General features: G+C 71.9%; 45 protein-coding genes (2 of these 45 cut by a window edge). 28 read left to right on the forward strand and 17 right to left on the reverse strand.

Features of this window, described 5'->3' with window-relative positions:
* Together FHS29_RS18485 and FHS29_RS18490 are read right to left on the reverse strand one after the other, a co-directional pair.
* Positions 1 to 764, reverse strand: partial view of an NADH:flavin oxidoreductase gene (locus FHS29_RS18485; RefSeq protein WP_184691970.1) — the 5' portion only. The gene continues 607 nt to the left of window position 1, outside the view; 764 of the gene's 1,371 nt are visible here — the first part of the coding sequence; its start codon is at positions 762 to 764; its stop codon lies off the left edge, out of view.
* A gap of 13 nt (positions 765 to 777) precedes the next feature.
* Positions 778 to 1,626 carry a hypothetical protein gene (locus FHS29_RS18490; protein ID WP_221456215.1) on the reverse strand — a complete coding sequence of 283 codons (849 nt, stop codon included), beginning with the start codon at positions 1,624 to 1,626 and terminating at the stop codon, positions 778 to 780.
* A 327-nt stretch (positions 1,627 to 1,953) separates the two neighbouring features.
* Between FHS29_RS18490 and FHS29_RS18495 the strand changes: the two genes are divergently transcribed.
* Complete coding sequence (locus tag FHS29_RS18495) at positions 1,954 to 2,832, forward strand: alpha/beta fold hydrolase (protein ID WP_184691973.1); 879 nt, start codon at positions 1,954 to 1,956, stop codon at positions 2,830 to 2,832.
* 90 nt (positions 2,833 to 2,922) lie between these two features.
* On the opposite strand, the gene FHS29_RS18500 is transcribed toward FHS29_RS18495, so the two are convergent.
* On the reverse strand, positions 2,923 to 4,518 hold the full coding sequence (locus FHS29_RS18500) for a GMC oxidoreductase (protein ID WP_184691975.1): 1,596 nt from the start codon (positions 4,516 to 4,518) through the stop codon (positions 2,923 to 2,925).
* A 504-nt stretch (positions 4,519 to 5,022) separates the two neighbouring features.
* Between FHS29_RS18500 and FHS29_RS37720 the strand changes: the two genes are divergently transcribed.
* The gene (locus FHS29_RS37720; RefSeq protein ID WP_184691977.1) at positions 5,023 to 5,391 is read left to right on the forward strand and encodes a response regulator transcription factor; all 369 of its coding nucleotides are present in this window, start codon (positions 5,023 to 5,025) and stop codon (positions 5,389 to 5,391) included.
* A 15-nt stretch (positions 5,392 to 5,406) separates the two neighbouring features.
* On the opposite strand, the gene FHS29_RS18510 is transcribed toward FHS29_RS37720, so the two are convergent.
* The 3 genes from FHS29_RS18510 to FHS29_RS18520 are packed head-to-tail and all read right to left on the reverse strand — an operon-like array spanning position 5,407 to position 7,619.
* A complete protein-coding gene (locus tag FHS29_RS18510; RefSeq protein WP_184691979.1) occupies positions 5,407 to 6,909 on the reverse strand; it encodes an ABC1 kinase family protein in 1,503 nt (500 codons plus the stop codon).
* On the reverse strand, positions 6,902 to 7,285 hold the full coding sequence (locus FHS29_RS18515) for a hypothetical protein (protein ID WP_184691982.1): 384 nt from the start codon (positions 7,283 to 7,285) through the stop codon (positions 6,902 to 6,904). Before FHS29_RS18515 ends, FHS29_RS18510 begins: the two co-directional genes overlap by 8 nt.
* 37 nt (positions 7,286 to 7,322) lie before the next feature.
* Positions 7,323 to 7,619 (reverse strand): hypothetical protein, encoded by a 297-nt coding sequence (locus FHS29_RS18520; RefSeq protein ID WP_184691983.1) that lies wholly within the window; start codon positions 7,617 to 7,619, stop codon positions 7,323 to 7,325.
* A gap of 482 nt (positions 7,620 to 8,101) precedes the next feature.
* Here FHS29_RS18520 and FHS29_RS18525 point away from each other — a divergent pair, with 482 nt between their 5' ends.
* The 15 genes from FHS29_RS18525 to FHS29_RS18595 all read left to right on the forward strand — a co-directional run bounded on the left by FHS29_RS18525 (position 8,102) and on the right by FHS29_RS18595 (position 36,422).
* Entirely contained in the window at positions 8,102 to 9,592 is a 1,491-nt protein-coding gene (locus tag FHS29_RS18525) for a wax ester/triacylglycerol synthase domain-containing protein (protein ID WP_184691985.1), read from the forward strand.
* 101 nt (positions 9,593 to 9,693) lie between these two features.
* Complete coding sequence (locus FHS29_RS18530; protein WP_184691987.1) at positions 9,694 to 10,203, forward strand: helix-turn-helix transcriptional regulator; 510 nt, start codon at positions 9,694 to 9,696, stop codon at positions 10,201 to 10,203.
* Positions 10,204 to 10,359: 156 nt separating this feature from the next.
* The gene (locus FHS29_RS18535; RefSeq protein ID WP_184691989.1) at positions 10,360 to 11,814 is read left to right on the forward strand and encodes an acyltransferase domain-containing protein; all 1,455 of its coding nucleotides are present in this window, start codon (positions 10,360 to 10,362) and stop codon (positions 11,812 to 11,814) included.
* 26 nt (positions 11,815 to 11,840) lie between these two features.
* Positions 11,841 to 17,702, forward strand: coding sequence for an SDR family oxidoreductase (locus FHS29_RS18540; protein ID WP_184691991.1), 5,862 nt, complete (start codon positions 11,841 to 11,843; stop codon positions 17,700 to 17,702).
* Positions 17,703 to 17,753: 51 nt separating this feature from the next.
* Entirely contained in the window at positions 17,754 to 18,503 is a 750-nt protein-coding gene (locus tag FHS29_RS18545) for an SDR family NAD(P)-dependent oxidoreductase (RefSeq protein WP_221456216.1), read from the forward strand.
* Positions 18,504 to 18,763: 260 nt separating this feature from the next.
* Positions 18,764 to 19,372 (forward strand): DUF6230 family protein, encoded by a 609-nt coding sequence (locus FHS29_RS18550; protein ID WP_184691995.1) that lies wholly within the window; start codon positions 18,764 to 18,766, stop codon positions 19,370 to 19,372.
* Between the two features lie 25 nt (positions 19,373 to 19,397).
* Positions 19,398 to 20,312 carry a DUF6114 domain-containing protein gene (locus FHS29_RS18555; RefSeq protein WP_184691997.1) on the forward strand — a complete coding sequence of 305 codons (915 nt, stop codon included), beginning with the start codon at positions 19,398 to 19,400 and terminating at the stop codon, positions 20,310 to 20,312.
* A 175-nt stretch (positions 20,313 to 20,487) separates the two neighbouring features.
* Entirely contained in the window at positions 20,488 to 21,951 is a 1,464-nt protein-coding gene (locus tag FHS29_RS18560; RefSeq protein ID WP_184691999.1) for a wax ester/triacylglycerol synthase domain-containing protein, read from the forward strand.
* 61 nt (positions 21,952 to 22,012) lie between these two features.
* Entirely contained in the window at positions 22,013 to 22,837 is an 825-nt protein-coding gene (locus FHS29_RS18565; RefSeq protein WP_184692001.1) for an SDR family NAD(P)-dependent oxidoreductase, read from the forward strand.
* A gap of 31 nt (positions 22,838 to 22,868) precedes the next feature.
* Positions 22,869 to 24,218 carry an acyltransferase domain-containing protein gene (locus FHS29_RS18570; protein WP_184692003.1) on the forward strand — a complete coding sequence of 450 codons (1,350 nt, stop codon included), beginning with the start codon at positions 22,869 to 22,871 and terminating at the stop codon, positions 24,216 to 24,218.
* Complete coding sequence (locus tag FHS29_RS18575; RefSeq protein ID WP_184692005.1) at positions 24,215 to 29,896, forward strand: SDR family oxidoreductase; 5,682 nt, start codon at positions 24,215 to 24,217, stop codon at positions 29,894 to 29,896. The genes FHS29_RS18570 and FHS29_RS18575 overlap by 4 nt, the downstream gene beginning before the upstream one ends.
* Entirely contained in the window at positions 29,883 to 31,631 is a 1,749-nt protein-coding gene (locus tag FHS29_RS18580; RefSeq protein WP_184692007.1) for an acyl-CoA dehydrogenase, read from the forward strand. The genes FHS29_RS18575 and FHS29_RS18580 overlap by 14 nt, the downstream gene beginning before the upstream one ends.
* 183 nt (positions 31,632 to 31,814) lie before the next feature.
* Complete coding sequence (locus FHS29_RS18585; protein WP_184692008.1) at positions 31,815 to 32,633, forward strand: hypothetical protein; 819 nt, start codon at positions 31,815 to 31,817, stop codon at positions 32,631 to 32,633.
* Positions 32,634 to 33,482: 849 nt separating this feature from the next.
* Positions 33,483 to 35,585, forward strand: coding sequence for an ATP-binding protein (locus tag FHS29_RS18590; RefSeq protein WP_376774445.1), 2,103 nt, complete (start codon positions 33,483 to 33,485; stop codon positions 35,583 to 35,585).
* Between the two features lie 297 nt (positions 35,586 to 35,882).
* A complete protein-coding gene (locus tag FHS29_RS18595; protein ID WP_184692010.1) occupies positions 35,883 to 36,422 on the forward strand; it encodes an EF-hand domain-containing protein in 540 nt (179 codons plus the stop codon).
* Between the two features lie 112 nt (positions 36,423 to 36,534).
* Here FHS29_RS18595 and FHS29_RS18600 read toward each other — a convergent pair whose 3' ends face one another.
* Positions 36,535 to 36,744 (reverse strand): DUF2795 domain-containing protein, encoded by a 210-nt coding sequence (locus FHS29_RS18600; protein WP_184692012.1) that lies wholly within the window; start codon positions 36,742 to 36,744, stop codon positions 36,535 to 36,537.
* A 271-nt stretch (positions 36,745 to 37,015) separates the two neighbouring features.
* Between FHS29_RS18600 and FHS29_RS18605 the strand changes: the two genes are divergently transcribed.
* The 4 genes from FHS29_RS18605 (at position 37,016) to FHS29_RS18620 (ending at position 40,181) form a co-directional block, all read left to right on the forward strand.
* The gene (locus FHS29_RS18605) at positions 37,016 to 37,630 is read left to right on the forward strand and encodes a flavodoxin family protein (protein ID WP_184692014.1); all 615 of its coding nucleotides are present in this window, start codon (positions 37,016 to 37,018) and stop codon (positions 37,628 to 37,630) included.
* Between the two features lie 94 nt (positions 37,631 to 37,724).
* The gene (locus FHS29_RS18610) at positions 37,725 to 37,892 is read left to right on the forward strand and encodes a hypothetical protein (protein ID WP_184692405.1); all 168 of its coding nucleotides are present in this window, start codon (positions 37,725 to 37,727) and stop codon (positions 37,890 to 37,892) included.
* Positions 37,889 to 39,670 (forward strand): thiamine pyrophosphate-requiring protein, encoded by a 1,782-nt coding sequence (locus FHS29_RS18615; RefSeq protein WP_184692016.1) that lies wholly within the window; start codon positions 37,889 to 37,891, stop codon positions 39,668 to 39,670. Before FHS29_RS18610 ends, FHS29_RS18615 begins: the two co-directional genes overlap by 4 nt.
* A gap of 103 nt (positions 39,671 to 39,773) precedes the next feature.
* A complete protein-coding gene (locus FHS29_RS18620; protein ID WP_246440446.1) occupies positions 39,774 to 40,181 on the forward strand; it encodes a four-helix bundle copper-binding protein in 408 nt (135 codons plus the stop codon).
* 68 nt (positions 40,182 to 40,249) lie between these two features.
* Here the strand turns inward: FHS29_RS18620 and FHS29_RS18625 are convergent, their stop codons facing one another.
* From FHS29_RS18625 to FHS29_RS18665, 9 genes are all read right to left on the reverse strand, one after another.
* On the reverse strand, positions 40,250 to 41,086 hold the full coding sequence (locus FHS29_RS18625; protein ID WP_184692018.1) for a toxin glutamine deamidase domain-containing protein: 837 nt from the start codon (positions 41,084 to 41,086) through the stop codon (positions 40,250 to 40,252).
* Between the two features lie 265 nt (positions 41,087 to 41,351).
* Complete coding sequence (locus FHS29_RS18630) at positions 41,352 to 41,996, reverse strand: response regulator (RefSeq protein WP_184692020.1); 645 nt, start codon at positions 41,994 to 41,996, stop codon at positions 41,352 to 41,354.
* Positions 41,984 to 43,126, reverse strand: a complete 1,143-nt coding sequence (locus tag FHS29_RS38160; RefSeq protein WP_184692022.1) for a sensor histidine kinase — start codon at positions 43,124 to 43,126, stop codon at positions 41,984 to 41,986. Before FHS29_RS38160 ends, FHS29_RS18630 begins: the two co-directional genes overlap by 13 nt.
* A complete protein-coding gene (locus FHS29_RS18640) occupies positions 43,081 to 43,644 on the reverse strand; it encodes a hypothetical protein (RefSeq protein WP_184692024.1) in 564 nt (187 codons plus the stop codon). The genes FHS29_RS38160 and FHS29_RS18640 overlap by 46 nt, the downstream gene beginning before the upstream one ends.
* Positions 43,641 to 44,657 (reverse strand): hypothetical protein, encoded by a 1,017-nt coding sequence (locus FHS29_RS18645; protein ID WP_184692026.1) that lies wholly within the window; start codon positions 44,655 to 44,657, stop codon positions 43,641 to 43,643. The genes FHS29_RS18640 and FHS29_RS18645 overlap by 4 nt, the downstream gene beginning before the upstream one ends.
* Positions 44,658 to 44,665: 8 nt before the next feature.
* Complete coding sequence (locus FHS29_RS18650) at positions 44,666 to 45,025, reverse strand: FixH family protein (protein ID WP_184692028.1); 360 nt, start codon at positions 45,023 to 45,025, stop codon at positions 44,666 to 44,668.
* The gene (locus FHS29_RS18655; protein WP_184692030.1) at positions 45,022 to 46,251 is read right to left on the reverse strand and encodes a DUF8832 domain-containing protein; all 1,230 of its coding nucleotides are present in this window, start codon (positions 46,249 to 46,251) and stop codon (positions 45,022 to 45,024) included. The genes FHS29_RS18650 and FHS29_RS18655 overlap by 4 nt, the downstream gene beginning before the upstream one ends.
* A gap of 285 nt (positions 46,252 to 46,536) precedes the next feature.
* Complete coding sequence (locus FHS29_RS18660; RefSeq protein ID WP_184692032.1) at positions 46,537 to 47,391, reverse strand: alpha/beta fold hydrolase; 855 nt, start codon at positions 47,389 to 47,391, stop codon at positions 46,537 to 46,539.
* A gap of 184 nt (positions 47,392 to 47,575) precedes the next feature.
* Positions 47,576 to 48,991 carry a chloride channel protein gene (locus FHS29_RS18665; RefSeq protein WP_184692033.1) on the reverse strand — a complete coding sequence of 472 codons (1,416 nt, stop codon included), beginning with the start codon at positions 48,989 to 48,991 and terminating at the stop codon, positions 47,576 to 47,578.
* A gap of 483 nt (positions 48,992 to 49,474) precedes the next feature.
* Here FHS29_RS18665 and FHS29_RS18670 point away from each other — a divergent pair, with 483 nt between their 5' ends.
* The 7 genes from FHS29_RS18670 (at position 49,475) to FHS29_RS18700 (ending at position 57,191) form a co-directional block, all read left to right on the forward strand.
* On the forward strand, positions 49,475 to 50,842 hold the full coding sequence (locus FHS29_RS18670) for a diacylglycerol/lipid kinase family protein (protein WP_184692035.1): 1,368 nt from the start codon (positions 49,475 to 49,477) through the stop codon (positions 50,840 to 50,842).
* A gap of 193 nt (positions 50,843 to 51,035) precedes the next feature.
* A complete protein-coding gene (locus tag FHS29_RS18675; protein ID WP_184692037.1) occupies positions 51,036 to 52,157 on the forward strand; it encodes a Gfo/Idh/MocA family protein in 1,122 nt (373 codons plus the stop codon).
* A complete protein-coding gene (locus FHS29_RS18680) occupies positions 52,154 to 53,620 on the forward strand; it encodes a TldD/PmbA family protein (protein WP_184692039.1) in 1,467 nt (488 codons plus the stop codon). The genes FHS29_RS18675 and FHS29_RS18680 overlap by 4 nt, the downstream gene beginning before the upstream one ends.
* A complete protein-coding gene (locus FHS29_RS18685; protein ID WP_184692041.1) occupies positions 53,620 to 54,942 on the forward strand; it encodes a metallopeptidase TldD-related protein in 1,323 nt (440 codons plus the stop codon). The genes FHS29_RS18680 and FHS29_RS18685 overlap by 1 nt, the downstream gene beginning before the upstream one ends.
* Positions 54,939 to 55,745: a DUF4438 family protein gene (locus FHS29_RS18690; protein WP_184692043.1), complete on the forward strand. Its 807-nt coding sequence runs from the start codon at positions 54,939 to 54,941 to the stop codon at positions 55,743 to 55,745. The genes FHS29_RS18685 and FHS29_RS18690 overlap by 4 nt, the downstream gene beginning before the upstream one ends.
* On the forward strand, positions 55,742 to 56,563 hold the full coding sequence (locus FHS29_RS18695; protein WP_184692045.1) for a DUF4438 family protein: 822 nt from the start codon (positions 55,742 to 55,744) through the stop codon (positions 56,561 to 56,563). The genes FHS29_RS18690 and FHS29_RS18695 overlap by 4 nt, the downstream gene beginning before the upstream one ends.
* A complete protein-coding gene (locus FHS29_RS18700) occupies positions 56,556 to 57,191 on the forward strand; it encodes a GntR family transcriptional regulator (protein ID WP_184692047.1) in 636 nt (211 codons plus the stop codon). The genes FHS29_RS18695 and FHS29_RS18700 overlap by 8 nt, the downstream gene beginning before the upstream one ends.
* A gap of 151 nt (positions 57,192 to 57,342) precedes the next feature.
* Here the strand turns inward: FHS29_RS18700 and FHS29_RS18705 are convergent, their stop codons facing one another.
* On the reverse strand, positions 57,343 to 57,671 hold the 3' portion of the coding sequence (locus FHS29_RS18705) for a D-2-hydroxyacid dehydrogenase (RefSeq protein WP_312864976.1). It continues 694 nt past the right edge of the window; the window shows 329 of its 1,023 coding nt (coding positions 695-1,023); its start codon lies beyond the right edge, outside the window; it ends in the stop codon at positions 57,343 to 57,345.

Genomic DNA, 57,671 nt, shown 5'->3' on the forward strand with positions numbered 1-57,671 from the left:
ATCTGCACGCCTTCATCCAGGGGGTTTCCGCTCGATCGCCAGGGGAAGAGATAGTTCGCGAGGTCGACCGCGTTGAGCTTCGCCTGCACGTGGAAGTCGTCGCCCACCTCGCGCCGGATGGCGTGGATCACCTCCATGAGGAACCGCGCACGGTTCTCCAGGCTTCCGCCGTAGTCGTCCGTGCGGTGGTTCAGCGCCGAGCTGAGGAATTGGGCGAAGAGGTAGCCGTGCGAGGAGTGCAGTTCCACTCCGTCCGCGCCCGCCTCCCTGGCCCGGCGTGCCGCGTGAGCGAATTGGCTCACCACCTGGCGGATCTCGTGGACGTCCATCCCCCGCGCGTAGAGCCCGTGCATCTCCTCGATACCGGGGCTGGCCGAGATCGCCGGCCGGTACATGTTCTCCACCCCTGGTACGTCGCGCTGCCGACCAGCGTGGCTGAGTTGGATGATGTACTTGCAGTCGTACTCGTGCACCGCGTCGGTTATGGTGCGCCAAAAGGGGATCTTGTCGTCCGCGTCGATCATCGCGAAGTGCGGCAGAATGCGCCCCTGCACGTGCACGGGGGCGAACGCGGAGATGATGGCTCCGACGCCCCCGTGGGCGAACTTGCGTTCCCAGTTGACCCGGCTCTGCGACCCGGTCCCGTCGTAGTTGTCGAACTGCGGGGGGATGCTGGAGCGGAAGATCCTGTTCTTGACGGTCAGGTTCCGGAACCGCAGTGGTTGGCAGATGGGATCGGTCGTACCGCCGGTCGTCCTGGTCATGTGCCCACCGATCTCATGGGTGCGTCGATTCGTTTGACCGTTCCGATGGCACGCGATCGGATCCGGTGGAAGCCGGCAGCGCCATGGGGGCGACGAGGAAGAGCACCAGCAGCGAGAGCCCGACGACCGCTGTCGACGCCACCCACACAGCGGCTGTCGTCGCTCCACTGTGCACGGTGACGAAGAAGGGCCAGCCGAGCGCCATCGACACCGCCGGCTGTACCAGGGGCGGGACGAGCAGAACGCCGAGTCGGCGCCAGCCGGGCAATCGGGCGTCCAGGCGCAGTGCGGTCACCCCGACGAGGAACGCGGCGGTTCCGTTGATGAGCATCCAGTGGAGCGGTAGCCCGGCGACCGTCAGCCCGTGCGGCCCGTAGTAGTCGTGCAGGTCCGCGATGAGCAAGGGGATCTCCATCGCCGCATTGGCGAGCACGAGCAGCGCCAGGCCCATCGCCAACTTCCTCCGGGGTGGGGCCGTTCCCACCAGCCGGAGGAACACGTAGGGCAGCACGCCCCAGTACAACGCGTAGGCCCCGAATATCCACACGGGAATCGCGCGTCCGAACGCCGAGAACCCCGTCCACTGGCCGATCTGCGGGAACCAGATGTTGGACAGCGTGTCCCACACCGGTTCGGTGAACCCGCACAGCCCGGCTCCGACCACCATGCACAACATGAGTGGCCGGCGGACGGTGACGATCCGCCACAGCGCATACGCCAACGCTCCGGCCAACACCACCCCGAGGACGACGACGACCGCCAGTTGGGCGTTCGTGGAAGCGACCATGTCGACGGGTGGCTCCGGGCCCGACGCGAAGTCAGTCGTGATCCGCTGCGCGGTGCCACGAGTGGAGAGGGCCACGTCACGGCCTCCTGGTGGTGGATCGCCGGATGTGCTTGCCTGGTCCGGAGAAGCGGTCTCGGTTCTCGTTCAGTCCACTTGCCGGTGTTGGCATGGTCTCCCGGTCCGGCGGCGGGGGACAATGGTGCGCACGTTCGATATCCTTCGACCCGTACCGTTGCGCACCCCGAGGGTTCGCCGGTGGTCGGAGATGCGCTCGGTCGGGATGGTCCGGTCAATGGCGCGTTCGGGTGAGCATCGGCGTACTGCTCGCGCATCCCGGTGTCTTTCCCGCATGCTGGAGTCCGCGCGTTGCGACGGGAAGCCGGGAATCATCGGGGAGCAGCTGTGCGGTCGAGGAAGCGGTTGACGCCGCCGAAGCGGTACTACCACAAGGGTTCCACCGGTGCTCCATTGGTGCTCATCCACGGTATCGGCGGGACCTGGCGGATCTGGGAACCGGTGGTACCGCTGCTGGAGGCGTCTCTTCCGGTGCTGGCGCCTACGCTCGCGGGGCACTGGGGAGGCGCCGGACCGCCCGGGGGGAAGTGGCCGACCGTGAACTCCATGGCCGACGACGTCGAGACGTTGATGAACGGACTCGGCATCGGGAAGGCACACGTGGTCGGTCATTCGATGGGCGGCGCCGTGGCGTTGGAACTTCTGCGGAGGCGACGCGCGTTGTCGGTCCTCGCGCTGTGCCCCGGCGTCGCCTGGCCGGGGCTCGGGCAGCGGGTGAGCTTGTTCCTCCGGCTGACCCTGGGCTACGGGAAAGCGCGGACGATCGCACCTCGGGCCGAGTTGTTGCTGCGCAACCGTTGGGTCCGGAGGTTCGTGTTCCGCACCTTCCTGGCTGAGCCCGAGGCGCTCTCCCCGGCCGTGGCCGCGATGCTGTCGCGAGGCATGGCCTATTGTCCGGCGTACTTCCGGACGATGATGGCGGTGGGCGCGTCCTCGGGAATCCGCCCACTGCGGGTGCACCCCGGCACGGTGCGGCTGATCTGGGCCGCGAACGACCGGGTGGTGCCGGTGAGCCAATTTCGCGAGGCGTTGCTGGAACGAGTCGGGGCCCTGCCGGAGACGGTGGTCGAAGGTGTCGGGCACCTGCTGATGTTCGACGACCCGCGACGGACCGCACGGCTGGTGCTCGACAACGTTCTCGCGGCGGCGCCGGAAGACCGGATCGGTGACCGCCGCGACCGGCGACCACCGGAAGACCAGAGGTGATCCTCCCCGCTGGGCGCGCTGCGTCCCGTGGCGGTGGACGCCGACGGCCGGAAGCGCACCAGGCGTCTCCCGGTGTTGTCGCGTTCCGGGTCAGATGACCGTGCCGATGTCGTGCTTGACGATGTGGTCGAGGCAGCGCTCGGCCAGTGCGGTGATGGTCCACGAGGGATTGCAGCACGCGGTGGAACCCGGGATCAGCGCGCTGTCGGTGACGTACAGCCCGACGTTGTCGTGCACTCGCCCGAACGGGTCGCACACCGGGCCGATCACCGCTCCGCCGAGCGGGTGGAACGTGTTGGGATCGAGGGCGTTGGCGGGGAGGAAGACCCCGCCGCCGGCCGCGCTCATCCGGGCGGCGGCGGCGTCGACGGCCACCCCCGAGGACACGTCGGACGCGGAGGGCCACACGAGTTCGGTGGAGTCGGTGCGCGGGTGGTAGCGGAACTCGCCGTGCCCGTTCGGGATGCCGATGCCCTCGACGTACATGGAGAACGACTCGGCCTCGAACGGGGCTGGGGCGTGGAACAGCGTGGCGGGCCCGGTGGAGGCCTCCCAGTCGAGGTTCCCGGCGCAGGACGGGCCACCCTGGTGGGGCAGCGAGGGCTCGGGCAACCCCGTCCGCAGGTAGAGCCGGTTGCCGTTGTTCCCCCAGTACCGGCCGACGTCGGGGGGCAGGTTCGACAACGTGCCGGTGCCCTTCGCCCGCACCAGCAGCCGGGAGGTGTTGGCCGAACCGGCGCCGAGCACGACGCTGTCGGTGTGGACCAGGACGTTCTCCAGGACCGTGCCGTTGGTGTCGATGCGCTCGCAGCGCAGCACGTACCGGCGTGCCTTGCCGGCGGTCACCTCCTTGACCACGTGCAACGGGGCGACGGTCACCAGACCCGTGGCCAGCGCCGCGGCCAGGTAGGTCTTGTCCACCGAGTACCTCGCGCCGTTGTTGATGCCGTAGAGCACGTCGCCGTGCGCCGACCACGGCGGCAGCTCGCCGCGCAGCTCCGCGCGGACGACGTCCCAGTCCATCGGCTGGGGCAGGCGCACCGGGGTGCCGTCCGCCAAGTGGGCGTCGGCGAGGAACCTGCGGCTGGCGGTGAAGCGGACGTGGTTGAGGATGTCGTCGGGCACGGGGGACAGGCGCAGCATCGCGGCCGCCTTCGGGTAGAACACGGCGGCCATTTCGTCGTAGTCGACCTCGGCCGGCATCACGCTGCGGAACAGCTCGGCGGAGGGTTGCAGCCCGACCCCCGCGTAGTGCAGCGATCCACCGCCCACCCCGGCGCCGCAGAGGATGCTCATGCCCTTCCCCCGCACCCGCTCGACCAATCCGGTGTACGGCTGGAACTCCGCGGGCGGCGACGACGGCATCACCGGCGTCCGCTCGAGCCAGCTGACCCGCCGGTCGGGGTGGAAGAACTGGGGGAAGGTGTTGTCACTGGGCTGGCCGTTCCACCAGCGGCCGCGTTCGAGCACGAGGGTTCGCACCCCGGCCCGGGCCAGCCGCAGTGCCGCGACCGAACCACCGAACCCGCTACCCACGACGACGGCCCGGTACTGGTCGTTCCGCGTCGGCACGGAGGAGTGCACGGCCACGGTGGACCCGGCGGCCCGGTGCGCCCCGATCGCGGTTGCGGCGGCACGGACGCCGGCCACCAGCCCTCGGCGGGAGATGCGCTGCGTCAGGTTCATCTTCGGTCCTTCCACCACGATCGGTGTTCCGACGATCTGCGGTCGGCGCCGGTGAGGTCAATGGTCCGAGCGGCCCCTGCCGGGCAGCCCGGACCATGTGGTCACGGCGCGGGCGCGTGCGGTGCCGAGTGGCTGTGGCGGAGAGAAGGGAAGCGCGCCGCCGTGCTCCGGTACCGGAACCGGAAGGCGATCTCTCGGGCCTTGTCGGGTGCAGCGGGATTCGTCGGAAAGATTGCGCCGGGGGCTGTGCGGACCAGCCCAGCCGTGGCAGACGGTCGGCCAGGTGCACCCGACCGCTCGTCGTCGAACGGATCGAACCGGGCGATGGCGTCGACACGATTGCCCGGACGCACCGGAGACGATGGGCTGTCCGAGTGTTGAAACCTATCACTCGGACACCTGCGGAAGCAGCCTGAATGGCGCTGTTGACGATAGCCGGCAATCGCTATATTGATCAGCTATAGAAGGCTCCGTGACTGTCCGCGAGCTTTGTCAAGGAGATCCATGCGTCCGCAGACCGGCGACCACGGCGACCACGGCGGCGACGGGGAAGAGGTCTCCTCTGCAGACCTTATCCGTCTGGCGCACCGACACCAGTGCATCGCGCAGGAGTTGCTCGCCCGGGTGACGAAGAGTGGACTCGGTACTCCTGCGGTGGAATCGGGCATCGAGGTCCGCTGTACCGGATGGAATCTGACAAGCCGGGAAAGGAGTGTCGCGGAATTACTTGTGGAGGGTCTGTCGAACAGGCGTATAGCGCGGAAATTGGACATCTCGGAACGCACCGTGAAGAATCACCTGCATTCGATCTTCTACAAGTTGGGGGTCGCCGACCGGACCCAGGCGGTCATCAAGCTCATCCGGAGGGCGTGACGGGGCGGCGCGGCCTCACGGCTCGATCAGGCGGCGGCGGTGCCGCCACAGCAGCGCCCCGCCGACCCCGGCGAGCGTTCCGTAGAGCATCTTCGCCGGGGTCCTCCGGGTGAGCTGGGCCGGCCGCATGTTGTCCACCGGGATCTGCAGTTCCCTGTTCGACAGGTCGCGCAGGATCCCGCGTGCCTGGTTGTAGCTGCCGCCGGCGGTCAGCAGCAGTTCGAGGACGCCGCGGGCCAGAGCGGGCTCGGAGAGCGTCTCGCAGGTCAGGTCGACCATGACGTCGGCCAACTCGGCGCGCAGGACCTCGGCCGCCGACAGCTCGGGCGCCAGGCACCGGATCGATCCCTCCATGTTCGCGAAGGACTTGCCCAGCATGGGGATGACCGGGCTGATCTTGATGCCCCGCCTGGTGGAGTGCCGCAGCACCGTGGTCAGGGTGATCCCGAAGTTCAGCTCGTCGAGCGACGCGGTCGACGCTTTCGGCACCAGCGCCGCCACGTCGCAGGTGAAGCCCCCGATGTCCGCCCACTGCGTCGGCTTGCCCATCTCCACCCAGGCCTTCGCGGTGCCGTCCCCGTCGTTCTCGACGATGTTGACCAGGGTGAGCGCGAGCTTCAGGCTCATCGGGCGGTCCAGCCGGCACACCATCCCCCAGTCGATCAGGAAGGCGCCCCGCCCGGGGTGGACGAAGATGTTGCCCGGGTGCGGATCGGCGTGGAAGAGCCGCCCGAGGAAGTAGCTGCGGTACATGAAGGCGAGCAGGTCGTGCGCGATCGCCACGCGCTCGTCCCGCGGGAACTCGGCGCGCGCGGCATCCCTGATCGACCTTCCCTCGGCCATGCTCTGCACCAGCACCCGAGGCGTGACGAGCAGCACCTCCGGCACCGTGAGGGTGTCGAACGCCTCGGCCTGCCTGCGCCCGGCGTCCATGTTCCGGGCCTCGACGGTGAAGTCCAGCTCGCCCGCGACGGCGTCGAAGACCAGGTCGAGGATGGCGTGCACGTCGACGACGGCGTTGAAGGCCGGCTTCGCCGTGACGAGCACCTGCGCGGCCCTGCGCAGCACCGCCATGTCCGTGCGGATGATCGATCGGATGCCGGGGCGCTGCACCTTCATCGCCGCGACCCGACCACCGGCCAGCGTGACCCGGTAGACCTGGGCCAGCGAGGCCGATCCCAGCGGGTGTTCGGTGTCTATGTGGCGGAAGTGCCGGTGCCAGTCGGGCCCGAGCTCGTCGGCCAGGACGGGTTCGAAGTCCGCGAAGGGCGACGCGGGCACCCGGTCGTGCAGCTTGCCCAGCTCTTCTATGGTCTCGGCGGACACGAAGTCCGGCCGGGTGGACAGGACCTGGCCCACCTTGATGTAGAGGGGCCCGAGCCGTTCGAACGCCTCGCGGACGGCTCGGGCGTGCCGCTCCCGCCGCGGGACCGGGTCGCGCCCGACCGAGTTGCCGGCCGCGTGCAGCGCCAGGCGCCCGAGCGTGGCGGCGAGCAGGCGGACCCGCGCTTCAGACATGGCCGGAACGGGCCGGCTCGTCCGCAGTGCGCAGTGCCTTCGCGAAGTGGTCCGGAGGTCGCCGGGGCGCAGCCCGCAGCCCGAGGTGCCGCGGTGCCGGCAGGCCCGGCAGGGACAGCGGTCCGGTGCAGCCGCCCTGGCCGAGGAGCTGTCCGGACAGCGCCGACCCGAGCACCTCGGCGAGCACCTCCACCGTGCAGTCCGCGCCGGTGCTGCGGCGGTGGGCGCGGAAGCGGCGGCCCGCCCGGAGGTCGTCCAACAGCTCCTCGGCGGTGACGGCGCGCTGTTCGTCGGGATCGAACAGACTGCCGTCCCGCTCGCGCCTGAGCACCCGCCGCCACGTCCGCCCGTCCGCGGACGACCGCTCCTCGGTCATGCCCCGCTCCGGGTCGAGCGCGGTCGGCGCCGGCGGATCACGGAGTCTTCTTCGGCTGGCTGTGCGCGGCCTGCGCGGTTTGCGCGGCGGAGAGCTCCGTGACCTTCCGCGTCAGCTCGGCGAGGTCGTCCTGCAGCGCCGCGATGTCCTCGGACGTGTCGGGGCGTTCGTCGTCGTCATCGCGCAACGCCCGGCGCGCGGTGCTCCGCACGTCGCGGTCGACGTCGCGGCCCCGGTCGAGCATGTCGTCGATGTAGTCCTTGGTGTCGTCGGCGATGTTGCCCAGGTAACCGATGATCCCGGTGCGCTTGCGCTTCGTCCTGCTCGTGGTCATCCTGGCTCTCCTCGGCTGGTGGTGTCCGGTCGCCGGCCCGCGCCGTGTCGCGGTGCCTCGGCGCACACTGCCGGAAAATGCGCGGGAACGGAGCGAGCGGCCGATTCCCTGGATTGTCCTCATGCCAACCGCGGGCGGGACCTGCGAACCCGATGTGGACGACGCCACCCGGTGTTCCCGCTGCGGGCTCCGACGGCGGCAGTGCCGCCGTTGCGCCTCCATTCTCTGTTGCCCGTGGCCGCGGGCCAATAGAGTGCTCTTCCTAGTGCTCGGGATCCACCCGGGAATTCCGGCACCGTCCCGAAAGTACTGGTGCTTTTCTACCCCCTTCACGGAGTGTCACTGATTGGTCGTCAAATCAACTGCGGCGACACCCCGTCGGCGGTTTACCGGCCGCAGCGCGCGGTTTGGAATGGGTGCGCCGGTGTTCCGATTCGACGACACCGATCGCCCCCTCGACGCGGAAAGCGGGGTAACCGGGTATGGGCTCTGATGCCTTTCGGCACATGGGCGGTGTGCGGCTGTGGGGCGCGGTCCGGGAGATGAACGCGGTGGAAACCATGTTCTGGCGTGGGGACACCAGTGCCGGCATGGGGGCCAACCAACTCGGTGTGATCCTGCTCGACCGCATTCCCGATTGGGACCGGCTCGTCGCCAGGCACCAGTGGGTCAGCCGGATGGCACCGCTGCTGCGCAGACGGCCGGTGGAACCACCCCTGCGGTTGGGCCGCCTGTTCTGGGTGGACGATCCGACCTTCGAGGTGGACCGCCACCTGCGCCGAGTGCGGCTGCCGTCACCGGGCACATCGCGCCAACTGCTGAACCTGGCCCAGTCGATGTCCATGACCCCGTTCTTCCGCGGGTGGCCGCTGTGGGAGGCGGTGTTGGTCGAGGGCGTGAACGGGCACGGCGCGGCCTACCTGCTCAAGATCCACCACAGCGTCACCGACGGCACGGGCGCCGCCCAGCTGCTGTCGCTGCTGGTGGACGCGAACGCCGATCCGCACGACACCAAGCTGCTGCCGCCGATCCCGCCCGATGTCGCGCGGAGCCGGCTCCTGCTCTGGGGTGGCCGGATGTCGCGGTCGCTCGGGCTCGTCCCGTCCGGCGCACGAAGGCTGTGGGCCCGCCGTGCCCCCGCGCGGCGGGCGGGGCACAACGGCCGGCCGGTCGGACGCAGGCGACTGCCGAACCCACGGGTCGCGCTGTCGACACTCAAGTCCTTCGCGTACGCCACGCTGTTGCCCTCGGTCCCGCCCTCTCCGCTGCTGGCCGGACGCACCCGCCGTGCCCGGTTCGAGGTGCTGGACGTGCCGTTCCAGGCGCTGAAGGCCGCGGGCAAGGCCGCCGGAGGAACCTTCAACGACGCCTACCTCGCCGCGCTGGCCGGTGCCTTCGACCGGTACCACCAGCGGTTCGGGGTGGCTCTGGACGGCCTGCCCGCCCTGCTGCCGATCAGCGTGCGACCCCTCGGAGCGGCCGGCGGGAACCACCTCGCCAGCACCCGCTTGGTGCTCCCGGTCGCCCGCCACACGCCGGAGGAGCGGATACGCCTCATCCACGAGTGCGTCGCCGCCGTGCGCGGCGGGGCCACGCTGCACGCGCTGAGCGTGGTCTCGCGCCCCCTCACGCCGTTGCCGCCGTCCTGGGTCGGCTGGGTCACCACGCAGATGTTCCGCGGCAACGACCTGCTCGCCAGCAACTTCCCGGGCATTCCGGACGAAATCCACCTGGCGGGAGCCAGGGTGACCGAGATCTACCCGTTCCCGCCGCTGCTGCGGGGAGCGGCGGGGATCGCGTTGACCACCTACCAGGGTCGTGCGCACCTGGGGATCAACCTCGACCACGGGGCCGTCACCGAGCCCGACGTCTTCCTCTCGTGCCTGCGGGAAGGATTCGACGAGGTGCTCCGATCGGCGCCGCCCGGCGCAGCGTCTCCGGAGGAGACGTCCGCGGTCTCCCGCAACCACTGATCCGCGCCCGTGCGCGCGGGCATCGGCAGCGCCCTCGTGGTGGGCCACCACGCACCCTTCAACCGGAAGCCGAGGAGTGGACCACTGTGACCATCACGGGCATGGACGTCGTTCCGACGCCGGCAGAACGGCTTCTGCGGCTGTCGCACCCGATGGGCGATCCCACGCTCGACTTGATCAGGCACGCTCTCCACTGCGTCCAGCAGGCCCTGACCTCCGTGACCGAGGCGGCTCGGAAACTGTCCGAGGAGGACGGCAGTCGGGCCGGTGCGACAGTCGAGGTCGGCACGGGGGCGGAGCAGGGCGGCGGTGGTGGGAGCGGGAACGGCCACGAGCACCGGTTGACCGGACAGGAGAGGCGGGTGCTGACGCTGATCGCCGCCGGGCTCTCCAACCGGGAAATCGCCGACGCCCTGGAGATCTCCGACAAGACGGCCAAGAACTACGTGCACACCCTGCTGGTCAAGCTCGACGTGAGCAGCAGGACGGAGGCGGCGTTCACCGCGCTCTGCGACCACCTCGTGGACCAGGACGAATGCCGCCGTGCCAGGGAGCGGAAGTGGCCCGTGACGAACGGGGGCGGCCGTCGAGGCCATGGTCGCACACCCTGACCGGGGCACGCATGAGATCCGGTCCCGGCCGCACGGCCGGACCGCAGGTCGACGGTACCGCTGCCACGGTCGACTCGCACCCACCCGTCGCCGGCGGATCGACGCCGGCCCGGCGGCCCGGGGCGACGAACATCCGACATGTCCCGGAGGACATCGATGAAACCGCGCTACACCTTCCTCTTCCCCGGACAGGGCAGTTACCTGCCCGGCCTGTTCGGGAACCTCGTCGACCACTACCCGCTGATAACGGCCACCCTGTCCACAATGGACGAAGTAGCCGCCGCGGCCGGTCGCGCCCCCGTGTCACCGATGCTCCTGGACACCGGTTCGCCGACCCTCCAGGAACTGGTCGACCAGGACCCGCCCGCGCTGCACCTGGCGATCTTCGCCGCATCGGTCACCGCCTTCCGCCTGCTCGCCGAGGAATGCGGGGTGTCACCCGATCTCCTGCTGGGGCACAGCTTCGGTGAGCTCACCGCGCTGACCGCAGCCGGTGCGCTGTCCATTGAGGATGGTGCCTACCTGGTGGCACAGCGCGACGAATCCCTGCGGCGGTCCGCCGCTCCCCGCGGCGGCCTCGTCGCGGTGAACTGCGGTGCCCGTCGGGCGCGCGCCCTGCTCGACGCGTTGGCCGAGTGGCGTTTGAGCATTGCCGCCGACAACCGACCCGACCAGGTGGTCATCTCCGGGCCGGACGAGGAGTTGGCCCGGTTGGGGGACGCCGCACGAGCCCTCGGGCTCACCGCGACCCGCCTGCGGATCCCCTTCCCGTTCCACAACCGCATCATGCTGGACGCGGCGGACGACTTCGCGGCACGGGCGGCGGACGTGCCCAAGCGCGTGCCGCGGCTGCCGGTGTACTCGTCGTTGCTCGGCAGGCACGTGGAGGACATCGCGGATGTCGAGCGGGTGATCGCCGGTCACCTCGTCATGCAGGTCCGCTTCCTGGCCGCCGCTCGGGAGGTGCACGCCGACGGCATCCGGCGGTTCGTGGAATCCGGACCGAAGGGGGTGTTGGCGGACCTGGTGGACCGGATCTTCCCGGACGCGGTAGCCGTGGCGCCGTTCCGGCAGCGGGCGGACCAGCGGGTGCTGTTGTCCGCCGTCGAGCGACTGCTGGCGGGGCGGAACGGCGATCGGGCGCCCGAGCGGATCCCCGTGACGTCGGGGAACACGCGCGCCGGAACCGTTCGAGCGCGCCCCGCCCCGGAACCGGGCCGGCGATCGGCCGAGCCCACCCCGATCCGCTCCGCTCCGGCCGTCTCCGCGCCGGCCGCGGTCCGTCCCGAGCCCACTCGGACGGCGGTGCCCGAGGAGCAGCCGACCGGAACGGGTGCGGACGGCGACACCGTGTTCGCGACGGTGCGCGGGTTGTACGCGGATCTGCTGGGATACCCGCCGGACGCGTTCCAGCCCGACGCCGACCTGGAGGCCGACCTCGGCGTCGATTCCATCAAGCAGACCGAGGCCTTCGCGCGCGCCTTGGAGCACTTCGGCCTCTCCACGTCGGAGACGAAAGTGCGGTTGACCAACTACCCGACGCTCGCGGCGGTCGCGGACCTCCTCGTGGACCTGCGCGCCGGGCGCGAGCCGGCGGGAACCGCCACGTGAACGGCCTGCCCGAAGCGGTGCGGACGATGACGGAGGAGTTCGCCGGCAGGGTGGTCCTCGTCACCGGCGGCGGCAAGGGAGTGGGGCGCGCCATCGTGCGCGAGTTCGCCGCCCGCGGCGCGCACGTGGTCATCAACTACTTCCACTCCGGACAGGCGGCGCGCACGACGCAGCAGGAGGTCACCGCCGCCGGGGGATCGAGTGAGCTGATCAGGGCCAGTGTCGCCAAACCCGACGACGTCACGGCGATGTTCGAGGCCGTGCGACAGCGCACGGGGAGGTTGGACGTGCTGGTCAACAACGCGGCACGCGGGGTCTTGGCGCCGTCGAGCACCTTGACGGATGCGGAGTGGCAGAAGGTCTTCGACGTCAACGTGCACGGTGCGCGCCGATGCGCCTGGGCGGCCTTGCCCCTGCTGTCCGAGGCCGGCGGGTCAGTGGTGAACGTGTCGTCCATCGGCGCGGGGATGGTCGTCGACAACTACGCCGTGATCGGGGTGGCCAAGGCGGCGCTGGAGGCGCTCGGCCGGTACCTCGCGGTCGAGTTCGCGCCGCGCGGTGTCCGGGTGAACACGGCGTCCGCCGGCCTGCTGGACAACCCGACGGCCGACCTGTTCCCCGGCGGCGACTCGCTGCGCGCCAACTGCGCGACCAACACGCCGTTGGGTCGCCTCGGCACGGAGGAGGAGTTGGCCGGACTGGTGACCATGTTGGCGTCTCCGCGCGCGACGTGGATCACCGGTCAGACCGTCCTGGCCGATGGCGGCCTCTCGCTCGGGCACGCGATTCTCCGGCCGGATCCGCCGCCACAGGCGTCAGCGGCGACGGCGTCAGCGACGGCGGCGTCAGCGACGGCGACGGCGGCGGCGGCGAACGGGCGGTCGGTACCCGCGCGGCTGCCACAGACTTCCGGCGGTGGTCCGGAACCTTCCGCTGTCCACAACGCCTCGTCACCGGCGCCGGTGCCGATCACGCCCGCCCGCACGTCATTGCGACGCGCGTGGAAGAGCGACGACGACGCCGTCGACGAGGCCACCGACGACAGGGGCACGGTGGCCGTGGTCGGCATGGGCATGGTCGTGCCGGGGGCCGACAGCCCGGCCGAGTTCTGGGAGCTGCTCACGAACGGCCGGCCGGTGTTCGGGCAGCCGGGGGAGCGCTTCCGGCAGGAGTCGTTCCTGTCACCCGAGCCCGGCGTGGAGGACCACGGGTACACCTTCCTCGGCGGCTACATCCGCGAGCCGCGGCTGCACCGGGAAGCCAAGGCGCGTTCGTGCGCCCACGACGTCGCGGCCCAGTGGCTGCGCCACAGCATCGCGCAGGCGTCCGAGGAAGTCGTCCTGCTGCCGGACGACCTCGTCGAGTGCTTCGTGGGCAACACCGTCGAGGGCAACCAGCACCTGGACGAATCACTACTGGTCGAAACCGCGCTCCGGCACATCGCCGAGCACTGGCCGCGGTCGCGCACGGGGTCCGGCGCGCCGGCCGACCGCTTGCGGACCCTGCTGCGCAGGCGCTACCCCTTCGCGACCGGAGCGGGCCGGAGCCACCTGTCCGACGAGGTGGTCCGTGCTGCCATCACCGATCTGCTGCCGTCCGGGTCGCCCTACCTCACGGTGGACACCGCGTGTTCGTCGGGTCTCTACGCGGTGGACCTGGGTCTCAAGAGCATCCTGTCGGGAACCTGTGACATAGCGGTGTGCGGTGGGGTGTTCACCAACACGGCCCGTTTCTCGATCATGTTCAGCGCGCTGCGCGGGCTCAGCGCCGGCGGGATGGTGCGCGTGTTCGACCAGGCCGCGGACGGCACCCTGTTCTCCGACGGCGCCGGCGCGGTCGTGCTCAAGAGCCTGCGCCGGGCGCGCCGCGACGGCGACGAGGTGCTGGCCCTGCTCGGTGGCTTCGGTGCGGCCTCCGACGGCCGCGGCAAGGCCGTCCACGCGCCCAACCCGGTGGGACAGGAAATCGCGGTTCGGCGGGCGAGGCAGGTCAACGGGATCGAGGCACCGGACGTCGACTGGATCGTCGCCCACGGGACCGGCACCGCGGTGGGCGATCGGGTCGAGCTGGGCGTCCTCGACGCCCTCGCCCCGGACGCCGGGTACCCCTGCACGTCCAACAAGTCCCTGGTCGGCCACACCGGGTGGCCCGCGGGTGTCATATCGCTGATCCACGCGGTCCTCGGGCTGCGCCACGACCGCATCCCGGCCCAGCGCCCGCTGACCGAGGCGGCCGAGGACACGCGGGGCGAACGGATCCACATCCCCCGGTCGGACCTGCCGCTGCGGAGGAGAGGTCGTGCCAGGACCGTGGGGGTGTCCGCCTTCGGGTTCGGCGGCACCGACGCCCACCTGCTGGTGCAGGACGCATCACCCCGGGAGGCCGCACCGCCCCGCTCTGCGCCGCCGCTCGATCCCGACGACGTGGTGCTGGTGGGTTGGAGCGCGCACCTCCCCGACGATCCCTCACCCGAGCGGCTGCGCGCACGGTTGGCGGCACGCGAGCCCCTCACGCCGCTCGCCGCCTTCCCGACGCCTTACCCTGCCCCGCCTGCCCGCACACTCCGGATGGCGCCTCGCACGGTCCGAACCGTCGATCGCTGCCAGCTCATGGCGCTGGCCGTGGCCGCCAGGTTCGCCGAGGAGCACGGGGCTCTCTGGCAGGGCGTGGAGAGCCGAACAGGCGTCCTGGCGGCGCACACGGGGCCGGTCGGCACCGTGGGGGCCGTCGCGATGCGGTGCTACGCGGACGACCTGCTGAGCCTGCGCGCGGAACCCGACGACCAGGTCTCCCGCACCGACCTGGAGCAGGCCGTGAAGGACTGCCTCGACCAGGTGCGCGAGGAGCGGCTACCCACCAACGAGGACACCTTGCCCGGGGTGGGCCCCAACGTCATCCCGGCGAGGCTGGCCAACCACCTCGACCTGCACGGCCCCGCGCTCACCCTGGACACCGGCACCTCCTCGACTTACACCGCGGTGCACGTGGCCTCCCGCTACCTCGCCACCCGCGAAGTCGACCTGGCGTTGGTGCTGGCGTTGAACGGCAACAGCACGCCCGAGTTCGCGGCGCTGCTCGGCCGTCCGGTCGACCACCTCGCCGAGGGCGCCTTCCTGCTGGCACTGGCCAGGAAGCGGGACGCCGCGGCGAAGGGTTGGCCAGTGCTGTGCCGGGTGACCACCGACCCCCGCCCGGAGCGGGCGCCCGCTCCCGCGCGCCCGTCCCGCGAGCGCAGCTACCTCGGCGCAGACGGCGCGGTGGGCCTGCTGTCCGCGCTGGCCGACGACCCGGACGAACCGGTCACGGTGATCGGACCGTTCCCCGGCCCGGCCGTCACGCTGCACCCGGTGGAGGAGCGGAGCGCCCGCGAAGCCGGCCGTGCCCGCCCGTCGGCAGCGGTGCGCTCGACGACCAACGGGACGACGCCGGTCGTCCCCGCGCCGCATCGCGACCCGCTGACCACGCGCCACGTTCCCCGGCTCGAACCGCAGCCGTTGCCCGGAGGACCGGGGGAACACGCCGCACTGCCCGCCGACTGCCTCGTGTTGACCGGCGAGGCGACGGCCACGGCGATCGCGGCGCCGGCGGCAGAGGCGGCAGCCACCGTCGTGGTGGTGCGGCCGGGAGACGACCCGACCACCGTGCTGGAGTCCTTGTCCCGGACCGACAACCGCTACCGGCACTTGCGCGTCTACGTCCCGTGGACGGAGGAACCGGGCATACCCGTGTCCCTGCTTTCCCTGCACGAGGCGATGTTCCTGGCCGCGCAGCGCTGCGAGAGCCGGCTGGCTGCCGGCGGATCGCTCGGCGTGCTGCTGGTGGACCCGATGCGGCGAGGAGCCCCGGGCGCCCACGCCGGGCTGTTCACCGGCTTCGTGAAGAGCCTGTCCTGGGAGCTTCCGGGGTGCGCCTGTCGTGCCGTGCTCAGCGATGAGCCGGCCGACACGTCCTGGCGCGCGCTGGAGGCGGAGTTGGGCCTGCGGGACGGGCTGCCGGTCACCACCTACCGGTCGGGAAGCAGGTACCGGGAGCGGCTGTGCCCGGCTCCGCCCACGCCTGGCCCGTTGCCGCTCCAGCCCGGAGACGTGGTGGTGGCCACCGGAGGCGCCAGGGGCATCACCGCCGCGGCGGTCGAAGGGCTGCTCGACCAGGTGCCGCTGAAGGTGTGGCTGCTGGGGTCGTCGTCGCTGTCGGACGTTCCCGCCGATCTCCTCGCCGCGGCGGACGACGATCTGCCCGGTCACCGCGCCGAATTCATCGCCGGAGGGCTGCGCGCGGAGGACGGCTCCAGCGTCGCCGAGCTGAACCGGCGGTTCGAAAGGCTGCTGCACGCCAGGGAAAGCCACCTGACGCTCACCCGCATGCGCGAGCGCTGCGGTGACGCAGCGGTGCACTACCTGACGTGCGACGTGACCGACGCCGCCGCGGTGCGGGCCGCGGTGGAGACCGTCTTCCGCCGGGACGGCAGGGTCGACCTCCTGGTCAACGGTGCCGGGCGGCACCACGCCGGAGAGTTGCGGCGCAAGAACCTGGCGGAGTTCCGCCGGATCAGGGACGTCAAGCTGCGCGGCTACCAGAACCTCAAGGAAGCGTTCTCCACCAGGGAACCCCGGCTCTGGTGCAACTTCGGGTCGGTGACGGGGTTGGTCGGCCTGCCCGGGGAGGTCGAGTACTCCTCGGCCAACGACTTCCTCGGCTGTGCGGCGACCAACGGGCACGTGGCCTCCAGGCGCGACGAGTACACCGTGGCGTGGACGGTGTGGGACGAGGTCGGCCTCGGCGGCAACGCCGTCATCCAGTCCCTCGTGACCCGCGACCAGCGGCTCACCGCGATGGGCAAGAAGGAGGGCGCGGCCCACTTCGTCGCCGAGCTGGCGCATCAGGGATCGAGGGACGCGGTGGTCACGTTCATCGGTGCCAGGGAGCGGAAGTCGTTCGCGCGGCAGTTCCCCGGTTACCTGGCGGACTCTCCGGCAGGGACGCCCGCCGGCCACTTCCTGCATGTGCCGGAGAGTCGCGACGCGGACGGGGCCACGTGGCGGCTGGTGCTCGACGAGCGTCACGAGTCGCTGCTGCGCGGCCACGTCGTGGACGGCAGACCCACCGTGCCCGGCACGATGCTGGCCGCGATCGCGGCCGAGGCGGCGCGGGCCCTGCTGCCCGGTGAGACCTTCCGGACGGTGCGCGACCTGTCCTTCTCGTCCTGGGTCCGTCCCGCGCGCGGCCGGCCGGCCGAGTTCCGGGTCACCGCCGTGGTCAACCGCTCCCGGTCGGCCGGTGCGCGACCGTCCGTGCTGGTGCGCGTCACTTCCGACATCACCACCCCACGAGGAGAGGTCCTGCGGCGGGGCCGTGAGCACTTCCGGGCGACGGTGCCCGCCGGGCCGCCGAGGACCGTGCGGGACTCGACCGCGGGTGCCGAGGGCCGCCCGGTCCGCTCGCCGTACTACCACCCGGCGTCCAGGGTCCTGCTGACCGGCCCGTTCCGGACCACCTGCGAGTGGTCGGCCGGTCCGCCGGGAGCGTCGGCGAGGTGGCGGCCCGATCCCGCGCGGATGCCCGGTGAGTTCGCGCGGTTGGCCGCGCCGAGCCTGCTGCTCGACGCTCTGGTCCGCACCCGGGCGCTGCGGCCCGTGGCGGAGGACGTGCACGAAGTGGAGGTGCCCCGCTACATCCGCCGCATCGAGTGGTGCACCGACGACAACGACCTCGACCTGGCCACGCGTCACCCGGACGGCGTCCTGCTGCGATGGGACGCGGTGACCAACGCCTTCCTCGCGAGCACTCCGGACGGAACCGTCCTGGCACGGGTGGAGGACGCGTACTCCGCGTCGATGGGAAGGGTGCGGATCACCGACGACCACGCGGCGCGGGCCGGGAACCGATGAGCCGAGCCAGGAGGGCACGACACCGTGGAATTGGATGGCAAAGTCGCCGTGGTGACCGGAGGGAGCCGAGGCATCGGCAGGCGGGTCGTGGAGCGGTTCCTCGACGCGGGCGCCTCGGTGGTGTTCAGCGGCCGGGACGAGGCGACGGGGGAGCAGGCCCGGAAGGAGCTCGACGCCGGCGACCGCGCGCTGTTCGTCGGGGGCGACGTCACCCGCAGGCAGGACGCGGAGCGCATGGTCGACGCGGCGGTCGAGCGCTTCGGCCGGCTGGACGTGCTCGTGAACAACGCCGGGGGGATGCCGGGCTTCGCGCTGGTGGGGGAGACCGACGATGCCCTCTGGCACGACACGCTCGCGGTCAACCTGCACGCCGTGTTCTACGCCACCCGCCGTGCTCTGGCCCACTTGGTGCCGCAGCGGTCAGGGCGGATCATCACGATGTCCTCCATCGAGGGGAAGCAGGCCGACCCCGGCCTCGGCGCCTATGCCACCGCGAAACACGCCGTGATCGGCTTGACCAAGGCCGTGGCGCGGGAAGTCGGACCGTTGGGCGTCACCGCCAACTGCATCTGTCCCGGGATCGTGATGACCGACATGATCCAGGACCGGGGACCGCTTGCCGCACAGGTGCTCGGCACGACGTACGACCAGGTGGTCGCCGCGTTCGTCGCCAAAGCCGCCACCGGCAGGGCGACGACCGCCGACGAGGTGGCCGCGATGGCGGTGTTGCTGGCCTCGGAGGCGGGCGCGGGGATCACCGGAGCGGCCTTGTCCGTGGACGGCGGTGCGACTTGCTCCTGACCATGGTGCCTGCGCCATGGGCCGTCAAGTTCAGGTAATTCGGTCTGTCCACACAGGACCGACGAGCGTTCCGCGTCGGTGCGACCGCAGGTGGGACCGGGAACCGGCACGGCGGGCGTCGGTCCTCAGGGGCAGGGCCGTCATAGGAACAGCGGGCAACGGCCTTGTCACGTCCTCGGCGCCGAGGTGAGCTTTGTGTTCCGTGGTTGATCGTGGTGGCACGGCGGTGATCAGTGTCCAACGCACAGAGGAGGGTGACCATGCCGGAACCGAGGGCAGGCGGGCGCACGAGGTGGCTGCGGTTCATCGCCGTGCTCTGCACGGGGTTGGCCGGCGCGGCCGTCCTGCTCGTCGGGCTGTCACAGGGGGCTCTGGCGGCGTCGTTCGCGGTGTCGGGGACGAGCTTCAAGATATCGGCCGACAAGTTGGAGGGGACGGGGTTCGTCCAGTTCGGCGGTGTGGACCAGGGCGCCGGCGCGGCGCACCCGGTCGCCGTCAGCGCCTTCCGCACCGTGGTGCTCGACAACTTCTGCCAGTCGGTGGCGTTGCGCGGCCTCCCACTGGTGGGCGACGTGACCCTGCGCATGGAATCCGGTGGACCCGGCGGCATGTCCGCGACGGACATCGTGATGGGGGTGGAGGCGCTCAGCGGCGACCTCACCCTGGTGAACCCGCAGATCGGCGTGGACGCCGGGCACGTGACGAAAGGACCGGCCGGAGTGGTCGGCCAACCCGGCGGGTTCGCCCAGCAGGCGGACAAGGCCACCATCGTCATGCCGCGCGAGGTCGCCTGGAGCGCCGCCGCGCACACACTGCGCTTGGCGAACCTGAAGATGACCCTCCACACGGGCTCCGGCGAGTGCTACTGACACGGGCGACGGCCGGGAGGTCTCGATGGGAACAGCGGTGGAGTGGACGCGCCGGACGTGGCGGCGCTTCGGGCACTGGCGGCGCGGCAGGCCGTTCGCCGCGGGCTTGGCCTTGCTGCCGGCCTCCGCTGTGATCGCGATACCGCCGTACGCCTCCTTCCGCATGGGCGACGTCGCGGTGACGATAGCGACGATCGGTGGTGTCTCGGCGCTGCTGATCGGCGCGTTGCTCGCCATCTGCGGCCTGTCGCTGTGGCTGCGGCCGCAGTTCCGGTTCGCCGCCGGCACGACGGCACTGCTGCTGTCGCTGATCGCGTTGACCACCACCAACCTCGGCGGGTTCCTGGTCGGCACGCTGCTCGGCGTGACGGGCTCCGCGCTCGCACTGGCCTGGACGGACCAGCCCCGACCGCCCCGACCGCCCCGTGAAGCCAGGTGGGCTGTGTTCCGGCGCGGCTCGGTCGTGTTCGTCGTGCTGGCGGTCGCCGTCCACACCGCGCCACTGGCGTCGTCGGACGTCACGCCCGCCCGGAGTTGGACGCTGCTGGCGGACCGGCTGAGCATGGACGGTGTGATCTACCACGGCATCGAGCCGATCGTGGTCGACGGACGTCCCATGCGCACGATGCGGTTCACCGTCGAGGAGATGCGGATCACCAGGCCGGTGCTCATCGGCGTACTCGGGAACGGGCGGGACCTCGTCATCACGACCCGGCACGAAGGCGGGGCCGCCGCCACCGGTGGCATCGAGCTGTTCGTGCTGCGCCTCGCCGGCGACCTGAACCTCCTGGACCTGGTGAAGGTTCCGGTCGACTTCACCCCCGACCGCCCACCGCCCCTGGTGCCACCGTCCGTGGTGCTGACGGACGTGACCACCGTCAACGCGCAACTGCGCGGGGGAACGCTGGCCATGAAGAACGCCCAACTGGTGCTCGGCTGAGGAGGAGGTGTCATGGGGGAACGCGTCGCGCACCCGGGTCGCCCGGCTCACGTGTCCTCTCGGGACCGCGGGCGGTGCGGTCGGATTCCCTTGGCGCAACGACCCGTTCGGCGATCGGGACAGGGCCGGGCGAGGTAGCGGGACACAGCCCGTCGAGCGAATGGGGAAGTTCGTGATGAGGAGTACCGATGCCCGGCGTTCGGCGCACGCGGTCTGGCGGTCGCCGACCGAGATGAACGCTCTGGAAACGTTGTTCTGGCGCTCGGAGAACCACCCGGGAATGCGGTCGAGCATGCTGGGCGTGCTCGTCCTCGACCGTTGCCCCGACTGGGACCGGCTGGTGGCCAGGCACGAGTGGGCCACCCGGATCGTGCCCCGGCTGCGGCACCGGGTGCTGGAGCCGCCGATGCGCCTGGGGCGTCCCTTCTGGGTCGTCGACCGCACCTTCGACGTGCGCAACCACCTGCGGCGGGTTCGCCTGCCCACCCCAGGGACGACCCGTCAGCTGCTCGACTTCGCCCAGACCGCCGCCACCGCCGCCCTCGCTCCGGAACGCCCGTTGTGGGAGGTGACCCTGGTGGAGGGCCTCGACGACGGTTTCGACGGCAAGGCGGCCTACCTGCTGAAGGTGCACCACAGCATCAGCGACGGCATCGGAGTCGCCCAGCTGATCACCGTTCTGACGGACTCCCCGGCCGAGCACGACGCCGATCCGCTGCTCCCACCCGCCCCGCGACCCGGCCCCCGTTCGGCGACCGCGCTGCTGGCAGGACGCCTCGGCCGGCAGTTCACCCGCCCTGTCCTGGCGGCGGCACGCGCGGGAAGGCGGGCGCGCGTGCCGCCGCCTGTCCGCCCGCGCCGTTGGTCGCCGCCCTCGGCACACCGGATCACCCAGTGGGTGGCCGCGTTCGCCCGCGCGACACTGGTGCCACCGGCGCCCGCGTCGCCGCTGCTCCGAGAGCGCAGCCGGGCGGTGCACTTCGACGCCGTGGACATCCCCGTGCGTTCGTTGAGGGAGGCGGGCAAGGCGGGGGGCGGCACGATGAACGACGCGTTCGTAGCCGGTCTCATGGGAGGTTTCGAGCGGTACCACCACAGGTTCGGGCTCAGCCTGGAGTCCGTTCCGCTGCTCGTGCCGATCAGTGTGCGCACGCGACACGACCTCCCCGCGGGCAACAGGTTGGCCAGTACTCGGTTGGCCATACCGGTGGCGGGTCTGGACGCCGCCGAACGCGTCGCGGAAGTCCACCGGCGGATCGCGGCGGTGCGCAGCCGGACGACGCTGCAGGCGCTGGACGCGCTCAGCAGACCGATCACCCCGTTCCCGGGGCCGCTGATCCGGTTCGTCTTCACCCAGATGTTCCGCGGCAACGACTTGATCGCCACCAACTTCCCGGGAGTGCAGGCCGAGCTGCGGTTGGCGGGTGCCAGGGTCCTCCGGGCCTCACCTTTCGCGCCCCTGCTGAGAGGGGCGACGAGCATCGCGCTGACGACGTACCGGGACACCTGCCGGATCGGGATCACCCTCGACACCGGCGCGTTCACCGAGCCGGACGTGTTCGTCGCCTGTCTCCGGGAGAGCTTCGCGGAGATCGTCGCCCTGGCACCCGGACGCACCGCCTCGCCGATGACCGCCTGAGCCCGTCCGAGCCCGCCCGTGGCTGCCACCTCCCCACGGTGATCCGCTTCGAAGGAGCGACATGTCGTCCACTCCCGACCTGTTCGACCTGACCGGCAAGACGGCGCTCGTCACGGGAGCCTCCAGGGGGATCGGCAGAGCCGTCGCGCTCGGCTTGGCCGCGGCCGGCGCCGACGTCGCGGTGCTCGCCAGGACCACGACCCGGCTGGAGGAACTCGCCGGCCGGATCGAGCGGCAGGGCCGCCGCGCGCTCGTCCTCACCTGCGACGTCGGTGACGGCGAGCAGGTCGGACGGGCGGCCACCACCACGCTGGCCGAGTTCGGCGGGCTGGACATCGTCGTCAACAACGCCGGGGGCGCCGGGCACGCGGGCCCCTTCCTCGACCTGGAGTTCGACGACTGGCTGCACGTCCTCCGCCTGAACCTGGAATCGACGATCCACGTCTGCCGCGCGTTCGGCAGGCACCTGGTCGAGCGGGGTGGCGGCTCGGTGATCAACATGTCGTCCGTCGCCGGCATGGCGGGCATGCCCATGCTCGCCCACTACGCCGTGGCCAAGGCCGCCGTCATCTCTCTGACGCGGACGCTCGCCGCGGAGTGGGCGTCGGCGGGCGTGCGGGTGAACGCTGTGGCCCCCGGCTGGGTCAGGACCGATCTGACCACCGCGTTCTTCGCCGATCCGGCGGTCAGCGACGGGCTGAGGGCGGCCGTGCCCTCCCGTGCTTTCGGCAACCCGGAGGACGTCGTCGGCGCAGCGGTCTACCTGGCCGGCGACGCCTCGCGCATGGTCACCGGGAGCTGCCTGGTCGCCGACGGCGGCACGACGTGCTTCGTCGGCGGACCCCAGATGCTCGACCTCCTCGGCTACGGCCGCATCCCCGTCTGAACCGCCGGCACCGAAGTCCGAAGGGATACCCGTGTCCGACCGCCCTGTCGTCCTGTTCCCCGGCCTCGGCGCCTACTCCGCGGGCGTGCTGAGGCAGACCAGGCACTCCCACGAGGAAGTGGACCGCACTTTCGAGGAGATCGACCGCACGGCCGCGCTGTCGGGCGTGCCGTCGGTGTCCGCGGCCCTGTTCGACGGCGACCCGCGGCCGGTCCGCGAGCTGCTCGCCGAACCCGCCGAAGTGCTCCAACTGGCCATCTTCGGCGTCTCCCTCGCGGTGTACCGGATCCTCACGGCGCAGGGGATGCGCCCCCGGCTGCTGGTCGGCCACAGCTTCGGCGAGATGGCGGCCCTGGTGGCGGCGGGCGCGTTCACCCTGGCCGACGGCGTCCGGTTGGTGTGCGCGAGAACCGCGGCGCTCGCACCGTGGGAAGGGCGCGGCGGCATGGCCGCCATCGGCACGGACGAGGCGACCGCGGGTCACCTGGTCGGCGTGCTGGGGGAGTCGGACCTCGTCATCGGCTGTCTCAACGCTCCACGGCAGACGGTCGTGGCGGGCCCGCTGGAAGACCTCGACCGCGCCGAGCGCGTCGCCGCGGCACTGGACCTCCTCTTCGCGCGCCTGCACCTGCCGTACGCCTCGCACCACCCCTCCATGAGGCCGGCGATGGCCGACTTCGTGGCCAGGACCGCAGACATCCGCCGGCAGCCGCTCCGACAGGCCGTGTACTCGCCGATCCACCGCCGCCGCTACACGGACGACGACGACCTGCGACAGGCGCTGGCCGAGTGCCTCGTCCGCCCGGTGCGGTTCACCGAGACCGTGCGCTCCTTGCACGCCATGGGCTGCACCACGTTCATCGAGAGCGGCGCGCTCAACGCCCTGACCAAGTGCGTCGAGCAGACCGTGCCGGCCGTGCGCACGTTCGCACCGCTGACCGACCCAACCCAGGAGGAGACAGGACTGCGCGCCGCGACGCTGTCCGCGTCGGACGGCCGCTCCCACCCGCCCGGGTCCGAGCCCCGGACCTCCGGCGACGTCGTCAGGCCCGGCGGGCACGCGGAAGCTGTCCCGGAGGCGCAAGTGGTCGGCGTGGCCATGCCGCCGGCCCGCGCCGGGAGCGCCCCCGACCGTTCCCGGGTCGTCGCCCAGCTCCAGCAGCTCTACGCCCAGGCGTTGGAGTACCCGCCCGAGCTGCTCACCGAGGACGCGCTGCTGGAAGCCGAGTTGGGGGTCGATTCGCTCAAGCAGACCGCACTGCTGGCCAAGGTCGTGGGCCGATTCGGCCTGCGCGTCCAGGCGGGCGACCTGAGGGTGTGGGAGCTCCCGACGCTCGGCCGGATCGCCGATTACGTGACCGCGACGGAGTCGACGGGATGACCACCGCGGCGAACGACCACGACGGCCGGGTGGTCCTGGTCACCGGAGGCGCCCGCGGGGTCGGCAGGGCGATCACGAGGGCGTTCGCCCGCCGCGGCGCGCACGTGGTCGTCAACTACTTCCACGCCGTCGGCGAGGCGCCGAAGCTCTTCGAGGAACTGACCGCCGAGGGTGCGTCGGTCGAGCTCATCCGGGCGTCGGTCGCCGACGCGAACCAGGTCGAGGCGATGTTCGACGATGTCGCCCGACGGCACGGCGGAGTGGACGTCCTGGTGAACAACGCGGCGTCGGGTGCGCTCCTGCCGTTGGCGCGACTCCACGAGTCGCACTGGCAGCGGGCTTTGGACACCAACCTGCGGGGCAGCCTCTGGTGCGCCAGGCGAGCGGCTCCGCTGATGGCACGCAGGGGCGGGGGCGCGATCGTCAACCTGTCCTCGATCGGCAGCTCGCTGGTGATCGGCGACTACGTCACCGTGGGAACCTCCAAAGCCGCTGTCGAGGCGTTGACCCGCTACCTCGCGGTGGAGTTCGCCGCCGACGGCATCCGGGTGAACACGGCGTCCGGCGGTCTGCTCGACGGCACCGTGGCGACCCTCTTCCCGGACGCGGAGCGGCTCGCCGAACGAGTGCGGGAGGCGACCCCGCTGGGGCACCGGCTCGGCCGTGAGGAGGAACTGGCGGAACTGGTGGTGTTCCTGGCGTCACCCGCCGCCTCGTGGATCACCGGTCAGACGGTCGTCGCCGACGGCGGGCTCTCCTTGGGTGCGGCGCTGCTGTCCCCTCGCCCGACAAGGCAACCCGCACCGGTCGAGCCGGCAGACGGCGTCCCCGTCACGACCCCGATCCCGGCTCCGGCCCCGATCCGGACCCCGACGCCGGTCGCCATGCGATCCGAGGTGGCGGCCATCCCGACCACGGCGACGGTGGCGGTGGTCGGCGTCGGCGTGGTCACCCCCGGTGCGAACGACGCCGACGAACTGTGGAAGGTGCTGTCGGAGGGCCGCAACGTCTTCGGCCGACCTCGGCTGTTCGACGTGGAGTCGTTCCACTCCGCCGATCCGGCCGCCGACGACAAGACCTACACGCGGGAATCCGGGTTCATCACCGACTTCCGGCCGCATCCCCGGCTCGAAGCGGAGCTGGCGGACGACCCGGCGCTGAGCCGCGAGTCCACCACGGTCTGGTTGCGGCACTGCCTGCACACGGCGTTGCAGGACGTGCGCCGCCGCGCGGACGACCGGTACTTCGCCGCGTTCGGGTACACCGCGGACGGCAGCCAGGAACTGGAGGGGCACCTGGTCCTGTCCGGCTACCTGCGCCGTCTCGGCGCCAGGCTGCCGCGACACGCCGTCCGCCTGCTGCGCGAGCGCTACGACCGGCTCGGTCAGCCGCCGCACGAGTGCCTGCCGCATCGCGTGGGGCGCAACGCCATCGCCGGGCTGCTGCCCGACGAGACGGAACTGCTGATGGTGGACACCGCGTGCTCGTCGTCCCTGTACGCCATCGACTTCGGGGTGAAGGCGTTGCGGGAGGGCAGTGCCGAGGTGGCGGTGTGCGGCGGCGCTTTCGCCTACAGCGCACGGAACCTCGTGCTGTTCTCGAAGTTGCAGGGGCTTTCCCGCTCCGGCGCCGTGCGGTGCTTCGACCGGGGCGCGGACGGTGTGCTGTTCTCCGACGGGGCCGGCGTGGTGGTGCTCAAACGCCTCGACCGCGCTCGCGCGGACGGCGACCGGGTGCTCGGGATCGTCGACGGGATCGGCCTGTCCTGCGACGGCGGCGGCAAGGCGGTCTACGCACCGAGCGCGCCCGGACAGGCGATCGCGCTGCGCCGGGCCTACGGCTCGGCCGGAGTGGACGCCTCGGACGTCGGTTGGGTGATCGCGCACGCGACCGGCACGAAAGCCGGGGACAGCACGGAGCTGATCGCGCTCCGCGACGTCGCCGCCCGCGGCGGTCCGGCTCTGCTGTCGTCCAACAAGGCGGTCGTCGGGCACACCGGCTGGGCCGCGGGCCTGGTCTCGGTCAGCCAGGCGCTGTCCGGCCTGGCCAGGGACGAGGTGCCCGTCCAGCCCTACCTGCACAACGTGATCCCCGCCGTGGCGACGAGTCGGTTCACGCCGCCGGCCGAGCACCCGGCACGCGGCATCCCACGAGCTTCCCGTGCCGGTCGGTCCGCCGCCGACGCGGCACGGCGACCGCGCCACGTCGGCATCTCCTCCTTCGGGTTCGGCGGCACCAACGCGCACCTGGTGCTCACCGAGGACGACCAGGACAACGGGGACCGGATCGGATCCGCGCGCGACCCCGTGGCGGACGAGGACGTCGCCATCGTGGGCTGGGCCGCCGACCTGCCCGGCGACGACGACCCCGACGCATGGTTGCGCGGCACCGGCCGGGCGCCCGCACCGGGATTCGGCGACGACTACCCGTTACCCGGCTGGCAGGAGGTCAAGCTGCCGCCGGCGACCCTGCGCAACATGGACCGCACGCAGATCATGGTGCTGAGAGCGGCAGCGAAGCTGGACGCCCCCGTGCGCGCGGCGCTCGCCCGTCTGCACGACACGGCGGGAGTGGTCGTCGGGCACACCGGACCGACCCGCCGCGCCGTGCACTACGCGCTGAGGTGCTACCTCGACGACCTGGACCGGGCGCTGGCAGACCTGCCCGAGCACGACGCGGACCTGCGGCCGTCACTCGACCGGCTGGCGGCCGACGTGCGCGCGCTGATCTCCTCCAGCACCGAGGACTCCTTCCCCGGCATCATGCCGAACATCATCCCCGCCCGCCTGGCCGGCGCCTGGGACTTCCACGGCCTCAACGCGACGGTCGACGGCGGACCCGACTCGGGCCTGGACGCGTTGCGCGCGGCGGAGCGGTACCTGCGGCACGGCGATCTCGACGTCGTGGTGGTCGCGGGCGTCAACGGCAACAGCACCGACGAGTTCCGCGAGGTGCTGGCCTCGGCCGGTGAGACCGACCAGCCGGCCGAAGGCGCGTTCGTGGTCGTGCTGGCCCGCGAGTCGACCGCACGGGCCGAGTCGCTGCCGGTGCTCGGGCGGCTGCGCAGCAGGGTGGGGCCGACCGATCCGGCCACGAGGCCGCGCCTGCGCGCGCCGCTGGCCGGTTCCGGGCGCACCTACCTCGGCGCGGATCCGGTGGTGGGCCTGCTCGCGCAGCTGGTCGGCGGCAGCGGGCGCACGACCATCGGCGCGGCCTCCGCCCGGGGCACCCAGGTGGAGCTGACCGTACCGGCCAGGGTGACGAGAGCCGTTCGCCGGTTGCACCCGACCAGGCCGCGCCGGATCCGGCCGGCGCTGCCGCCGCTGCCCCCGGGCTGCCTGCTGGTGGTGTCCGCTCCCGGCCTGCTCGACGGCATCACCCTGCCCCGTGACGTCCGGGTGGTCGTCGCACCCGCCACCGGGCCGGGGCCGCTCCCGGACGCCGACGAGCTGACCGGTCTGCTCCCGGACGACCCGCCGTCCGAGCACGTCCGAGTCCTGGTGGGACTGGACGCCGACACGCGACCGCCGACGGACCTCTCCGCCCTCGCCGGGCTGCGCGGCTCGCACGACATGGCGTTCCTGGCCGCCAAGCGGTGGCGCGGAGGGCGGGACTCGTCCTATGCGGTCCTTTTGACCGGCGCGGTCCGGTCGGGCGTGCCCCACCCGGCGACCGGCCCCTTCACCGGGTTGGTGAAGGCGCTGGCGAGGGAGGCGCCTTCCGCCTTGGTCTTCGCCGTGGCGACCGATCTGCACGACACCGGGGCGGCGTTGGAACTGCTCGGCGACGAGTCCGCCAGAGCACACGACCTCGCCGTGGTGGTCCACGCGTCCGGTCGGCGCATGGAGTACCAACCGGTCCCGGACGCGACGCCAGACCTGAACGGAGGCCTGCCCCGCGGCGGGGTCGTCGTGGCGGCGGGAGGCACGCGGGGCCTGACAGCGCGACTGCTGACGCGGCTGGTCGAGGAGACGGACCCGGAAGCGGTGTACCTGTTGGGCCGCCACGCGCCCGTGAGCACCCGCCTGCCGTCCCGCGCGGCCTTCCTCGCCGAACAACTCCGCGAACGTCCCGAAGCGGGTGCGGCGCGGCTGTCGGTCGAGTACGACCGACTGGCCGCGGCGTCATCCACGGCCGACACCGTGCGGCGGCTCGCCGAGCGCTGCGGAGACGACCGGGTCCGTTTCATCGGCTGCGACCTCACCGACCCGGAACAGACCCGCGCGGCGGTCGGGCGGGTGCTGGCCGCACACCCCGCCGTGGACCTGCTGGTCAACGCGGCCGGCGCGCATTCGGGCGGGCTGGTCACCACGACCTCGCTGGATACGATGCGCACCGTCCGCGACACCAAGGTGCTGACCTACCTCAACCTGCACACCGCCTTCGCGGACCGACGCCCGGAGCGCTGGCTCAACATCGGTTCCCTGTTGGCGGTGCTCGGCTGGCCGGGCGAGGCGGACTACTGCTCGGCCAACGACGTCCTCGGCGTCGCGGCGCAGTGGCAGGCCGCGATGCGGGGCAGCCGCGAAGCGACGTTCGGGTCGCCCCTGTGGGACGAGTCCGGTTTCGCGGCCGTGCCCCTCGTCCGGGACCTCCTGCGCAGTCGGAACGCACTCACCGGGCTGTCGGACCGGGAAGGCGTCACCCTGGTGCTCGACGAGCTGCGCCGGGGGATGACCGACCCCGAGGTGACCTACCTCGGTGCCGCGGAGAAGCGGTTGCTGACGACCACCCGCCGGCACGCGGTCGAGGTGTCGCCGAGCGCGGACGGGCGCGGCCTGACCTGGCGACCGCACCCGGCACTCGACGACTACTTCCGGAGCCACCGGCTGCACGGCGCGCCGACGCTGCCCGGAGCGTGGATCTGTGAGCCGGCGGTGGCGGCAGGTCTGCACGGCAGGGACGAGGGCGCACCCGTGGCCGTGACCGGGCTGGTGTTCCACGCGCCGATCACGATCCAGGACGGACCCGGCGGGACCTGTTACATCGAGGTCTCGGACGACGGGCCGGGCGTGGCACGGGTCCGGTTGACCGGCGATGTCGTCGCGCGCGACGGCCGGGTGCTGCGCCGGGACCGACTGCACGCGGAGGCCGCGGTGGTGTTCGGCGGGCACCAGCCCGCACCCGGACCCGCACCCCCACCCGGACCCGGACCCGGACCCGGACCTTCACCTGGACCTGCACCCGGACAGGTATTCGGACACGCACCCGGACGTGGGCTGGACCGGCACACCGCGCCGCTGCCCGGATCGGGGTTCCGGTACGACGCGGCAGGACCGGTCGCACTCGACCCACCGTTCACCTGCCTGACCGACGTGCGCGCCGGACGGGGCCGGGCACGAGCGCGCTTCCGGCCGGCGCTGGACCAGTGGATCGAGCGGTTCGCGGGCTTGCGCCTGCCGGTGCTGCTGGTGGACGGTCTGGTCCAGTGCGCGCTCATCGCGAACAGCGCCGCCGGGCCCTTGCCCATACCGACCGCCGTGGACCGCGTGGACTTCCTCACCTGTCACAACGACGTCGAACTGCTCGACCGGCACGGTGGCCACCTGGTGGTCGTCGCCGACACGACGGGAGCCACCGCGCTGGCACCGGACGGCACACCACTGGTGCGGGTGCATGGCGTGCACGCCGTACAGGTCGCGTCGGCGGAGCGGGAGGTCGGTCATGTCGCCGGTTGACGACGACTTCCGGGAGACGCTCGAGAAGCTGTTCCGGCACGAGGTGTTCCGGCCTCGCGACCGGCTCGACTACGACGGGCGCTGCGCGCTGACCTACGACCGGCTGCGGGTCGTCGGCGAACACCTGCCGCCGGGCAGTGCCCTGCTACGCGACCTGCCCAGGCTGTTCACCCTGCTGGAGTGGGTGGCGATCGCCGACCCGTCGGTGTTCCTGGCCTTGACGCTGCACGTCTGCCTCGGCCTGGGCGCGGTGGTCGAGTTCGCCGGCGACCGGGCCGAGGACCACGTCCGGGAACTCGACGACCTGTCCAGCTTCGGCGCTCTGCTGGTGACCGAGGCGGGCCGGGGCAACAGCCACCTCGACATCCGGACCGAGGCGGAGTACGACGCGGCCACCGGGGAGTTCGTGGTGCGCACCCCCGACGAAGCGGCCCGGAAGTTCATGCCGAACGTCGGGCTGCCCGGAGCGCCGAAGCTCGGGGTGGTGTACGCCAGGCTCCGCGTGCGGGGCCGTGACCACGGGGTGTTCCCCTTCGTCGCACGCATCCGCACAGCGGACGGGGTTCCGCCGGGGATCCGCGTCATCGCCCTGCCCGAGGCGCCCCTGCTGCCCCTGGACTACGCGTTGGTCGAGTTCGACCGACTGCGCCTGCCACGCACCGCGCTGTTGTCCGACGATGCCCGCCTCGACGCCGACGGAGTCCTGGACGATCCCCTCGGCGGTCCCGACCGGCGGCTCCGGCGGGCGCTGGAGATCCGGCACAACGCCTGGGTGGCCTCGGCGGTGGCGCTGGCCGCGGTCGCCCGAGCCGGTGTCCGCAACGCCCTCCGGCACGCGGAGAACCGTGTCACCGCATCGACGTTCACCGCTCAGAGGGCCGTGCTGGACCACCGCGCGCACCAGCGGCCGTTGTTCGCCGCTGTGGCGGACTGCTACGCGCTGACGTGCCTGGTCGACAAGGTCAAAGCCGCCCGCGTCCGATCCGCGGCCGGTCGGCCGGGCGGCGAGGAGGACTCCGCGTGGACGCCCGGACCCGGGCTGAACCGCACCTACGGCCTGACGAAGGCGATCGCCGCCCGGCTGGCGGACCGGATCGTCGCCGAGTCCGGGCGGCGCTGCGGAGCCCACGGCGTGTTCACCACCGGCCGCTGGGTCGACTACCAGGGAATGGCCCACATGCTCGGTCCGGCGGCGGGGGACAGCTACCTCATCGTGCTCGAAGCCGCTCGCGGCATGGCGGACGGCCGGCACTACACGCCTCCACCGGAGGAGGACGTCTCCGACGTGGAGGACCTGTTCGACCCGCGACTGTGGCTCGGCCTGATCCGCACGCGGGAACGCCGCCTGCACCACAGGCTGACCGCTGGTGTGCGGCTGGCTCGCCGGCGGGGCCAAGGGGCGTTCGACGCGTGGAACAACCGCAGCCTGTTGGGCAACGAGGTGGTGGGAGCGCACGTGGCGCGACTGATGGTCGAGGCCGTGCTCGACGCGGTGCGGGACCACCCAGCGGCCGTGGCGGGAGCGGCTCGCGCTCTCGGCGCGATGCACGCCTTGGCCGAGGTGTCCGAGCACGCGGCCTGGTACCTCTGCGAAGGGTTGTTGCGGCCGGATCAGGTGCGCCGGCTGGCCGATCTCGACAACGAGCTGTGCGACCGCGTGCAGTCGACGATCGGAGCGCTGCCACAACTCCTCGACGTCCCCGAGCCCCTACTCGCCCGCCGCGTCACGCGGTGAGGTGTGCGGTCGACTTCGTAAGATCTCGATGAAACCGTGCTCGGTTCGGTCGCCGACATCACCCAGGTTCGCATGGCGTCGGCCGGACCGTCGAAGTGAAAGAACCTTCCGAACTGTACGGTGACCCGACTCATTGCCCGCCGGGTTCTGTGTTCCCGGTGGAGCCGGGAACACAGGAGCTGAGTGGTCCCGCGTCACTGCTGTCGATCAGCAGGAGCAGACGCCACCGTTGCTGACGCCGGCTACGCCGTTGGGGCCGACGAGGCCGGGGGATCCGTTGACCACGGTGGTGCCGGCTTCGACGGTGCCGGTGTTGCCCAGGCCGCTGGCGCCCGCGGCGCCGCCGAGCCCACCTGCGCCGTCGGGGCCGTTGCACCCGTTGCCGCCGTTGCCGAGCTGGCCGTTGACGGCTCCGGAGTTGCCGATACCACCGGCGCCGCCCGCTCCGCCGACGCCATCGGCGCCACCGGGTTGGGTGGCGCTGATGCCGACACCGCCCCTGCCGCCGACACCGCCGTCGCCACCGAGGCCACCGTTGGCCTTGAGGGTGTCGGCACCGGCGTCGGCGGTGCCGCCGTTGACGGTCCCGGAGTCGCCGGTACCACCGACACCGGCGGCGCCGCCGATGCCACCTGCGCCCGCGCCGCCTGCGGTGGCGCCGTCGTTGCCGCCCGCGCCGCCGGTGACGGTGATGCGGGCGGTGCCCGCGCCGCCGTCGATGACCCCGGTGCTGCCGACCGCGGCACCGCCAGAGGTCCCGACGCCGCAGTTGCCGCCGGGGTGCCCGCGGTGCCGTTGGCACCGGGAGCGCCGTTCGGACCCGCGACGCCCGTGACCTTGGTGACGATGATCGTGTCGTTCCCTTCGAAGCCGTTGACCGGGCCGCCGGTGATGGTGATGACGTTGTTGACCGCGGTGCCGGTGAGGACGTCACCGACGGGGATATCGGCCGTGCAGACGAAGTTGTCGCCGGTCTGCGTGCAGCCCGGCGGGATCGCTTGAGCCGTGCCGGGCGCCACCAGGGCGAACCCGGCCACCGTGCCCAAACCGATCAAAGCCCGGCCGAACCGACCGACCGTGGTGACGCGCACTGTTGTTGTCATGGTCAATCTCCACCCGTGGATTGGGTCCGAGTTGATGCCGCGGACCTGCGGGGGTGATCCGATGACCGGGGTCTGGGGTCTTTTGTCCGGCGCTGGTGAACCAGGGCGCCGGATCCGAACAGCACCCTCGGCAGTCAGCGTCCGCGCCCTCCGTGGCCAAGGGCAAGGCACACCGCCACCGGTCACCCCGAGGCGAATGGTCTTTCCCCTAAACGCAGCCGGAACCAGTGCCTCGGGTTTCTCGGTCTACTGAGTGTGGTCAGACCGCCACCACGGCGGTACCAATGTCGAGAATCGTCATGGTCACGGCGACTTCCACCTGTGGACCTGAGTTGCGTATGGGATTCTGTCCGATTGCCGCTCCAGCCGGAAGCATTCGTCGCGGAGTCCGGCCCGCGTGCCGCGAAGATGATTTCAAACAACGGTCGACGCTGTGGCCGTCGTGACCGCCGACCGCAGAATGAGATCTACGGAACCGCGCGGGAACGACGACCTTGTCGATTGGATCCCGCGTGAGCCGGTGGGGCCGTCGTTGTGCGTAGGGGATCGGTGCGTTCGGGGGAACGCTGGGACTCACCAGCCGTCGACCCGACCAGGGAGGTGTCTTCCGGTGATGACGCCAGAGCCGGAACAGCCCGGCGGCGCAGGGGGCCCTGGTGTGCGCAACACCGCGTCCGGTGTTGTGGGCGGGGTGGTGCAGGCCGGTGTTGTGCGCGGCGATGTGAACTTCAATGTGAGGTCGCCGCCCGTGCCGGTGGTGCCGCGCCAACTTCCCGCCGCGCCCGGGTTGTTCGCGGGGCGGGTGGTGGAGCTGGCCGGGCTGGACCGCGCCTTGGCCGCCGCCGCACAGGAGGGGCGGGACATCGCCGTGCGTGGACAGGTCGCCGCCGACCCGCCCGGTGATTTGCCTGTCGCGGGTGCGACGGTGGTGGTCTCGGCGATCGGTGGGGCCGGGGGGATCGGCAAGACCTGGCTGGCCCTGGCGTGGGCGCACCGGCATCTGGACCGGTTTCCGGACGGGCAGTTGTTCGTGGACCTGCGCGGGTTCAGCCCCGCGGGTGAGCCGATGGAGTCCGGGGTGGCGGTGCGCGGGTTCCTCGACGCCCTGGGGGTCGACCCCGGCCGCATCCCGACCGATCTCGACGCCCAGGCGGCGCTGTACAGGAGTCTGGTCGCGGGCAGGCAGATGCTGGTGGTGCTGGACAACGCCGCCACCGCCGGCCAGGTAGTCCCGCTGCTGCCGGGCAGCCCGACGTGCACCGTGCTGGTCACCGGCCGCCACCGGTTGGCCTCCCTGATCGACCGGTACGGCGCCCGCCAACTGACCCTCGACGTGCTCACCCGCGCCGAGGCCCGCGCCCTGCTGGCCGCACGCCTCGGCGGCCACCGCGCCGCCGCCGAACCCGACGCCGTTGACGACCTGGTCGACCTGTGCGAGGGCTACCCGCTGGCTCTGTCGATCACCGCTCGCAACGCCGCCACCCGGCCCGGCGTCCCGCTGGCCGAGGTCGCCGCCGAGCTGCGCGAGCTGGGCCTGGAAATGCTCGACCACGACACCGATCCCGCCGCGAGCCTGCCCACCGTGCTGTCCTGGTCCCTGCGCCGGCTCACCGACCAACAGCGCACACTGTTCGGGCTGTTGGGTATCGCTCCCGGCACGGATACGACCTTGCCCGCCGCGGTCGCTCTCACCGGCCTGCCCCCGGCCCGCGCACGCAAAGACTTATCGGCACTGGAGGAGGCCTCCCTGGTCGAGCGGCGGCCGCGGGGCCGGTACGTGATGCACGACCTTGTCCGTGACTACGCCGCCACCACCGCCCACGACCTGCCCAACGACGTGCGGGAGACGGCACTGGCGCGGGTGATCGACTTCCACCTGCACACCGCCCACACCGCCGACCGCCTCCTGGACCCCCACGGCCCGCTCCTGCGGCCCGACCCGCCCGCGCCCGGCGTCCACCCGCTCCCGCTGCCCGACGCTGCGTCGGGCATGGCCTGGTTGGATGCCGAGCACGCCACCCTCCTGGCCACCCAGCGCGCCGCCGGCGCCCTCGGCCGCCACCACGTCGTCTGGCACCTCGCCTGGGCGCTCGACACGTTTCACATCCGGCGGGGGCACCTGCACGACGCGCTCGCTTCGTGGCAGGCCGCGCTGGACGCCGCCGAACACCTGCCCGACCCCACCACCCGCAGCCGCACCCACCGGCTCCTTGGACACGCCTGCTCGCGGCTGGGCTTGCACGAGGAGGCCACCGGGCACCTGAACCAGGCCCTCGCTCTGGCCGTGCGCCACCGCGACAGCACTGAGCAGCTACACAACCACCGGTCGCTCGCGTTTGCTTGGGGAGCACGAGGAGACGATTGGCGGGCCCTAAACCACGCCCGACACGCCCTCGACCTCCAGCGCACCCTCGACCGGCCGGTGAGGGAAGGCGAAGCGCTCAACCTGGCGGGCTGGTTCGCAGCACGCTTAGGCGAGTTCGACATCGCCCGCGACCACTGCCACGCCGCCCTCAAACTGCACCGACACCACCACAACCCCACAGGCGAAGCGGACACCCTCGACAGTCTCGGGTTCATCGCCCACCGCACCGGCGACCACCACCAGGCCGTCAACCACTACCACCAGGCCCTCACGCTGTTCCGCACTCTCGGCAACACCTACCAGGTGGCGGACACCCTCGACAACATCGGCCACCCCCACGCCGCCCTCGGACAACACGACCGCGCCCGCGCGGCCTGGCGGGAGGCACTGGAGCTGTACCGGCAACAAGGCCGCGACACCGACGCTGAACGCCTCCAACACCAACTCGACAACCTCGACAACCTCGACAATGCCACCAGCACCTGATCGTCGAAGTCGCCGCCTCCTGCACGATTGCCGGGGATGGCCACGCGCGTCCCCTCCTTGAGGGGTTCTTCAGCGACCTGTACCGCCTGCGATTCACCCACTGCCACCAGGTGTGGAGTAACGATATGAGCTTCTCGGTGAAATTTTGCGGTGAATGCCACTCGTGGTTATCGTCGAGATATGGAAGGCAATCACATTGGGTGAGGGGTGCACCCTTTTCCCGCTGCCGGATTGCAGCGGTCTGTGGCTAGGCTGCGTTCCCAGACGTTCGGATCATCGACGGAAGAGGTCCTCACCATGTCGGATCGGGTTCGGCTCGACAACATCGACCGGGTTTTCGCGATCCTCAACGTGGACGGCGACGGCGGGATCAGCAAGGACGATTTCACCTCGATGGCCGGGGGAGTGGTGCGGGAGTTCGGGCTCGACGCGGATTCACCCCAGGCCCGCCGTCTGGTCGGTGGGTACCAGGACATCTGGGACTACCTCCGCGGTGCGGACGTGGACGCGGACGGTGTGGTGGGCGCGGCGGAGTTCCGGGAGGCCCACACGTCGGGGTGGGTGACGACCGAGGTGCTGGTGGAGAGGTGGGAGTCGGCGTCGCGGCGGTGTTTCGAGGCGGCCGACGACGACGGTGACGGCTACATCGACCTGGAGGGGCTCGCCGCGATCTACCGCGGGGGCGGGGTCACCGACCGGAAGGTGGCGGAAGCGGCGTTCGGGGCGATGGACGTGGACGGCCGCCTGGACTGGGCCGAGCTGTCCGCGCACGTGCAAGGTCTGTTCACGGCGACCGACGAGTCGGCGAAGGGCGCCCGCATGGTCAGCGGCGACTGACCAGGTAGTCGGGGGTCGTTACAGCAGCCGCATCTCCTCGCCACGTCTCTTGCCGTTCACTACCGGCGCGAGTTCACTGTGTCTGCATGCTCCCGCCTGGGCGGGCCGGCGGTCAGGCGTCGCGCCGCTGGTCGATCGCGACCGCATCGGCCACCTGGTCGAAGGACTCGTAGCGGTGTTCCGGGATCGAGTGCAACGCGTGCACGGTGTCCTCGTCCGCGTTGTTGCGCGACGCGTGGTCGACCAACTGCCCCTTGTCCGCCGGGTAGACGACATCACCCAGCACGTTGCGCAACCGGCCCACCGTTGTCGTGTCGCTCATGGCCCTGCCTCTCACCCGTCTCGTCGGTCGCACCCCGGTTACCCGGCATCGGCGTCCCGACACGTTCCGACCGGTGTGATGGGGAACCCGTCGTGTGACAGGAGCCGCGGTCACGGGACGGGCCGGCCGAGTCGACTGCGCACGGTGGGTTGACCCCTTTTCTCCGGTGCCGGGACCGCGACACCGGCGGAAACCGGGCAGGCGGGCACACGACCGGGGTTTGTGCGCCTCGGTGCCGATTGGAGCGGCGCGGCGTGGGTAGCACCGGTGTATGACTTCTTCGTTGACCGCGCTCGCGCTGACCTGCACGCTCAAGCCGTCGCCCGAACCGTCGAGCAGCGACAAGATCGCCCGACAGGTGCTGGACGAGCTCGCGAGCCACGGTGTCGAGGGTGACCTGGTCCGCGTGGTGGACTTCGACGTGCGCCCGGGGGTGCAGACCGACATGGGTGGCGGCGACCAGTGGCCGCGGATCCGTGAGCGCATCCTGGCCGCGGACATCCTGCTGCTGTCCACCCCGACGTGGGTCGGGCACCCGTCCAGCGTCGCCCAACGGGTGATGGAGCGGCTGGACGCCGAGCTGTCCGAGACCGACGACCAGGGCCGTCCGTCGATGTACGGCAAGGTCGCCGTGGTGGCGGTGGTGGGCAACGAGGACGGCGCGCACAAGATCATCGCCGACTGCTTCCAGGCGCTCAACGACATCGGGTTCACCATCCCGGCCAGTGGCGGGACGTACTGGAACTCGGAGGCGATGGTGCCCAAGGACTACGTCGAACTGGAGCAGACCCCGGACGCCGTCGCCACGACCAACAAGAAGCTGGCGAGCAACGCCGTGCACCTGGCGCGGCTGCTCAAGCAGGCCCAATACCCGCCCGTGGAGTGACCGGCCCCGCGGCCACCGATCCGGCGAGAACGGTGTTTCGGGGGTGCTGCCACGGGAATTCGGCGACGGGGCCCGCGATGAGGAGGCGACTGCGGTGAAGGCTGTGTGGCGAGGGACCGGGGACATCCGCTGGGACGAGGTGCCCGGCCCGGAGAACCCGGAACCGGGCGACGCGATCGTGCGCGGCAACGCGATCGGGACTCGCGAGACCTCCGACCGGCGTGACGAAGTCCGGCCGACGACCGTCCTGGACGCCGCATGAGCGGCACGGTCGCGGACGCGCTGGTCGAACGGTTGCGCACGTGGAACGTGCCCAGGGTGTTCGGATACGCGGGCGACGGCATCGACCCGATCCTGGCCGCCCTGCACCGGGCCGGCGGCGATCCGGAGTTCGTGCCGACCCGGCACGAGGAGATGGCCGCCTTCATGGCCTGCGGGCACGCCAAGTACACCGGTGAGGTCGGCGTGTGCCTGGCCACCCAGGGACCGGGCGCGATCCACCTGCTCAACGGTCTGTACGACGCCAAGCTCGACCGCCGCCCGGTGGTGGCGATCGTGGGCCAGGTCGTGTCGACCGCGCTGGGCACCGGCTACCTCCAGGAAGTCGACCTGCACTCGCTGTTCAAGGACGTCTGCGGGCAATACCTCCAGACGGTGTTCGCACCGGAGCAACTGCCCGTGCTGCTGGACAACGCCATGCGCACCGCCATCTCCGAGCGGGTGCCCACGTGCCTGATCGTGCCGCACGACGTGCAGCGCGCCGACGCCGTGGAAGACCTGCCGCACACGCACGGCGTCGTGCCGTCCTCGGCGGTCACCGCCCGGCCGCGCGTCATCCCGCGCGAGGACGACCTGCGCCGTGCCGCCGAGGTGCTCAACGCCGGGCGCAGGCCGGCGGTGCTCATCGGACGCGGTGCGGCCGGCGCCGAGCGCGAGGTCGCCCAGGTCGTCGAGGCGTTGGGGGCGGGCGCCACCGCGTCGTTGGTGGGCAAGCCGGTGATCCCCGAGGACGCGCCGTGGCACACCGGCGTCATGGGCCACCTGGGCACCACCGCCTCCGCCGAGCTGATGGCGGAGTGCGACACACTGCTGATCGTCGGCTCCAACGACCCGTGGACCGAGTTCTACCCGAAACCCGGCCAAGCGCGCGCCGTGCAGATCGACATCGAAGCCCGCGTCGTGGGCAGCAAGTACCCGGTCGAGGCCGCGCTCGTCGGTGACGCCCGCGAGACGCTGCGGATCCTGCGGCCCCTGCTGCGGCGCAACCCCGACCGCAGGTGGGAACAGCGGGTGTTCACCAGCGTGGCCCGGTGGCGTGCCGTGGCCGGGCAACGCGCCGGTGCGTCCGCCGACCCGCTGAACCCCGAGTCGGTGGTGCACGAACTCTCGGGCGCGCTGCCGACGGACGTGCAGGTCGCCGTGGACGTCGGTTCGGCGACCTACTGGTACGCCCGCCACTTGGCGCTGCCGGTCGGCGCGCCCGCCCACACGTCCAGCTACCTGGCGTCCATGGGCTGTGCCCTGCCGTACGGGTTGGCTGCCAAGCTGCACGCCCCCGACCGGCCCGTCGTCGCTCTCGTGGGCGACGGCGCGATGCAGATGAACGGCCTGCTGGAGCTGATCACCGTCGCCGACCGGTGGCGGCAGTGGGCCGACCCCAGGTTCGTCGTGCTGGTGCTGCACAACCGCGACCTCAACGAGGTCACCTGGGAACAACGGGAGATGGAGGGCGACCCCCGCTTCCCCACCTCACAGCGCGTGCCCGACTTCCCCTACGCCGCCTACGCCGAGCTGCTCGGCCTGCGCGGTATCCGCGTCGACTCACCGGATCAGGTGGCCAAGGCGTGGCGCGAGGCGTTCGACGCCGACCGCCCGGTGGTCGTGGAGGCCGTCGTGGACCCGGCGGTTCCGCTGCTGGCCCCGCACCTGCCGGACGAGAAGGTGGAGATGATCCACAAAGGACTCGACCAGGAACCCGACGGTGACGCGGAACGGGAACACCTGCGGCGCCAGCGCGCGGCCGAGGGGCATGGGCAGTGATCCGTCCGGTCCGGTCCCGTCCGGGTGACCCGAACCCCCGGTTCGTCAGCGGCCCAGCGGGTAGCCGAAATGGGACCACGACGGAGAGGAAGGGGTGATCGGGTTGACCACGACGACGATGCCGATGATGGAGACCTACCCGGCGGAGATCAACCTGGACCGCGGCAAGCTCGCCGCGACGATCGACGCGCTGATCGCGTGCGCGGAGGCGTGCACGGCGTGCGCGGATGCGTGTCTGAGCGAGAACTCGGTGGCGGAGCTGACGAAGTGCGTGCGGACGAACATGGACTGCGCCGACATCTGCGGCACGACCGCGCGGGTGCTGTCGCGGCACACCGGCTACGACGCCGACATCAGCCGGTCGCTGCTGGAGGCGTGCGCGACGGTGTGCAGGTCCTGTGGTGACGAGTGCGGTTCGCACGCGGAGATGCACGAGCACTGCCGCATCTGCGCCGAGGCGTGCCGGGCCTGCGAGCGGGCGTGCCGCGACCTGCTCGCCACCATCGACTGACAGGGCCCGCGACACGTCCGCCCGCGCCGAACGGTGACCCACCCCGGACTGACGGAGGGAAGGCTGGGTCACGACTGCTGTTGTTCGGCCATCCTGCTGGCGGCGTGCGGATCGCTGTAGTCCATTGGCGGGTCGACCTGCTGGAAGTCCCCGGTCAGCACGATCGACATCAAGAAGCCCGACGCCGCGTACAGCGGTGTCTTGGAAACACGGGCCATCTGGGGGTCTATCCAGTAGACGGTCTTCTTGTGGTTGACACCGACCACCACGTGACCCGCCACATCGCCCTGGTCGTTCGGTGGCTTGACGGGTCGGAACGAGACGACGGCGATCGCGCCGTGTTGCGCATCTTTGAGCTTCGCCCCGGTGTCGGCCCACGAGGAGGTGCTCCACCCCGCTCCCAACCAGTTCTTGATGCGCTCGGGACCGTTCGCTTCGATCCCCTCGGAGTCGCTCAGGGCGGTGGCGGGCGTCGGCCGGCCGTGCCACGAGGACAGGAACGCCCGAGCGGCGTCGACGCAGTTGCGCCGGAACTCCGGGCTGTCTTCCCGGTTGCTGTTGAGGGCCCGCACCCAGTCCGCCGGTCGTAGACGGCCGATCAGGAACGCCTTGTCCACCGGCCGGGGGAACTGCTTGAACGCACCGCCCTTCTTGGGGAACTGGTGCTCCAACGCGTCCTGCGACGCCTGGGGCACCTCGGCCAGTCCCGCCTCCGCGCGGACCGCCGGCAGGCTGTCGAGGACCTGGTCGCGGTCGTGCACCCGCTGGACCGCGACGGCGGGGGACGTGGGGGTGCGCCGTCGGGTCAGCAGACGTGCCACAGCGGTATTGCCCACGGTTCGTTGGAGCGCCAGCACCGCCTCGGGCGCCGGCAGGCCGGGGGAGTGCCCTCGCCTGTCGGACACCGGCTCCGAACGGACTTGGGTGGGCACACGACGCGGCGCGTCGTCTCGTTCAGTGTCGTGCATCGAGTCCTCCTCGCTTTCCCCCAAGCCTCTCGGGCGTGCCCGGCCCGCCGGGATGACCGCGAGGGCACACCGAGGGCACACCACCGGGCGCGGCTGTGGGTCGTCCGGCCCAGTGCACGCAGCCCGGACGAGTGGGACTCCGGCATCCGGCGCAGGAGGCTGCATCCGTTGGCTGCCAACGCTTTGCCGGCGGCCGAACGGATCAGGTCCGGCCGCGCAGCCGGGACCAGGCCAGCACCACGTGCACGCGGTCGGGGACGCCGAGCTTGCCGAGGATGTTGGAGACGTGGACCTTCACCGTGTAGCGGCTGATGGTCAGGCGTCGGGCGATCTCGTCGTTGGCCAGGCCTTGGGCGAGGAGTTCGAAGACCTCGCGTTCCCGGCGCGAGAGACTCCCGATCGCCTGCGACAGCCGTTGGTCCTCGGTGGTCGGCATGGCCGGGCGGAACGCGTCGATCATGCGGGCGGTGGCTTCGGGCGCGAGCACGGCCTGACCGGAGGCGACGACGCGGATGCCGTCGCGGAGCCGTTCGCTGGGTGCGTCCTTGAGCAGGAAGCCGCTGGCGCCGGCCTGGAGGGCGGCGTAGACGTAGCTGTCGAGGTCGTAGGTGGTCAGGATGAGGACCCTGGCGCGACCGGCTATCCGCCGGGTGGCCTCGATGCCGTCCAGCACGGGCATCCGGATGTCCATCAGCACGACGTCCGGGGCGTGCCGGTCGACCGCCGTCACGGCTTCCCGGCCGTTGGCCGCGACGCCGACCACGGACAGGTCCGGCGCCGCGTCGATGATCCTGGCCAGGGCTTCCCGGAGGAGCTGTTCGTCGTCGCAGACCACTACCCGGAGCACGTCACGGACCTCGCCGGCAGGACGGCGCGCACCTCGAACCCGCCGTCGGCCCGCGGCCCCGCGGTCAGCGTGCCGCCGACCAGGGAGACGCGTTCCCTCATCCCGATCAAACCCATGCCCGTCCCCGGATCCGGCGCTGCCACGGACTTCTCGTTGACCACGGCGACGGACAGCTGTTCCGCCGTGAACGAGAGGGACACGGTGGTCGCGACCGCCCCGGCGTGCTTGAGCACGTTGGTCAGGGCTTCCTGGACCACGCGGTACGCCGTGTGCTCGATGCTGACGTCCAGCGGGCCGGCGGTCCCGGAGCGGACCAGGTCGATCCGCGGGCCGGGGATGCTCTCGACCAACGCGTCGATCCGGTCCAGGCCGGGCGGCACGACCAACGGGTCGTGGTCGGCGGCCGACGCGTTCGTGCGCAGCACGCCGAGCAGCCGGCGCAGCTCCGCGAGGGAGTTGCGGCCGGTCTGCGCGACCCTCGTCAGCGCCTCCCGCGCCTCGTCGGGCGATCCGGTCTCCGCGGCGGCGGTCGCGTCGAGCACCATCGTGGTCACCGAGTGGTTCAGGATGTCGTGCAGCTCCCTCGCCAGCAGAGCGCGTTCGCGTTCCGCCGCCCGCTGCTCGGCCTCGGCGCGCTCCGCTTCGAGCTGGTCGATGCGGGTGCGCTGCCGGGCGCCGAGCCGTCCGTTCACCAGGAACCCCACGAACATCACCGCCACCGAGGAGATGCCGGCCAGCGCGAGACCGGGCGGTGAGCCGCCGCTGATGCTCAGCACCAGCCCGATCGTCAGCAGCGCCAGGCCGATCACCAGCCCGATCCGCTGCTGGAGGGGCTTCCCCCACGCGCCGAGGCTCCACGCCGCCACGAGGAACCCGACGAAGATCTCCGACTCGATCACGATCAGCAGCGTTTCCAGGCCGATCACGGCCAGCAGGACGGCCAGCGGGAAGCGGCGGCACCACGCGAGCGCGGCGGTCTGCGCCGCCGCCACCGCCAGCAGACCCCAGGTGTGGCGTTCGGCGGGCCCGTTCAGGATGGTCAGCAGGGCGACCATCAGCGGCAGCAGGGTCAGCAGGCCGTCGCTCAGCCGTTCCAGGTGAGCACGGCCCGCCTGCGGGCGCGCAGCCACCCGCGCGCCAGCAGCAGCGCCGCCACCGCCCAGGGCGCCATGCCGACCAGCCAGCTCACCGCCATCGGCGGTCCGGGCGCCGGCCCCACCGGGACCGGCAGCGTGCCGGTCGTGACCCCGCCCGCGCCGTGCACGGTGAACTCGAAGCGCCACGGGCCCTCCTCGGGTAGTGCCACGACGTCCAGCCCCCACGCGTGCCTCGCCAGCGGGTGCCGTTGCAGTTCCATGTCGGCCTCGCCGTCGAGTCCGACGATGCCCAGGGCCTTCGGTTCCCCGGACGGCGTGATGGCCCGCACGGTGCCGGTGCGCCCCTCGATCCCACCGTCCGGCTCGAACGTGAAGTCTAGCGACCGCCCGGCTTTGACGGGCCAGTCCGTGAAGGACGCGGTCAACGTGCCGTTCCCCAGCGGAACGCGCTCGCTGTGCACGATCGTCAGCGGCTCCGCCTGCGCGGACGCGACGGGCGCGGTCAACACCACCAGCGAGGCGGCGACGCCGGTCACGAGTCGGGTCCTCATGCCGCCACCGCCGCCCGCGGGCCGAGCCGCCGCATCAGGGCCGCGCACTGCCAGCCGAACCGGCCGGCGAGTGCCCCGAGCGCCGTGGTCACCACGATGCTCAGCACGGGGTTCGGACCGGCGTTTTCGAGGAAGATCCGGTACAGCGCGGCCACCAGGCCGACGAACGCGCCCAACGCCGCCATCGTGGCGCCGGGCGGCAGGTCCCGGCGTCGGGCGAACCGCACCGAGCCCGCCGCGACCAGCGCGATGACCGGGAAGACGACCGGCATGGCCAGGGCGACCAGTGGCACGCCCAGCGCGTTGTCCCGGATCGGTTGGCCGATGCTGCCCGCGTACAGCTCGGTGGCCAGCGGCGGGAAGAAGAAGCTGGCCGCCTGGACGGCGATGAACAGCAGCCCGAGGGCGAGCACCCACCGGACCGCGCGGGTGATCCCGGTGATGGCGCACAGCGTCCACGCCGACACCGCAGCGACCGCGAGGACACTGAGTTTCACGCCGAAGACGGAGCCGTCGAGCAGGATCGCCGAGGAGGCGACGCTGAACGCCCCGGCCGCGACGAGGCCCCATCGACCGGACGTCGTCCCGCGCAGGGCCGCGAACGCCATGATCACGCCGATCGACTGCACGTGCATGGCGAGCTGGAGGCTGAGGTGCGACGGCGTGCTCTCGAGGATGTCGAACCCGTAGATGGTGTGCCACCACAGGTCGGCCGCCCCGTAGACCAGGTGGCCGGCCGCGCCGAGACCGGCGACCAGGAAGGCCATCGGCGCCCGGAGCCCCAACACCTCCACCGCCGGGCCCGCGGCGGCCTGGCGGCTGTTCAGCACGACGACCAGGCTGGTCAGGCCGATCAGCGCCGTCCCGAAGTAGAACATCAGGTGTGGCGCGGTGAAGAACGTGTCCGGACCGACGTCGACGTGCCACTGGCCGTCCCACGCCACGCCGAGCCACAGCGAGCTGAATCCGGTCAGCAGCAGCCAGGCGCCGACCACTTGTCGCCTCGGTGTCATCGGAACTCCTATTTCACGGTGATCTCGAATGTGACGACCCGGCCGTCGGCCCGGACCGCCAGCTCCCACAGGCCGGCCATGGAGAACAACTCGCCGGTTGCCCGGAACAGGCCCGGTTTCTCCTGGGTGGCCGCGATTTCGGGCGTCAGGTGCCCCATCCGCGGCATCGTGGCGTACAGCGACACCGTCTGGGCCGGGACCTCGACCTGGGCGTTGACGCTCCCGGTGCCCGCCTTGTCGAGCTGGACGGCGACACCCGAGCGGTCGAGCCTGACGGGTTCCGCGCCGGGCGACGTCGCGAGCAGCAGCACGGTGACGACCGCTACCGCCACCGCCACGGCGACCAGCCAGAGAGCGGGTCGTTTCACGGCGTGACCTCGATCAGGTGGGGGACCGTCACGATCCGGAAGTCCTCGGCGTACTGGACCCACCCGAAGTACCGGCCCGGTCTGGGGAAGCTGACGGTGAAGCGCAGTTCGGGTCCGTGCACGGCGACCGTTCCGTCCGATGTGGACGTCATGGCGCTCTGCTCGTGGGCATGGCCCAGGAACGTGCCGTCACGGTCACGGGTGATCAGGTGGCCGGGCATGCCGAGCCACGACTGGAGGCCGGTGCTACCGGTGTCGACCTGGACCGTGACCGGGCGGCCGGCGGGGAACGTCCAGGCGGCGGGGTGCGCCGCTTCGGGCGGAACGGGCCCGCTGACGTCGAACCGCCCGGAGACGAGCTGCCCGCCCGCGTCGGTCCGCTCGAACTCGGCGTGTGCCAGGTACCGGCCCGCGCGGTCCGCCGTCAACCGGGCTTCGAGGCGCCCTCTGTCCGTCCTGAGTGGATGGACGTGCCGGAAGAACCCGCCGTCCTGGCTGGTGACCACCAGATGGGTCAGCGCCGCGTGGTGCACCGCGAGGTCGTCGGCCGGTTGACCGGTCGCGCCGTCGACGAGGTCGAACCGCACCGTGAACTCCTCGCCGACGGCAGGTCGATCCGGAGTGACGGTCAGGAACGCCTGGGCGTTGGGACGACCCGGGTCGCGCTGACGATCGCCGAGGTGCGGCGACACCACGGCGACGGTGGCCGCGATGATCAGGGCGACCACTCCGACGCCACCCAGTGCGACCGCGGTCGGACGCCGTGACCTCGCACCCGCGGCGATCGCAGCCGCGAGCAGCAGTCCGGTCGTCCCGAAACCGCCGTACACCACGAGCTCCCACGTCGCCGGCCGTGGGGCCTGCACCCGGAACGGCAGCACCGAGATCTCGGCGGAGGTTTCGAGCCGCAATTCGTGCGGTCCGCCGTCCCGGACGTGGAGCACCGCCGGGTAGGTGCCCGGGCGGTCGCGCTGGAACCGGACCGTGCCGACACTCCCGTCCACGGCGAGGTCGATCGTCAGGTCGTGGACCGGTTGGTGCGCGATGAGATCGACGTACAGCGGTCCGGGCACTTCCGGCGTTCCCCTGATCACGACCGTCACCTCGGAGCCCGCGATGGTCTGCGCCAGTTGGAGATCCGCGCCGGCGGCGACCACGTGCGCCGACGCCGGTGTCGCCACGACGAGCAGCACCACCGAAATGCCGAGCACCAGACGAATGAACACCTGACCGAGGCTAGGAAAGCGCGCCCGTCACCGCATACGGCGCGAGTAGCGACTCGACTAGTGCCCGGGAACTAATTCCGACCGGACGGGCCACACCGACCCATCCCGGAACGCGTCCGGGCCGAGGCGGCGGTGCCGGCCGAGCGGAGCCGGGCCGACACCGCCGACCCAGCCGCAGGACGGTGACCTTCGGGCTCGCCGAAGCCGGCCGACCGGAGTACCTGACCGAAGCCACCATCGTCGCCGCCGGCGCCGAACCGCACGCCGACTTCGATCACCGACCGCCTACAGCGCGAGCATCGCCGCGGCGACCTCGTCGGCGGCCGTGTCGGGGATCGCGGTCGCGGCCCGTTCGAGCACGAGCAGCCGCGCACCGGGGATCTCGCGGGCGAGCGCCTCGCCGTTGCCGACCGGGAAGAACCGGTCGCGTCGACCGTGCACCACAAGCGTCGGTATGGAGATTTCGGGCAGACGTTCCCGCCAGCGCGGCGTGCAGTCGAGCTTGGAGAACACCATGCCCAGCTGGTTCGCCATGTGGATCGCGGGGTCCGTGCCCGGTGTGCGGTCGAAGATGCGCTCGGCGGTCGCACGTGCGGCGGCCGGGTCGTCGCCGAGGATCTCGGCACCGGCGGCGGCGTACTCCGCCACGGCGGCGCGGTCGGTCCAGTCGGGCATCGGGTGCGCGAACCGCCGTTTCATCGTCGCCGCGTCGTGGTCGGGCAGGTCGGCGTCGACCGGACCCGGTGCGACGGGCCGCGTCCCGGCGAGGGTGAGTGCCGAGAACGCGTCCGGGTGGTCGAGCGCGGCGACCTGGGCGACCATCCCGCCGACGCCGATCCCCGCCAGGTGCGCGGGGCGGTCGTCGAGTCCGCGGGCCAGCGCGGCGGCGTCGGCGGCGAGGTCGCGCAGCGTGTACGCCGGTGCCCCGGGGTCGACGGTCGTCGACGCGCCGGAGTCGCGCAGGTCGTAGCGCACGACGTGACGCCCACCGCGAGCGAGGGCCTCGCAGAGCGCGTCGGGCCAGGAGAGCATGGTCGTGCTGCCCGCGAGCAGCACGAGCGGCGCCGCCGCATCGCCGAAGTGCTCGACTCCGAGCGTGACACCGTCGGGCGTGCGGAATGAGTGGACCGTCGAATGCACCGGCAACCTCCGTGGCAACTATGGGACTGCGGCCCACGCTACGCGCGAACCGCCGCCCGCAGCCTCGACACCAACACCAACACTGACTCCCGTGTCCGGCCACGGGTCACGACGCCGACGTTCCTTGGTACGGCTCCGGCCCGGACGACGCGTCGGCCGGCCGGATCGCAGGTCTCGCCACCGGTCAGGAGCTACCTTCCCTCCTGGCCGACGCCGCGCCCGGCGTCGGCCCCACGACCGTCCACAACCCGGGTAGCCCTCGTGCGCCGGGTTCTTTCTCCTTGGAACGGCTGAAGAAGTCGGAAAGCAGCTCGTCGACGACCATCGCGGTCACCGCCGCGAGGATCACGACCGGTACTTGGCCGGCTGCGGCGTCGCCCAGCAGGAGCACGACGAGCACGACGCTCGTGACGGGCAGGCGAGTCACCGCGGCACCGGCCGCCATGCCGATGGCCAGGCCGGGAACCGTTCCGATGCCTGGCACCAGGGAACTCGCCAGCACGCCGAAGGCCGCGCCGATGAAGATGGCGGGGAACACCGGGCCGCCGCGGAACGCTCCCAGGCACACGGCGTAGGCGAGGCCTTTGCACAGCAACAACGTCACGAGTGCTCCCGTCGACCACTGGCCGGGTTGGGTGGCGAGCGTCGGGAGCAGGCCTTGCCCGGACAGCGCGACCTCCGCCGGCGAGCGACCGGTGAGCACGGCGTAGAGGGCGGCACTGGATCCGGCGACCAGGCCCGCCGCGACCGTGATCACCATGGTCCGGGAGGTCGCCAGGCGGGCCGTCCGCCGCCCGATGGCGAAGATGCCCCACGTCGCCACGGCCACCACTGCCGCGACGGGGAAAGTCCACACCACGTCGGCGATGTCGAGCCGGGCGGGTTCGAGGTGGGGGATGGCCAACGCGTCGACGTCGAGGCCGGTCCACCTGCCGAGCCCGGTGAACACCAGCGCGCCCACACCGCTGGACACGAGACACGGGAGGACGAGCAGCATCGTCCGGCGCCGGCCGAGGCCGACCACCTCCAGGTACATGATGACGGCGACGAGCGGGTTGCCGAAGACGGCGGAGACCGCGGCTGCCGATCCCGAAGCGGCGACCAGGGCGGCCGTCCGCGCGTCACCGGGCACCTTCGCCGCGTTCGCCGCGAGCAGTGCCAAACCGCTGCCCATCGCGAACAACGGCGCCTCGGGGCCGATCACGGCACCCAGCACCCAACCCGTGGTCGCGGCGAGGACGATACCGGGAACGTGGCCGGGTGTGGTCGGACTCGCGTCGAAGCCCATGGCCGGTACGTGGCCTCCCCTGCCGGGGAGGTGCTTCACCGCCAGCGCGACGAGCACTCCCGCCGACCCGATGGTGGCGATCGGCCACCACGTCGGGAGTTCCTCGAAGCCCAGACTCGCCGGAAGCGTCTCCCAGACGACGTGCTCGAGCCAGTGCACCGCGGCCAGGAAACCGAACACCAGCAAGGACAACGGGATCCCGACGAGCGCCGCGACGAGCATCAGGGCCGGATAGCCCCGACTGCGCAGCTCTACGTCGCTGTCGGCAGCGGGTGCTTCGTCGGCGGCGTCGTTCGACGGGCCGGCGCTCACGTTCCGGAACCCCCGGGTTCGAGGACGGCGGGTTCAGCCTCGAAGCCGAATGGCGGGGCATCGGTCGTCGGCCGGTCGCTCATGGTGGACTCCTGTCGGCGAGAGTGGCCGGGCAACGTCCACGATCGCCCTTCCACCGTCGTCCGTTCATCGCCCGCAGGTGATGAGATGTGCTCGCCTGCAGTCCTGATGTCGCCCGTCCGTGCCCGGCTCCAGGAGGCCTGATCATCCGAAGTGCGGCGAAGCCGCAGCGGGCGAGGCGCACCGGATCCAACGCCTCGCGCCGATTTCCGGTGACATGACGAACACCCGATCAGGTCGGCGATCTTCGGTTGTGGACGTCCGAAGCACGTCCGAGATCCGGTTGCGGACAGCCGTGCCGCAGCCCCTCCTTCGGGTGAGTCTGCCGAATTCATCCGGACCGGTTGACGGCAATCGCGGTGGCCGGGCGGAAGACTGGGCGGTGCAGAGAGGCGGTGCGCAATGGACGCCGAGCAGTCGCTGTCACCTTCGACCGGCCGCCGAGCCCTGGCCGCGGGTGCGCTGTCGGCCTTCGCCGGTGCCGTCGCAGTCGTCGCGACGGCACTCGTGCGGCATCCGGTCGCGCTGCCGGTCGCGTTGGTCCTGCTCTTCGTGGCGGTCGCGGCGGCGTGGTCGGCGCTGGTGCACCGCAGCTCCACGCGAGTGCTCGCGTCGGTGACGGCCGTAGCGGCGTTGGCCGGGATCGTCCTGTTGCTCGGCCTCAGGTCGTTCGTGGTGATCGCGGTCGTGCTCGGACTCGTCGTCGTGTCGAGCGCCGCGGCACGGGCGGCGATCGGGCGTGATCTGGCCCCGACACCCCGCAGCCGCGCGGTTCCCCCCGCCCGGCACGGCGTCCTGCTGATGAATCCACGGTCCGGCGGCGGGAAAGTGGTGCGTTTCGGCCTTGAGGACAAGGCGCGGCGCGTCGGCGTCACCCCGGTCGTGCTCCGCCCTGGCGACGACCTCCGTGCGCTCGCCGAACAGGCGGTGGCGGCCGGCGCCGACGTGCTCGGCATGGCGGGCGGGGACGGTTCCCAGGCGCTGGTCGCCGACGTGGCACGCCGGCACGACGTCGCGTTCGTGTGCGTGCCGGCGGGTACGCGCAACCACTTCGCGCTCGACCTCGGCCTCGATCGCGACGACGTCGCGGCCGCGCTGGACGCGTTCGGTGACGCGGTGGAGCGGCGGGTCGACCTGGCGCAGCTCGGCGACCGCGTGTTCGTCAACAACGTCTCGCTCGGCGTCTACGCGACGGTGGTGCAGTCCGAGGACTACCGCGACGCCAAGCTCGCGACCACCGCGCAGCAGCTGCCCGACCTGCTCGGCCCCGGAGCCGAACGCGTCGACCTCCGGTTCGCCGGGCCCGACGGCTCGGCCGCGGGTCCGGCGGACGTCGTGCTGGTCTCCAACGGCGTGTACCGGTTCACGAGCCTGAACGGCTTCGGCACCAGGGAACGGCTGGACGCCGGCGTCCTCGGTGTGGTCACCGTGGCGGTGGACCGCGCGTCGGACGTGCCGACCCTGATCGCCGCGGAGGTGGCCGGTCGGATCAGCGGGTTCCGCGGTTATCAGGAGTGGACGGCGCCGCAGCTCGAAATCGACTCCGGGCAGCCGCTGGTCGACGTCGGGGTCGACGGCGAAGCTCTCCGCTTCCCCCCGCCGCTGCGGTTCCGCTCACTGCCCGGCGCGCTGCGGGTCCGCACCCCGGTCGACGCACCCGGCACCACACCCGCCGCGCTCACGCCCGCCAGGGCGGGGAACGTGATCAAGGCCCTGTTCCACGTCCTCGCCGGTCGTCCGGCGCGCGGGCGCACCACCCCTGGAGGGTGAGCGCACGGGTTCGCGATGGAGAGCGCCTGCGCGGACAGATCCATCGGCGGGCACGACGTCGGTCGCGGTAGTGGGCGCCCGCCTCCGACGCCCACCGACCCGACTCGGTGTGTTCGCCATCACACCTCTTTACCGATTGTCGGCAATCGACAGTCGGCATACGGTCGATGCACCCCCAGGTGAGGAGCGCGACGTGGACAAGGTGCGAGTGGCCGTGGTCGGGGCGGGCAGGTGGGCTCAGCGGGCCCACCTGCCGGGGTGGTCGCGTGACCCGAGGGCCGAGGTGGTCGCGTTGGTCGACACCGACCCGGGGGTGCTGGGCGAGGCCGCGGCGCGGTTCGGGGTCCGGCGGGCCGTGCGGGACTACCGCGAGGTGCTCGACGACCCCACGATCGACGTGGTCGATGTCGCTACGGCCAACACGGCGCACTTCGAGGTGTCGGCGGCGGCGATCGAGGCCGGCAAGCACGTGCTGTGCGAGAAGCCCGTGCACCGCGACTACCGGCAGACCAGGGCGCTGGCCGAGGCGGCCGGGTCCAAGGGGCTCAGGACCAAGCTCGGCTTCACGTTCCGGTACGCGCCGGCCGTGCTGTACGCCAAGAGCCTCATCGACGCGGGGTTCATCGGCACGCCCTACGTGTTCAACGGGTTCGAGCAGAACAGCCAGTGGATCGACCCCGCCACCCCGATGCGTCAGGTCGACCCCGACGCCGATCCGGCCGTGATCGCGACCTCGTCAATCGAGGGCTACGGCGCGCCGATCATCGACATCATGCACTGGTGGGCCGGCGGACGGCTGACCTCCGTCGTCGGCACGATGCGCAACTTCGTGCCCGAGCGCGTGGTCCGTGCCACCGGGCGCCGCCAGCGGCTCAACATCGACGACGGCGACATGTGGATCTGCGAGTTCGACAACGACGTGCTCGCCTCCATCCAGTCCTCCTACGTCACGGTGGGCAACCTGCCGGGTGTCGAGGCCCGGCTCTACGGCTCGGAGGGCGCGCTGGTCGTGCGGCTGGTGGCGGAGTCCGGTCGGTGCCAGACGATCCGCACGGCCACCAAGGACGAGGCCGAATTCGTGGAACGGGACATCCCGGCGGAGTTCTTCCCGCCGGGCGGCTCGTCCACAGAGGACTGGGACTCCCTGTTCTACGCCAACCTCTGCGCCGACTTCACCACCGAGATCCTCGGCGGCGGCGAGGCCGGCCACGGCGACTTCGCCCAGGGCGCGCTGGTGCAGGAGACGATCAACGCGTTCGAGGAGTCGTTCCGCCGTCGCGCCTGGGTCGACTTCCCGCTCGCGGGCGCGGCGTGAACCCGCACGGGTGGGGCGCGGTGGCCGACGACGCCACGGGCCGGGCGCTGGTGGAGGTGGCGCTGGACGCGGTCGACGGTCGGGCCGAGTACGCCGACGTGCGGCTGGTGGAAGCCGAGGAACTGCGCGTGTACCGGCAATCGGGCGCGGACGTGGACGAGCGCGTCGAGCACACCCTCGGCATCGGGGTCCGTGTGCTGGTCGACGGCGTGTGGGGGTTCGCCGCCCGCCCGCTGGCCGAGGGCGCCGACGCCGCCGAAGCCGCACATCGGGCGCACGCGCTCGCCGTGGCGGCGCGGGGTGCGTCCGAGCCGGTGCGCCTGCCCGACATCGACGTGCACAGCGGGCGCTACGAGACCGAGGTGGAGCACGACCCCTTCGCCACGACGCAGGACGTCCGGCACGCACTGCTCACCGATGCGCTGGACGCGGCGTCCGCACCGCGCCACGTGGTGTCCGCACAGGCGGGCGTCAACGCCAAGCGGCAGCACCGGCACTTCGGCAACTCGGTGGGATCCCGCCAGCACCAGCACTTCATGGAGTCCGGCGTGCTGGTGATGGTGACGGCCGCCGGGCACGGCGACGTGCAGCGGCGCAGCTACCCGAACTCGTTCCACGGCGACACGGGCGCGGCCGGGTGGGAGTTCGTCGTCGGCCGCGACCTGGTGGCCAACGCGGCACGGGTGGGGGAGGAGGCGGTGGCGCTGCTCACCGCGCCCGTCGCGCCGTCGGGCACCGCCGACGTGGTGCTCGGCGGCCAACAGATGTCCCTGCAGATCCACGAGTCCGCCGGGCACGCGCTGGAACTCGACCGGATGATCGGCGACGAGGCCAACTTCGCGGGCACCTCGTTCATCGGGGTGCACGACATCGGCTCGCTGCGCTACGGCTCACCCGCCGTCACCATCACCAGCGACCCGACCCTGCCCGGCACCCGCGGCAGCTTCGCGTTCGACGACGAGGGCACGCCCGCGCGCCGCCGCACGCTCGTCGACCGCGGGATCGTGCGCGACACCCTGTCCACGCTGGACTCCTCGGCCCGCACGGGCGCGGCCCTCACCGGGGCGGCGCGTTCGGACGGCTGGGCCTACACGCCGGTCTGCTTCGCCACCCACGTCTACCTCGAACCCGGCCGGGTCAGCCTCGACGAGCTGTGCGACCGCCTCGGCGAGGGCATCTACGCCGAGGACAACCGGTCGTGGTCCATCGACGAGCAGCGGCTCAACTTCCAGTTCGGCACCGAGGTCGCCTACGAAGTGCGCGGGGGGAAGAGGGGACGGCTGCTGAAGAACTTCTCCTACGGCGGGATCACGCCGCAGTTCTGGGGTTCGGTCGAGGCGGTGGCCGACGACCTGCGGATCTTCGGCTACCCGTGCGGCAAGGGCGAGCCCAAGCAGTGGAGCTTCCTCAGCCACGGCGCGCCGTCCACGCTCGTGCGCGGCGTCCGGATCGGGGTGGCGTGATGGACTTCGCCGCACCCGTCGACATCGGCCGCGCCACCGGGTTGCTGGCCGACGCCGTCCGCGCCGCCGACGCCGACCACGTCGACGCCACGCTGCTGGCCCGTGCCGGCGAGTACACCCGGTTCGCGGGTGAGCGCGTCCACCAGCCGCAGGACATCACCGAACAGCAGGTCGTCGTGCGGGCCGTCGTGGACGGGCACGCCGCGCGGGTCGCGACCAGCGCGCTGGACCGGGTCGCCGACGCGGTCCGCCGGGCCACCGCGATCGCCTCCGGCCTCGCCCGCACCGCCTCGGCGCCCGGCTCGGCGTGGACGCCGCAGCACCGCGACACCGACGACCACGTCCTGTGGCACGACGACACCGCCGCGTTCGACGCCCCGGCACGGGTCGCGATCGCCGCCGAGGCGATGACCCGGGCGCGCCGGGCCGGCACCACCGCGGCGGGCATGGTCGGCCGGGCGGTGACCCAGCTCGCGGTCGCGTCCAGCACCGGTGCGCTGCGGCACGTGGTGGCGACCGAGGCCACCGGCAGCCTCACGGTGGGCGACCGGGACGGCTCGGCGCACTGGGCGAACCTGCACCGGTCGCGCGACGCGCTGGGCTTGGACGCCGCGAGCGTGGCGGACACGGTCGCCCGCGCCGTGCGGACCCGCGGCCGGCAACCGCTGCCCGACGGCTCCTACACCGTCGTGCTCGGCCCCGAGGCCACCTGCGAGCTGCTCGGGTTCCTGGGTGTGCTCGGCTTCGACGGCGGGCCGGCGCAGGCGGGCGTCGGCGTGACGAGCAGACCGGGACAGCGGGTGGCCTCCGAACTGGTCACCGTCGCCGACGACGCCTCGCACCCGTTCGGGCTGCCCATCCCGTTCGACGTGCTGGGCACGACCAAGGCCGTGGTGCCGCTGCTGACCGCCGGACTCGTCGGCGGGCCCGTCACCGACCGCACGGGCCACACCCACGTGGCGCGCGAGGCCGTGCCGTCACCCGTCGCGGCCAACGTGGTGATGACGCCCGGTGCGCAGGGCGACCTCGTGGCAGGCGTGGAGAACGGCCTCTACATCGAGCGGTTCTGGTACACCCGGCTGGTCGACCGGCAGGCGGGCACGATCACCGGCGTCAGCCGGGACGCCTGCTTCCGCATCGTGGACGGCGAACCGGCCGACCCCGTGCGGGGGGCCCGGTTCACCCAATCCGTGTTCGACCTGCTGGCCACTGTGGACGGTGTCGGCGACGTGCTGCGCGCCCAGCCGATCATGAACGTGTGGAACGGGTCGGTCACCGCGCCGGCGATCCGCGCGCACGGCTTCCGGTTCGGTCCCCGGTGACCCCGCGCACCAACGCCCACCGGCTGTTGACCCAGGTGCTGGCGGGCGAGGTCTGCCCGCCCCGCGGCGACCGGTTCGGCTACCGGGTCGACGGCGAGGGCCGGGCGTTCCTGCTGCCCGGCATGGGCGGGGTCACCCTCGGCGTGCGCGTCGGCGACCCGGCCACCGGCCACGCCGCCGACCACCTCGAACCGGGCCTGTCGGTGTGGCACCCCGACCCCGCGGCCGACCACGCCCTGCAGTTCCTGACGTGCGTGGGCAACGAGGTCACCGTGCTCGGCCCCCGTCGCCCGACCGGCCGGGTCCTGGGCCAGCACGCCTACGTGCTGGTCGACCTCGCCGACGCGGACGAGGTCGCGCCGGGCGACCGGGTGGCGATCCGGGCGCGCGGCCAGGGGCTGCGGCTGCTCGACCACCCCGACGTCGTGGTCAAGAACCTCGATCCCGAGCTGCTGCCGAACCTGCCCGTCGACACCGCCCCGGACGGCCGGCTGCGGGTGTCCGTCGCGGCCCGGATCCCCCGCTCGGCACCCGGCGCGGGCACCGGCATGGCCTCGGAGTTCGCCAACACCGACCTCATGGGCGTCACCGACGTGCGCATCGGCGACCTGGTGGCGCTGGAGGACCAGGACCACCGGTTCGGTCGCGGCCACCGCGCCGGGTACATGGCGATCGGCGCCATCAGCACCGGCGACTGCCTGCTGTTCGGCCACGGACCCGGCCCCACCACCCTGTTCACCGGGCCCGCCGCGGCATTCGACCTCGTCGACGACCCCACCGCCAACATCGGAGCCCGCTGGTGAGCACCCTGGTCCGGACCACCCTGCTCGGCGAGGTGGAGACCCCTCGGCTGGGCCCCGCGCCGTACCTGGTCGACCGCGACGGCGCGCCGTACCTGCCGACCGCGACCGGCGGCGTCGTGCTGGGCCTGCGACTGGGCGACGGCGTGTTCGACACCGACGCCGACCACGCGGCGCCCGGGGTCACCCTCGTGCACCCCGACCCGGCGGCCTGCCACGCGCTGACCGCGTTCGCGTGCCTGGGCAACGAAGCCGTCGTGCGCACCGGCGACGCGCGCGGCGCGACCGGCCGGGTGCTGGGCAAGCGCGAGGGCCGGGTGATCGCGGTGTTCCCGCAGGACGTGCTGGCCCAGATGCTGCCCGCCGACCAGGTCGCGATCCGCGCACACGGCCAGGGAGCCACCGCCGGGGGAGCCACCGCCGGGGGAGCCACCGCCGTCATGAACGTCGACCCCGCCGTGCTCGCGGCACTGGACGTGCGATCCGCGCGCGCCCGCGTGCCCTCCCACCTGGTGGGCAACGGGTTCGGTCGGCCCGCGCACCAGTGGGACCTCGACGTGCAGGTCGACCGGGTGGACGCGGCGCACTGGCGGCTGGGTGATCTGCTGTGCATCGACGACGTCGACGTCCGGCACAACGCCGGGCACCGGAAAGGGTGGCTGACCATGGCGGTGGTGGTCCACGCGGGGAGCCCGCTGCCCGGTCACGGCCCCGGCGCGATGCCGATCCTGTGCGGACCGGCGGAGGACTTCGACGTGCACGTGGACCCGACCGGCCACGTGGGAGTGACACCGGAACTGCTGGGGTGCCCTGATGCCTGACCTCGAACACCGCTCGCTGCCCGACAGCGTGCACCGCCTGCTGCGCAACCGGATCCTCAACAACGAACTGCCGGCGGGAACCCGGCTGGTGGAGATGTCGATCGCCGCGGAGCTGGGCGTCAGCCGCTCCACCGTCCGGCTCGCGCTCACCAGGCTGGCGGACGAGGGCCTGGTGGAGATCAGCCCGCGCCGGCACAGCACCGTGACGCGGCTGTCCCACGAGGACATCCAGGACGCCTGCTACGCCCGCTACGTGCTGGAGGAGGGCGCGGTGCGGGCGGTGCTGGCACACGGCACGGCCGACCTCGTGCACCCCCTCACCGAGCTGGTCGAGCGGATGGAGCACGCCGCCCGCGACCGGGACCTCGCGGCGGTGGTCGACCTCGACACGGCGTTCCACGGTCACCTGGTCGCCGCCGCGCGCAAACCCCGCCTCGCGAAGCTGTTCGCCGGCATGGACGCCCAGATGGGCGCGGTCATGCGGTCCTCGCTGGAGGAGCAGCACCTCGACCTGGCCGACATGCCCGCCATGCACCGGGACCTCGTCGACGCGCTGGCCGACGGCGACCCGTCCACCGTCGCGGACGCCCTGTACCGGCACTACCTGCGCGAGGACTACGTGTTGTAGCACCGGCGGCCACCGGACCGTCCGGACGAGGCGGCAACCGGTGCGGGTCGCGGTGGGTCGTCGCGGGCCGGAACCCGCATCGTGGCGCGTACCCGCCGAGTGGTCGCGGACCGGCCGGCGGGTGCGGCTGGCCGCCGGCCGGTCCGCCACGTCAGTAGCCCAGTTCGGGCCGGTAGCGGTTGCGCAGCGGCCTGCCGTCGAGCCATCGCCGCAGGTTGTCGCAGAAGATGTCGGTGATCAGGGCGTTCTCGTCGGTTGCCGTGGAGGCCGAGTGGGGCGACACGATCACGTTGGGCAGGTCCCACAGCGGCGAGTCGTCCGGCAGCGGTTCGACGGACGCCACGTCGAGCACCGCGCCGCGCAGCGCGCCGGATGCCAGTGCCGCGGTCATCGCCGCCTCGTCCACGACCTGGCCGCGCGCGATGTTCACCACCACGGCGTGCGGTTTGAGCGCGGCCAGTTCCGCCGCGCCCAGCAGGC

Origin of the sequence: Saccharothrix tamanrassetensis (genome assembly GCF_014203665.1) — a bacterium.
GTDB classification, from domain to species: domain Bacteria; phylum Actinomycetota; class Actinomycetes; order Mycobacteriales; family Pseudonocardiaceae; genus Actinosynnema; species Actinosynnema tamanrassetense.

What these genes read in the sequence shown, in the direction of transcription:
- FHS29_RS18500 (WP_184691975.1), bottom strand. Translation starts at nt 4,518, where the DNA reads ATGAACCTGACGCAGCGCATCTCCCGCCGAGGGCTGGTGGCCGGCGTC.
- FHS29_RS37720 (WP_184691977.1), top strand. Translation starts at nt 5,023, where the DNA reads ATGCGTCCGCAGACCGGCGACCACGGCGACCACGGCGGCGACGGGGAA.
- FHS29_RS18510 (WP_184691979.1), bottom strand. Translation starts at nt 6,909, where the DNA reads ATGTCTGAAGCGCGGGTCCGCCTGCTCGCCGCCACGCTCGGGCGCCTG.
- FHS29_RS18515 (WP_184691982.1), bottom strand. Translation starts at nt 7,285, where the DNA reads ATGACCGAGGAGCGGTCGTCCGCGGACGGGCGGACGTGGCGGCGGGTG.
- FHS29_RS18520 (WP_184691983.1), bottom strand. Translation starts at nt 7,619, where the DNA reads ATGACCACGAGCAGGACGAAGCGCAAGCGCACCGGGATCATCGGTTAC.
- FHS29_RS18525 (WP_184691985.1), top strand. Translation starts at nt 8,102, where the DNA reads ATGGGCTCTGATGCCTTTCGGCACATGGGCGGTGTGCGGCTGTGGGGC.
- FHS29_RS18530 (WP_184691987.1), top strand. Translation starts at nt 9,694, where the DNA reads ATGGACGTCGTTCCGACGCCGGCAGAACGGCTTCTGCGGCTGTCGCAC.
- FHS29_RS18535 (WP_184691989.1), top strand. Translation starts at nt 10,360, where the DNA reads ATGAAACCGCGCTACACCTTCCTCTTCCCCGGACAGGGCAGTTACCTG.
- FHS29_RS18540 (WP_184691991.1), top strand. Translation starts at nt 11,841, where the DNA reads ATGACGGAGGAGTTCGCCGGCAGGGTGGTCCTCGTCACCGGCGGCGGC.
- FHS29_RS18550 (WP_184691995.1), top strand. Translation starts at nt 18,764, where the DNA reads ATGCCGGAACCGAGGGCAGGCGGGCGCACGAGGTGGCTGCGGTTCATC.
- FHS29_RS18555 (WP_184691997.1), top strand. Translation starts at nt 19,398, where the DNA reads ATGGGAACAGCGGTGGAGTGGACGCGCCGGACGTGGCGGCGCTTCGGG.
- FHS29_RS18560 (WP_184691999.1), top strand. Translation starts at nt 20,488, where the DNA reads ATGAGGAGTACCGATGCCCGGCGTTCGGCGCACGCGGTCTGGCGGTCG.
- FHS29_RS18565 (WP_184692001.1), top strand. Translation starts at nt 22,013, where the DNA reads ATGTCGTCCACTCCCGACCTGTTCGACCTGACCGGCAAGACGGCGCTC.
- FHS29_RS18575 (WP_184692005.1), top strand. Translation starts at nt 24,215, where the DNA reads ATGACCACCGCGGCGAACGACCACGACGGCCGGGTGGTCCTGGTCACC.
- FHS29_RS18580 (WP_184692007.1), top strand. Translation starts at nt 29,883, where the DNA reads ATGTCGCCGGTTGACGACGACTTCCGGGAGACGCTCGAGAAGCTGTTC.
- FHS29_RS18595 (WP_184692010.1), top strand. Translation starts at nt 35,883, where the DNA reads ATGTCGGATCGGGTTCGGCTCGACAACATCGACCGGGTTTTCGCGATC.
- FHS29_RS18600 (WP_184692012.1), bottom strand. Translation starts at nt 36,744, where the DNA reads ATGAGCGACACGACAACGGTGGGCCGGTTGCGCAACGTGCTGGGTGAT.
- FHS29_RS18605 (WP_184692014.1), top strand. Translation starts at nt 37,016, where the DNA reads ATGACTTCTTCGTTGACCGCGCTCGCGCTGACCTGCACGCTCAAGCCG.
- FHS29_RS18615 (WP_184692016.1), top strand. Translation starts at nt 37,889, where the DNA reads ATGAGCGGCACGGTCGCGGACGCGCTGGTCGAACGGTTGCGCACGTGG.
- FHS29_RS18640 (WP_184692024.1), bottom strand. Translation starts at nt 43,644, where the DNA reads ATGAGGACCCGACTCGTGACCGGCGTCGCCGCCTCGCTGGTGGTGTTG.
- FHS29_RS18645 (WP_184692026.1), bottom strand. Translation starts at nt 44,657, where the DNA reads ATGACACCGAGGCGACAAGTGGTCGGCGCCTGGCTGCTGCTGACCGGA.
- FHS29_RS18670 (WP_184692035.1), top strand. Translation starts at nt 49,475, where the DNA reads ATGGACGCCGAGCAGTCGCTGTCACCTTCGACCGGCCGCCGAGCCCTG.
- FHS29_RS18685 (WP_184692041.1), top strand. Translation starts at nt 53,620, where the DNA reads ATGGACTTCGCCGCACCCGTCGACATCGGCCGCGCCACCGGGTTGCTG.
- FHS29_RS18700 (WP_184692047.1), top strand. Translation starts at nt 56,556, where the DNA reads ATGCCTGACCTCGAACACCGCTCGCTGCCCGACAGCGTGCACCGCCTG.